The following is a 57,671-nucleotide window of genomic DNA, read 5'->3' as shown; positions in this document are numbered from 1 at the left end:
TTTCTATTTGAAGACTAAGAGAATGTTTTCAACAATTTAGGGGGTAAAGAATCAAAAAACATCCCAAAGCTGATCAATATTCTCATCCTAAAAACATTGATAAATTCTTTGAGATGTATATAAATACTATTTCATGAGAAAGCTAGGTAATGACTGAAATACTAGCACAGAGGGAACTTTCTCAAAGACTTAGTATGAGGTAGAAAGCACTTATTCTTTATCTGCCTTCAAAGTCGAAGTTTCTTGAGCATCTGCTGATTTTTCTTCTTTTTCTACTAGATTCTCAGAATCCTTCTTAGGATCTTCTTGATTTCCCTGAATTTTTTCCTCTTTTACAGGATTCAAGCTCCAAATACCATCTTGATTGACCTTGTAGCCATCAGGTGTTGTTCCATTTCTTAGAAGTGAACCATCTGCTTGGAAATAGTACCAGTTGCCATTCAACTGTTTCCAACCAGTCTCCATTGCGCCGCTAGTATTGAGATAATAACGAGAGCCATCAATCTCTTGAATACCTGTTAGCATGATGCCTTCCTTGTCTAGATAGTACCATGTGTCCTTATCTTGGAACCAACCTGTCTTCATAGCTCCGCTAGTTGCAAAGTAGTAGTAATGATTGTCCAGCCATTTCCAGCCGGTCTGCATAGCTCCACTTGCATTGAGATAATAGCGAGTACCTTCAATTTCTTGTAGGCCAGTTTGCATGATACCTTCTTTATCTAGATAATACCAAAGATCGTTTTCTTTGAGCCAGCCTGTCTTCATTGCTCCACTACTTGTGAAGTAACTATAATGATTATCAAACCATTTCCAACCTGTTTGCATAGCCCCACTTGCATTTAGATAATAGCGAGCACCTTCAATTTCTTGTAGGCCAGTTTGCATGATACCTTCTTTATCTAGATAGTACCAAAGTTCCTTGTCTTTTAACCAGCCTGTCTTCATCGCTCCACTACTTGTGAAGTAGCTATAATGATTATCGAACCACTTCCAACCTGTTTGCATGGCTCCACTTGCATTTAGATAATAACGAGTTCCTTCAATCTCTTGTAGGCCAGTTTGCATAACACCTTCTTTATCCAAGTAATACCAAGTATCTTTATCCTTGATCCAGCCTGTTTTCATCGCTCCGGAACTTGCAAAATAGTTCCACTGACCTTCAATCAAGGCCCAACCTGTTTGCATAACTCCCTTATTATCAAAGTAGTAGGTTACTCCATTGATTTCCTTTTTACCAACTATTTGTTTTCCTTCTTCATCAAAGTAGTACCAGTTTGATTCAATTTTTTGCCATCCAGAGCCTGTCTCATCTGACTGTAATTCCCCACTACTTGCAAAGAACATTTTCTTACCATTAAAGACTTGTGAGCCAGTAAGCATTTTACCATCTTTATCAAATAGGTACTTTTTGTCACCTATTTCAGCTAGTTCATTGTATGTTCTAGCACCAGACCATGTGATATAGTACCAAGTCCCATCATGCTTAAACCAACCTGATACCTGCATACTTCCATCGTTGTTGAGATAATACCAGTTTCCATCTATTTTTTCTTTAGAATCTTTCAGATGAAGCCATCTATCAGCCTGCATTTGGCCTTGTCCATTAAAGAAATAGTAAACCCCATTAATTTTTTTCCAACCAATAGCCATTTGATCATCAGATAGACGATATTTCCAGTAGCCATCTTCCTTATACCACTTTTCTGATACTGTAGGAATATCAGGGAAAGAGTCTGATACATTTGAAAAACCACTATCGCTGATATCAAATACTGTCGCATCTTTGGTTTTACTATAAGCCTTGATAATTTGTATATTTTTTTCTCGAAGCAAATTAGTTGTTGATTGACGATTGATATCTGCTCCACTTGTTTGAACAACTATGCTAGGTGACAAATTTTCAATAAAGTTAACTGTGTTTGAAATCGTGGCATCATAATGATGATTCCATTTCATCATATCTACTTTACCAATTACAGGACCTAATCTATCTTCAGCCCCCTGATCATTATCTAAGTCTCCACCTAGATAGATTTTCTTACCAGCTACATTCACCACAGCAACAATTGAGTTAGAGTTATCATCATAGACTCTTTTTAAATTCCCATCAGGACCATACTCATTTTTATAATTGTATAGTTGGATATCCATATCACCCAATTTAAAATGACTATCCTGATCAGAAATATCTTGAATAAGAGTTACACCACGTTCTAGAGCTGTTCTCACTGCATTATCATAATTATAGAGATTATCCCACAATCTCCACTGTGTTGTAATACGTTCGTCTGAATATTTTTTGAGATAAAATCTGTCAACAGAGTAACGTTTTAAAACTTCATCTGCAGTACCAATATGATCACTATGAACATGGGTTCCTAAAACAAAATCTAATTTTTTAACACCAACTTGTTTTAAATGGCGGAAAAGTCTGTCCTCAATTGTATCTTCATTCTCCCTACTAATTCCCCAACGATCTGGATAGAGTGGATTACTTCCATCTGGAAAATCATAGTCTTCACCCATATCAATTAAACCAAAATGTCCATTGCTTTCCAAGAGGATAGCATCACTTCCTGACTTTGATTTCAAATTAATAAAATGGATCCTATTACCTCCACCAGTAGAAATAGTATCAGCAAAAGCTGGTTTCGATAAAGATAGTATCACTAAGGTATATAGAAGACAACTGTATAATAGTATATTTTTTATTTTTAAATTTTTCATATAAATTATATTTCCCTTTATTTAATTGAATATTCTGTTAACTTTTCTATTTGTAAAAGTTTAAACTCTTACTTTCGATAAGCCTTTATACTATGGCTATACCACTCCTGCATTTCTTTTGATGGCGGAGTCATGTAATCCCCATACATCTGGGTTAAAAAAATATCGTAATTCTTTGGAATAGGTACCATTCGACCTTCAAACTCTGTTAAAATCAGTTCTTTAAGGGTTCCTGCTGGAAAGACTTCTTTCATTTTTTCTTTTCCAACTCCAATGGCTCCTTCATAAGTAGGATTGTCTGTCACACTATTTTTAACTAACTCATCTATTTTCTTATAGAAATATCTCGGATTAACTAGTCTAAGAGGATACCAAGTACACAAGCGAAGGAAATCTTTTAATTTGCTATCTCCGTGAACCGCACGTTCTTTTTTGATATAGGCAAGCTGACGCAAGGCAACATATTTATAGCTCTTGTCAACGATGCTCAAATCTGAAAATTGATCAATCGGAAAGACATCAATGAACAAACTTGTATCATGACGCTTGTATTTTACGTTATCTTCAATAACTGTTGTTGTATCTAAAATAGCTGCAAAATTATGGAAATACCATGAAGAGGTATCGTAGGAAAGAACTCGATATACAGGATGTTGGTCTTCCTCAATCGCTTTTAATAGACGCTCATAGTCTTTTCTATACAGTGAAATATCGATATCATCATCCCAAGGAATCATTCCCTTATGACGAACAGCTCCCAACATGGTTCCATAGCTAAGGAAATAAGGAATGTCATTTTTTTTACAAATTTCATCAACATAGTCCAAAATACCTAGTTGAATTTCTTTAATCTCATTTTTTTCTAAGTACTGCATTTAATCCTCCAATTTATAGGCTTCAAATTCGTGACTATAAAACTGTTTTTCTTTTGGTGGAAGAGTCATATAATCACCATAATACTGCTTCAAAATAGCATCGTATTGTTTCGGTGCTGAAAGCAATAAATGTTCAAAAGGAACTTCAACCAAATCTTCAAATACTTCTTTGGCAAAGACTTCTTTTTCCTTAAACTTTGATGGAATAAAAGCGATATATTTACCATCTTTTACCCTATACTTTTGAATTTGCTGTTCAATTTGACTCGCGAAATAACGGGGAGAAATAGGACGAAGTATAAACCAGAAGAAGGAACGAATCAAGTCTTTTAATTTACTATCTCCATAAACAATATTCTTGTGCTTACTGAAGGATAATAATTTAAAACTTTCCAACTTATAGCACACATCGATAACTTTAGTATCGTCGAAAGAATCCATTGGAAAAATATCAATGAAAATTCCAGAATCATAAGTTTTTGTATTTCGTGTATCCACTATTCTCGTTGTCGAATCTACAATCTTTATAAAATTATTATAGTAGTGATCATCAGTTTCCAAAGATAAAATTTTATATTTCGATTGTTCTTGATGAAATAACTGGATAAAACGTTCGTAGTTTTCACGTGTCATAGAGAGGTCTATATCATCATCCCAGGGGATAAAACCCTTGTGACGAATAGCTCCAATCAAGGTGCCATAATTGATAAAATAATCAATATCATGCTTTTTACAAAACGAGTCAATAAAAGCTAAAATATCAAGTTCAATTTGTTTAGCCTCTTCGATACTTAATCTTCTCATCTATTCCTCCTAAGATTTTTTAATACGTTTTTTGAGCGAGATGACATGACCTAAAAATTCATAAAAGATACTATCTTTGGTCCAAACGAGCAAACCAATGTAGCTAAGAGCTGATAAGACCATGATGATCACCATATTGATCAAGAAAGGTAGGTTGATAACCATTTTGACCGGATAAACAAGATTAACTAAAAAGTAGATCGGAACAAATGTCAAAGCGAAAAGAGAATAACGCACCGTATATTTGAAGATATGTCCTAGATTAATGAGCTTGGTCTTATGAATAAAGATAATGTAAAGTATTAGGAGAAAACTTTCCGATAACATCGTCGTAATCAAATAATACTCCGGTGTAATAATATTATTAAAGTAGAGGAGACTATCAAGAACTAGGTTTAGTCCACCAGCAAATAAGGTATAAACTGTAATTCTTTTTTCAAATCCATTTGTAAAGAGAATTTGAGAGCCTAGAATAGTATCTAGGGCAAGAATAATCGTGCGAAAAGCAAAGAGGGATGTTAAGATGCCACCACCAATATACTTCTCACTACCATACAAAAGGATTGCATTTGGCCCTAAAATCATCAATCCAAAACTAAGTGGAATGATGAAGAAGTTGAAAATGCGACTTCCTCGATTCACCAAATTTACATACTCTTCTTTTTTTCCAATACCTAGATAGTAGCTCAAGCGAGGAACACTGACTCCAATCGCACCTGTAACAACACCTGCGATAACCGTTACAATCCGTTGTGCCATCGTATAATAACTGACATTTACATCAACTCCGGTTTTTACCAAAAAGAGACGATCAAGGAAGGTGAATAACATATTGGCATTGGCAAAGATCAGCATGGCCGTCAGAGGAAGAAAGAGAGGTTTAAATTCTTCCAAAGAAACCTTAACAAACTGGATATCTCTTTTAATCCAAAAATAACTAATGAGATAATTGATCAGAGTTGAAAGACTCATAATCAGTGTATAGATAACAATATCATGCTCATTTTTTACAAACATGAAGATGGATACCAACATGAGAATACGGATGAAGGCTGTTTTATAAAATAAAAAACTATAATTTTCAAGAGCTTCATTCACCCATTCAATCGAGAATATTTGTGCAATGAGTTGAACACCCATTACCAAAAAAATCTTTTTGATAACAGGATTACTATTAAAGAATAAAGGATACGATAAAAGATAGACGGCACTTGTAACAATCGTACAAGCTACACACAAATAAAAAAGACTTGAAAAGACTTTATTTAATTCCTTCTTATTATCTTTTACATTACTAATAGCTCGAAGTCCGTAATTATAGACTCCATAGGTTGCAAAGGGCAAGAAAAAAGACAGGATGGTATCAACAGAGTTGAAATAACCATAGTCTGTTCGATCTAGAACACGCGCAACATAGGTACCCGTCAAAATTGGGAAAATAATATTTAAAACACGAATCCCCATATAAGCCAGGGCATTTAATTTTATACTTTTCATTCAATTTACCTCGTTGATTTATTATATCATAAAGTTAGTTAAAAAACCTATTTGACTGGGAAATCTGTTCCTCAAGCCATGTTTGTCATCCCTGGCGAAATCTTATCCCAATCCTCTAGGAAATCTTTTCTACAGTATTTTGTCAAATCTGAATTTTTCCAAAAGATAAAGGAGGACCATTCGAGTCCTCCTTTGTCTTGGATAATTATCCCTTATTTATATGAATTATAGTGCAAAAGTAATCACACCTAAAACTGAACGGTTTAGATTTCTCACTTCTTGCATACTTTCTTCAAATTTCTTATAGCGAGTGACACCATATTCTTCTACGAAAAGTACATTCTCAAATGCTAAAAGATCTTTGACATTTTGCAAGTTAACAAACTGAACACCCTCAAGATTCAATTTGTATTCTGCTTGTAATTTATTCAAAATACGATTATCTGAACTTACAATTGCTAGTGGTTGACCTTGACACTTGTAACTCAATAGTTCAGAAAGATTTTCAAGAGTTGTAATAGTTGAAACAAAGTCTACTTGATAAGCAGAGAAATCGCCTGCACGATTAATAGTTGGGTTGAAGAGGTAAACTAGAACATTCGCCATGATCACTAGGATGACACAGAGAATACCAATAATCACTAAGCGCAAAATAAGATTTTTCAAGTTAAAGCCAAGAGCAACTTCTCCATTCGGAGTCAATTCTTTAGAGTTCACTGTTTCAAGTTTTTCAATCTTAACATCTGTATAGGTAGACTTGAACTTGTCAATCAATGAATCAAACTTGCTTTCAAGGAAATCATTTACTTCCTTACTTGGAGTTAAAATTTTAACAGTTACACCTGCATCATCAATCAATGGGTTAATCGTTAATTTTTTTGTCCAATAGTCACTTGCAGAATTCTTCAATGCTGTTTCTGTGGTATCTAAATCTTTAGCGATTTCCTTCATCTTATCAGAATCAACATCATTGAAAAGAAAGGCACCATTGAGATTACCATCAATTAGTTTTGCATAGAAGTCACTATAGCCACCAACCTGATGATTCAAAATTGTTTTTGATGATGTTTCTGGAGCAGTTATCTTATAGGTGATATAAGTAGAATAACTAGTAGAATCTTTGACTGTATTTTTATTTTTAACAGCTTTTAAAGTAAATGGTACAGCTATGAGAGCAAATAAGGCTAGTAAAGCTAGCAAATTTACTTTACGTTTTTTATAAAGATTTGCGAACAAATCAGCTACAGAATATTGTTCAAACATGTATTTCCCCTTTTTTGATTAAGTGATGATTTTCTTTTGTGAGCATTTTTGCCACGAAAATGATAATAAGAACAATTCCCCAGAATTGCATTGTAAAAAGATTAAAGAAACTTTCTGAGAAGCTACTTCTAGGCATAAAGAATAAATTATTTAAGATTAGCAAAGATAATGCAAATAAGATTGTTCTTGAGCGATAAGCTACTTGCAGCATGGCTATAAATAGCATACCAAGTAAGATACTTAGTAGAAATAGTCCCAACATACCATAATCAGTATACAATTCCATGATATAACTACTTCCAATACCATGGCCTCTTAAATATTCTTTGTTTAGAACGAGATAGGACAGATTGTGGGCATAACTATTACTATCGATCGCTAGTTCGATACTATTTGTCGTATGTTCAAATGGTTTGGCACCAAATATGATTCCGATACTACCTCTCGCAAAATAGTCAACAACCGGACCAAAAGTGAAATTTCGGAAGTCTCTATACGGAAGACTACTATTGTACAAGAATCCTCTCGCTAAAACTCCAAAACTAGTTCCTTGTTTATAAATGAAATCGAGTAATAAATCAAAAACTCCACTATGGGATACTTGAGCGTTATCACGAACATAGTTTAGTGCTCCCATCGCAAGCATGAGAACAGGTGTTCCAAGATAAATAGCCAATTTTTCTTTGAAACCAATCCATTTCCCTTTCTCCGTTTGTTCACGCATAAAGTAGTAAACAAAGGCGAAAATCAAACTCAGAATAAAGGGATTTCTGGTACCAATTACTAAGTGAATCAAGTTAGCCGCGATATAGGCAACTAAAACCATTGTCGCATGTGACTTTTTAGGTTTGGTTGCTAAGTAAACACACATGGCATAAACCGTGAAAGTCGATAAGATATAGGTAAAGTAGGGCAATTGACTTTCAAAATTTGCATAATAATTGTAATAAGAAGTTTGCAAACGGTATAGCAGGCGCTCAAATAGTCTAAGGAAATAAAATGGATAGGTGAGTAGAAATACACTCAATGACACAAAACGTAATTTTTTTATATAATTGACATTCACTGTTTTTTCCACTTTTACAGGAGCTTTGCTTTTTCGAACAAGATAATAATTCGCTATAAAACCTCCTATTGTCAGTCCTAAAATAGAAACAATGACAACTAGGAAAGCAAATCGATAGGCAATTGGTTGGTAGGTGTCTAGCGCTCCATCTCTAAAATAATCAATGGTGGGTCTGGATACCAAAAATATAAAAATTGTGATAAAGAATATAAAGTGAATCAAATAGTATTTGATATTATTCCAGCAAAGTAGCAGACTGCTAATTAAGAGCAAAAGCAAAGTTGTCAGAAGTCCTACGTTGTTACTGGTAAACAAATAAGTGATTCCGCTTATTATGGTTACGATATAGCTTAGAATCGTAACCGTTAGCAACATTCGTTTGCCATCAACCATCTCAGCCCTCCTTTTCTAATTAATTTTTTTCGATTGCTCAATATTTTTAAACAATAATATTCTATACAATCTTACATTTACAAATAAGGCTAAAGCACTAATACGTCTTCCTTTTCTAAAAATGGTATTTTTGAAAATAGCAAAGACATGTTTTTTCAAGTAGCCATAAATCCTTGGATAGTCTTTAAACTCTTTGAATTTATCATCTAGAAGCATTTTATCCAAGATAAAGAAATGTGCATATGCCAGTCTAAAGAAAGCTACTTCTGTTAAGTTTGGATATTCCTTAACGACTTCAGTATAAAATTTTTGATAAATATCAATGTAAGCTAAGTCTTTTTCCGCATATGGTTTGGTAGTAATACTATCTCCTCGGTGGAAATAATAATAGTACGGTTTGGTATTCACAACATACTTTTTAGCTACTTTAATGAGATCAAAATGATAATAGGCATCTTCATAAATCAAACCTTTTGGAAAAGTTAACTGTGCTGCAATTTCCTTCTTGATGAGTTTGTTACAAATAGTACCAGGTATTTTCTCACCAATTAAATATTCTCTGAGGAATGTTTCAGTATCACATACAAAATAATCATCCTGGTTTTCAGTTTGCGGACTCTCACTATTGGCATAGACATTCATAACCCCACAGCTGGAAACATCCGCATCTTCATTGACTAATTGTTGGTATAAGCTAGCAATCATTTCAGGATGTATATAATCATCCGAATCTATAAAAATAACATAGTCTCCGTGGGCTTGCTTCAATCCATCATTTCGAGCTTGAGACAAGCCTTCATTTTCCTTGTGATAAACCAAAACTCGTTCATCTTGTTCAGCAATTTGTTCACACAAGCGACCACTTTCATCTGTCGCCCCATCATCAACGAGAATGATTTCGAGGTTTTGATAGGTTTGTTGCTGAATGGATGCTATTGATTTTTCAAGGTATTGCGCCACATTATAGACTGGAACAATGACACTAATTAATGCAGTTTCCATGCTACTCCTCTATTAGTTTTTCTACTTGTTCAATTTGTTTAGCAATCGTAAATTGCTGAATAAATTGACTGGCTTCATCGACATTAAAGCTTGATGCAACTGTCATGTAGTTCTCAATTGCTTGAGCTGCTTCTTGATTGCTTTTAATGATTTTACCAAATCGTCCTTCTTGAGATAATTCCTCTGCACCGCCTACTTCAGTAGATACAAAGGGAACTCCCAGACTCAAGGCTTCAACATAGACTCCAGGAAAACCTTCCTGTTTGGACATGGATAAAAGAACTTGCATCTTAGAAAGATACTGATACGGATTCTTTTGATAACCAAGGAAATGAACGTAATCCTCAAGTTGATACTCTTTGACTCGTTTTTTCAGCTCCTCTTCCATGTCACCAGCACCTATAAAGTAGAGGTGATATTTATTGCCTTGCTGGTGCAACAGTCGTATAACTTCTACTACTCGGTCAGAACCTTTATTTTCTTCAATACGTCCAATGGTACAGATGCTCTGAGGAGCTATCTCAATAGCCACCTTCTCTTTTGATTTTTCCAAAATGCTTGCAAAATCATAACCATTATAGACTGTTACTAATTTCTGTGAGTAATCTGGATAAACTTCTTTGATAGAATTGCTGGTTTTTTTTGAAATTCCTACTATCCTATCAGCATCATCCAATTGTCGTCTATGAGAATCACGCTTCGAACTATCTGTTAAAAATTCTTCAATACTTCCATGAATCCAAGAAATCTTCTTCACTTCTTTTCGTTTAGAAAATAAAAGAGGAGGATTCATAATGGTAAAGGAAACCTCTACATCATATTGATCTTTTACAAGTAAACGTCTGGTGAGTCTTGGGAAATAAATTCTCAATCTCCATAAAAGCGCTCTTAACCATCTTGGTTGACGGTAGTCTTGAAAAGCTTTTAAAATTCTCACATTTTCAGGCACAGGTTCGTATCCTTTATCAAAATGTTCCATTTCAAGGATATCAATATCATACTTTTCCGGATCCAAGTTTGAAACAATCGTAGAAAGGATTTTTTCTGCACCTCCGCCTAGAGAGAAGGACCACATAAAAAATAAAATTTTCTTCTTATCCACCATATTCTCCCTTATATTCAGTGTAACTCTTATCCATATCTGCTATAAGGGCATCGTGGTGAGGCACTTGCTTGTCAGCTGGTGGTGGTGTCATGTAGTCACCAAAAGCTGTGCTTAGATAGGCATCATAACCAACTGGAATAGGCATTTCTGTTCCTTCGAATGGCAGGAAAATGTTGTCTTCAAATGCTTGAATTGGATACTTCTTCTTCATGTAGCCTGGACCTGAGCATAATTCTGTGATGCCATCACTTTCTGATGGACCATACTTGGTCATTTCTTTCTCAGCCTTTTTCCAGATACGATAACGAAGGGCTTTAGGAGTTAATCCTAATAAAATCGTGCTCCCCCATTTCATGAGAGCTCCGTGTTTTTCTGGAATGGTTTGGGCACAAAAGAGAGAATAAATCAAAGCCCAACGTACCTGTTTCTTACGTTCTGCTGGGTTTTTAGGATAGTAATCCAAGGGAAGAACATCCAGAGCCAAGCCATGTGGCAAATCCAAATCTTGTTGGTAAGGCTTGATGCAAGTTGTTTCCTTGTCTCGAATAGTGATAAAGAGGTTGCGGTCAACAAAGTCTCTATCACTTTTTGATAGGAAGTAACGCTCATCCGCATAACGAGGCCATAACTCTGCTAATTTTTCATAATCCTTGCGGGGCATAAAGAAGTCTAAATCATCATCCCAAGGGATAAAACCTTTATTTCGTAGAGCGCCAATAGCTCCTCCACCACACAAATAACAGAGTAAATCGTGTTCTTTACAAAAGGCGACAAAATATTCAGCCATTTCTAGACTACGAGCTTGAATTGCCTTTAAATCACTCATCTTATTCTCTTCCTCTTCTATAGAATACATCATTCTATTATACCATAAAAATAGTTTATAAATACATCTGACCATGTGAAAAATCAAAGCCTGAGATACCTATTTTCATAGGTGCCTCAAGCTCTGATTCATTTTACATTTTATCTAAATCCCATCTGGGTCAGTTTATTTTGATAAGCTTTTTGGTCCACTCGAAGGGATTGACCGCCGTATACGTCAAAGTCATCTACCCAGTCTCCAAGTTCTGGAACTGTCAATCTTTCAATACCATTCTGCGCACCTTCAAGGACTGATAAGCCATTGGTCAATAAGAAAGTATATGGAAGGTTTGTAGAGGTCATGGCGAATACTTTTCCTAGTGCTTCTGAACCAGTGAAAAGTTTTGTCGGATCTTTAATTTGTTGTAAAACAGCAGTCATGACTTGTTGCTGTCTACGAGTACGTCCATAGTCCCCTTCATCATCATCACGGAAACGTGCATAGTTGAGAAGAGTCGAACCATTCATCTGTTGTTTCCCAGCTCGAATGGTTTGAGTCGGTGACTCAGTTTCCGTTGCGTGCAAGTCATCTCCTACAGTCGCTTCTGTAACTGGGACCCCGTTTAGAGTTGAAAACTGAGCATCAATGGTCACACCATCAGGGAAAAGCGTATCAATGGCTGTCGCAAAGGCTTGAAAATCGACAAGGGCATAATATTTGATGTCTAGATCAAAATTATCCTTGAGGACCTTGCGGACCATTTCGGCTCCTTGTTTACCTTCTTGTTCCCCTAATTCGTAGGCTAAGTTTAATTTATGGTCAGTCTGTTTTTGACCATTGATGACTTGACTATATCCATCAATATAAACCAAGTTATCACGCATAAAGCTAACAAGCTTCAATTTTTTATCTTTGCCACTTACATTCAAAACCATAATGGAATCTGTCCGTGTTTCTGCACTATTCTGTCCAATACGGCCATCCGTACCCAAAATCAGAATATTAACACCATCTCGTGTATCTTGACCGTTAAAAACTTCAACTTGAGCCGCTTTGGCATCCTTAGGATTATTAGAGTTAGCAGACTGGAAGCCCTTTAGGAACATGAAGATCATTCCTACTGCTACACAAAGCAATATCATCCCTAACCAAGCAAATAAGCGTTTAAAACGAAAACCTCTTTTTTTCTTTTGCTTCTTAGCTTTTGGAATCTTCGTTTCCAGTTGATCTCCACTACTACGGCGACTAGAACGACTACGATTAGCATAGGTTGGCAGGTCGATACCAGAGTCTGAAAGAAGTTGTTCTTTGGCTTCTGGATTGAAAACTTCTGCTGAATCTTTTTGACCTTCTAACTTAGCTTGCAAAAAGTCAAATTCTCTCTTTTCTTTCTCATTCAAATAATGAATGTTTTTCAAAAGATAGTCATATCTCAGTTTTTCATGGTGTGTCAAAGGATTCTCTCTAGTCATTCCTTCTCCTTTCCTTTATCCTGTATGGTATAGATAGGATAAGCACCTAGTACTTTATACTGGATTCCAATCGTTTCTAGTTCTTTTTGAGCAAAGTAGACCAGTTCTTTATCAGTATAAGCGACATCAATGATAAAAAAGTATTCGCCCAAGGCTGTTTTTAGGGGACGACTTTCTATCTTGGTTAAGTCAATCCCTCGCCAAGCAAAGGTCGAGAGTGCCTTGTAAAGTGCACCAGGTAAATTGTCTGGCAAGGTTACTGCTAGGCTCATCTTTTCAGAACTTGCTTTCAAAGGAATTTGTGGTAAGTTAGGCCCCAAAACCCAAAAGCGAGTAAAGTTAGCTTCCATTTCTTGAATATCTTGAGCGATAAGTTCTAGAACATATTCCTCTGCAGAACTTTTTGGAGCAATGGCCGCAAAAGGCTGATCTGGATGTTCGGAAACGTACCGAGCAGCATAGGCTGTACTTGCCGTTACTTCTAATTGAGCGTCTGGGTAATGCTCGTCAATAAATTTCTTCCCTTGTGCCAATGCTTGTGGGTGAGAAAAGATTTTCTCAATTTTAGATTGCCCTGGCACTGCCATCAATTGTTGGTGGATTGGCTGAACAATCTCTGCCACAGCTTGAATGCGAGCCTGATGGAAAAGATAGTCTAGGGTCTCATGAACACTACCTTCAATAGAATTTTCGACTGGCACCACTGAATAGTCTACCAAACCTTGTTCATAGGCCTTGATAACGTCCGTAATATTTGAAAAAGGCTCTAGTTCCTCATGTGGAAAAGCCGTCTGCACAACATGGTGCGAAAAAGATCCTTTGGGTCCTAGATAGGCAATTTTCATTTCAGTTCCTCTATAATTTCCTCTGGGCTTAATCTTGATACATCAACAATCTGACTAGCCACTTCCTCATACCGAGACTGTCTTTCTTCAAAAATCGCAGCTAAACCTTCCTTGCTATTGTTTAGAAATAGCGGACGTTGATTGTCCTCATCGGCTGAAATTCGCTGGTACAGGGTCTCAAAATCTGCTTTAAGGTAGATGTTGTCTGGATTTTGCTTTAGCAAGGCACGATTACGCGGAGAAATGACTACTCCTCCCCCAGTTGACACGACTTGGTCTGTTTTTAATAAATCAGCTAAAATTTCTGATTCTACCTGACGGAAGGCTGCTTCTCCTTTTTCTTCAAAGAAACGAGCAATCGGCATCCCCAGTCGGTCTTCGAGCAAGGAATCCATGTCTACAAAGTCAGGATCTAATCCTCTAGCAATAGTAGATTTTCCTGCACCCATAAAACCTAGTAAAACCTTAGCCATGAATCAAAGTCTCCAAATCATCAAAGAAGCTTGGGTAGCTAGTATTAATAGCTTCAGCTCGATCCAATTCAACTTCTCCATCTGCCACTAAAAGAGCTGCAATGGCTGTCATCATGCCGATACGGTGGTCACCAAAGGTATTTACTCTGGCTCCATGAAGAGCAGATTTCCCTTTGATAATCATGCCGTCTGCTGTAGGAGTAATAGCTGCTCCCATGCTATTTAAGGCATCTGCGACAACTTGAATACGGTCAGTTTCTTTAACCTTGAGCTCTTCTGCATCTTTGATGACTGTTTGACCTTGAGCTTGGGTAGCAAGAAGGGCGATAATTGGCAATTCATCAATCAAACGTGGAATCAAAGCTCCGCCAATCTCAGTTCCTTTTAGGTCTGATGTCTCAACAGTCAAAGTTGCAGACTTAGCAATCGGGTCAACATCAGTAAGTTCTAATTTCCCACCCATAGAGCGGATAACATCGATAATCCCTGTACGAGTTTCGTTAATACCGACATTCTTAAGCACTACACGAGAATTTGGAACAATCAAACCTGCGACTAGCCAAAAGGCTGCACTGGAAATATCTCCTGGTACGACCACCTTTTGTCCAGTCAGTTTTTGAGGCCCTTGGACTGTGATTTTCTTACCGTCCACACTTAAATGACCACCAAATTGTTGGAGCATATCTTCTGTGTGGTTACGAGTGCACTCCTTCTCAATGATGACAGACTGACCTTGAGCCTGCAAAGCCGCAAAAATCAAGGCTGACTTGACTTGAGCAGAGGCAATTGGCAATTCATAATGAATAGGTGTTAAATTTTTCGTTCCTTTTAAGTGTAGCGGTGGCAAGTCTCGCTCTGTCTGACCAGAAATGCTAACTCCCATTTTTTTCAAAGGAAGGGTCACACGGTCCATAGGACGTTTAGAAAGACTGTCATCTCCAAACATCTCTACTTCAAAGTCTGCACCAGCAAGGACGCCTGAAATCAAACGAATAGAGGTCCCAGAATTCCCCATATCGAGAGCGTTCTTAGGGACTTTCAATCCATCCATCCCAACACCTTGAATGGTAACGACACCGTCTTTGTCCTCTATCTCAACGCCTAGGTCACGAAATACTTGTATGGTTGATAGGACATCTTCACCACGCAAGATATCATAAACTTTAGTCTCACCCTCAGCCAAGCTTCCAAAAATAATAGAGCGATGACTGATGGATTTGTCACCTGGTACGCGAATGCTACCATTTAAATGGTTAACGTTTGTTTTTAACTTCATACTAGACCTCATACTGACAATACTTTTTCTTATTTTATCACAAAAAGTCAGAAATTTCTTAAAAATTCCTGACTTTATGAGGTAAATTCTTATTTTAAAAGTTCTGAAATTGGTTCAAATACGATTTTTTCAATATCAGATAGATAAATAGAAAGTTGTTGCTGTTTGGCAAAGAATTCTGACAAGAGAGAGTTACCTTGAATCTGCTTGCCAAAGCTTTCCATTTTTTCTTGGAAAGAAGCATCTGAAATTTGACCAGTTTGTGCCATGATTTGGATTTCATGTTGAAAAGCAATATAATCTGCAAAAATTTTGCTAGCTTCTGCATCGGCTTGGATAGCATCTCTAGCTTCCTTAACTGCCTTGTATTCAGGCAATTCGCGTAGTCCACGACTAAGTTCGTTTGCACTATCATAAATATTTGACATAATTGTCCTCCTTATTTAATAATGACTGTGTAGTCAGTATTTTCTGTAATGACTTGCTCAGCACGTTTTAAATCCTGAGCATTCTTAAAGGAAATTTGCAGAATTCCGTGAATATCTTCTCGGTTTTCCTCGTTGATATGGATATTGACCAAGGAAGTTCCTCTTAGCAATTCCAAGATGCGTAAAATCACATCTTCCTCATCGGGAACATCTACATAAAGGTCAAATGAGCTATCTACTCCTCCGCGTTTATGGATTTCCATAGCTTGACGTTGCTCACGCGCTTGATTGAAAAAATTCCAGATTTGGCTTTCATCACCCTTACTGATAGCTTGTCCAATCTCATCCAAACATTCCTTAAAATCCTCGATGCGGTCAATAATGGTATCCCGATTGGATAAGAGGATAGAAGTCCACATGCCTGGCTCACTTTCGGCAATCCGAGTCATATCTCGAAATCCACCGGCCGCAAAGCGTCGCGCCATTTCATGCTCTTCAGCATAACTTGCAGTTTGTTCCATCAGGCCTGATGCTAAGATATGCGGAAAATGGCTAATCTGAGAAGTCACTCGGTCATGCTCTTCAGCATCGATTTCGATGAAACGAGCATGGAGTCCTGAAAGTAGGTCTTTCATTTCTTCAAGCGTATCTGGAGTCGTTAGGCTCGAAGGCGTAAAGATATAGTAGGCATTTTCAAAAAGATTAACATCGGCAGAAGCCGCTCCTGTCTTATGACTCCCTGCCATGGGATGAGCTCCAACAAAGCGAACGGACTTATCAGCAAAACACTTCTCAGCTGTAGCCACGATAGCTGACTTGGTCGATCCAGCATCGGAAATAATGACACCTTCTTTCAAGTCCAAGTTGGCCAATTCCTTAATAAAGGCAATGGTTTGCTTGATTGGTAAGCTGAGGATAATAACATCTGCAAGTGGAGCAAAACTAGCAAAATCATCCGTCGCACGATCAATCATTCCTCGCTCCAAAGCAATATCTCTAGACGCTTGACTACGATTGTATCCTAAAATTTCATAATCAGGATGATCCCGCTTGATTCCGAGTGCCATGGAAGCACCAATCAAACCTAGTCCTGCGATATAGATGGTTTTTGCCATAAGAACTCCTTAATAATTCTTTGTATACTCTCGATGTTTTGCAACAGCTTCTTTTAATTCTTCCAGATTATCAGAGGAGAATTTCTCTAAAATTTCTTGAGCCAAGACTGTTGCTACGACTGCTTCCATAACAACACCTGCTGCTGGAAGAGCGGTTGGATCACTTCTCTCCACCGTTGCCTTATAAGGCTCATGGGTTTCAATATCGACACTCATTAATGGCTTATAGAGAGTCGGAATTGGTTTCATGACCCCACGGACAATAATCGGTTGGCCATTGGTCATACCACCTTCGAAACCTCCGAGATTATTAGTACGACGAGTATAGCCATCTTCTTGTGACCAGAGAATTTCATCCATGACTTGGCTGCCCTTGAGATAACCTGCTTTAAAACCAAGTCCAAACTCCACACCCTTAAAGGCGTTGATTGAAACAACTGCTTGAGCTAATCTTGCATCTAGCTTTCTATCCCATTGGACATAGGAACCAAGACCAACTGGAACTCCTCCAACAACCGTTTCTACCAACCCACCGATGGTATCACCATCTCTCTTGACTTGGTCAATATAGTCCTTAATCTCCTGCTCACGTTCTTGGTTGACAATAGAAACCTCTGACTGGGCAGCCAGTTTTTTAATCTCTGCGACTGTTAAGTTTTCTGGAACATCGATTTCCTTGCCACCAAAAACAACAACATGGTTGGCAATTTCGATATTAAGCTCAGCTAAAAGCCGCTTGGCTACTGCTCCAACTGCAACCCGCATAGTTGTTTCACGAGCAGATGAACGTTCCAAAGAATTTCGCAAATCATCAAAACGGTATTTAATCCCGCCAACTAAATCTGCGTGACCTGGGCGAGGATGTGTGATTTTTCGTTTACTTTTAAGTTTATCCTCAATATCCTCAGCAGACATGATATCTAGCCATTTTTGATGGTCTTTGTTAATGACATCCATGGTAATAGGAGCCCCTGTCGTCTTCCCGTGGCGAACACCAGAAGTAAAGACAACTTGATCACTTTCAATCTTCATACGACCACCACGTCCGTATCCACCCTGGCGACGTTTAAGATCCTCATTGATATCTTCTGCAGTCAAAGGCAGTCCTGCTGGAATTCCTTCAATAATTGCTGTCAGACGAGGACCATGTGATTCTCCTGCTGTTAAATATCTCATACATTCTCCTTATTTTACTAAGTAATCTTTCATTTCTTCGAGAGAAACTGGGTGAATCCTTGCTGAACCAAGTTCTGGTACCAGGACTAATTTCATAGTGTTGCCACGCGCTTTTTTATCATGAATCAAAGCCTGATAAAGCTTATCAAGATCCCAGTTTTCATAATCAACAGGAAGGCCAAATTTTTGACACATTTCTCTGATAGACTGAGTGATTCCAGCTGGCATAAGGCCTTTTTGTTCTGCTACCTTAGAAACCTGAACCATTCCCATCGCTACTGCCTCACCATGCATGACACGTCCATAACCAGCAGTTGCTTCAATAGCATGACCAATTGTGTGACCAAAGTTTAGATACAAACGAATGCCATTGTCCAATTCGTCTTCAACTACCATCTTGCGTTTGACTTGGCAAGAATGTTCAATCAAACTTTCTGAATGCTCCAAAATACTCTCTACAGAACCATCCATATCAGATAATAGGTCCCAGAGTTCTGGATCTTCAATTAAGCCATATTTAATGACTTCACCCATTCCTTCAATCAACTCTCGTTTACCCAAGGTTTCAAGAACAGTCGGGTCAATCAAAACACCATCAGGCTGGGCAAAAGTTCCTACCATATTCTTGGCAAAAGGGGTGTTAACTCCAGTTTTTCCACCGATAGAGGAATCAACCTGGGCAGTCAAACTAGTTGGAATTTGAACGAAATGAACTCCTCGCATATAGGTTGAGGCTACAAAGCCAGCTAAGTCTCCGACCACTCCGCCACCAAGTGCAACGATGCCATCACTACGAGTTAAACCTTGCTTAACTAAGAATTCATAGACTTTCTGAACAGTAGTCAGATTTTTTCGTTCTTCACCCTCTAGAAAGTCAAAAACTGCCACTTGAAAACCAGCATCCTCCAAGCTCAATTTGACCTTTTCTGCATAGAGGGAAGCCACACGGTTATCCGTAACGATAACCACTTTTTGTGGTTGCCAAAGTTCCCGCAACCATTTTCCTGCTTGAGACAAGCATCCTTTTTCAATCTGAATATCATAAGGATGGTGGGGAAGGTCTATTTTGATTTTCATAGCAGTTCTCCTTTTTTCATTTTTGATACTTTTGTTTTAGTAATTCCCAGATTTGATCGGTTGGCATTTCCTTACCTGTCCATAACTGAAAAGCTTCCGCAGCTTGGTAAAGCAACATGCCTAGGCCATTAACAGCGTGATTGTCCTGGTTTCTTGCCCACTTTAGAAATGGTGTTTCAAAGGGTTGATAAATCACATCTGCTACCAAGAGCTTTTCTGGTAAAACGATGCTTATTGGGATTGGCAGAGATACTCCATCCATACCAACACTAGTCGCATTTACCAGTAAATCCGAATCAGTTATCCTTGCTTGCAGTTCAGAAACATCTTCTAAAGCAAATAAATCTGCTTTAAACCCTGTTTCATTTTGTAATTTTTCTAAGTAAGGTCTTGTTTTTTCTATTGAACCCGAACGAACAAAGACAGAAACCTGACTGACTCCATCCAAGATTGCCTGCGCCAAAATTGCCTTGGCTGCACCGCCTGCTCCTAACAAGACCATTCTTTTCCCAGATATTTTAAAAGAAGGCAAGCTCTTAAAGAATCCCTTGCCATCTGTGTTATATCCGATTAAAGTTCCTTCTCGATTCACCACTGTATTGACAGCACCAATCAAACGAGCCGCTTCACTCAATTGATCCAAATAAGGAATCACCTGCTCCTTGTAGGGCATAGAAAGATTGATTCCAAACATCTGGTAACGACGAATGTTGGCAACTGTTTCTGCCAAGTCTGTTCCTTCTATCTCCCAAGCAAGATAAACCCCATTGGTATGAGTTGCCTCAAAAGCTCTGTTGTGAATGAAAGGTGAAATGGAGTGTTTGATAGGATTGGCGACTACAGCTGCTAAACGTGTGTAGCCATCAATCTTCATTTAGTATCTCCCGAATTTTTTTCATGCTAGAAAGTGAAATCTGTCCTGGAGCACTGGCTTCGTCCAGACTCGCAAAAGACCAGCTAGAACCCGTCACATCTGAAGTGATACGAGAAACCTTGCCCACTTTCCCCATAGAAATCGTCACATATTCTTGTTCTGGGTTCAGTGTTTTAAAGCCACGTGTAAAGTTCATAAGGTCCAATACATCTTGTTCTGTATGAGCCATAACCGATACTTTAACCACTTTGGGCGTTAGGCTGGTAAGCTCGGATAAGATTTCCATCATATTCTCTGGAGTTTCTTGGAAATTATGATAACTCAAGACTAGATTTGGAAAATCAAGCATCTCTTCAAAAACATCCTTGTGAGAAAAATACTCAAAATCGATATATTCAGGTTGATAGAGTTGAGCTACATCTTTGATAATTTGTACATACTCTGCCGAATCCAAATCGATCTCGCCTCCCTCAGCACGAGTACGTAGGGTGAAGAGGAGTTCGCGACCTGCAAATTTTTCAAAAATAGCTGGAGCTACCTGTAAAATAGCTTCCTTTGGTAGGAAGTCGGCACGCCACTCAATGATATCAGCATCGATATACCGCATGGCATCGATTCCTTGCGCCTCTTCTAAACTCTTTGGCATTACTGAAACGACTAATTTCATTTAGTTACCTTCATGCTAATCACCTTAAGGTAATTACTACTTTCATCTTTTTCATTGTAGACAAAGTCTGCTGGAAGTCCATATTTATTAAGAACCTGGTACTTTCTTCCTGCAAATCCTTTGTCGATTTGTTCTATAAATTTTTGACGGGAAACATTGGCAGCATTGGTGCTAGCAATGATCATACCTCCCGGATTTAAAATCTCTAAACTCTGGGAAATCAACTTGTGATAGTCCTTAGCTACAGAGAAAGTTTGCTTTTTATTACGAGCAAAGCTAGGTGGATCAAGAACGATCACATCATAAGATAAGCCCTTACGTTTAGCGTATTTAAAGTATTCAAAGACATCCATAACAATGAAACGATGATTGTCAAGACTGAGTCCATTGGCATGAAAATGAGCTTCTGACAGTTCTCTCGAACGTTTGGCTAGGTCTACAGAGGTTGTTTCACTAGCTCCTCCCATTGCTGCAGCAACTGAGAAAGCTGCTGTGTAGGAAAACATATTAAGCAAGGATTTCCCCATAGCTAAACCATCCACCAAGCTACCACGCACTTCATGTTGGTCCAAGAAGATGCCTGTCATAAGACCGTCGTTCATAAAGACTTGATAGAGAACTCCATTCTCAAGAACTGTAAAATTTTCTGGTGCTTCTTGACCATAGATATGGGCAGACTCATAGTCTAGACCTTTAAAACGAATCTTTTCATAGGCACCTAAGACTTCAGGGAAAACCTGAGCAAAAGCAGCTAAAATCTCTTGGCGAAGTCCATAGATATAGGAGTTATACCAGGAGAAAACAACATAATCTCCGTAGAGATCCAAGGTCATCCCACCAAAACCATCGCCTTCTTGATTAAACAAACGAAAGGCAGTTGTCAACTCATCTTGATAGTAAGAAGAACGTTTTTGTTTGGCTTTTTCAAATAAACTTTCAAAGAATTTTTGGTTAAAAGAAAGCTTCTGGTTCGTTACAAACCAACCAATCCCCTTATTTTGACGAGATAAATAAGCCTTGCCCAAAAACTGCTTGCTTTGACTAAATAACTCGACTTCCTGATCAGTTTCAGATAGTTCTGGAAAATCAATTTCCTCCAAAAGTACTAGACCTTGGTTTAGTTTTTTTTCAACACGTCTACTGACGAATACTTTATTCATAAATACTATTATAACAAATTTTGTGACAATTCACAAAATAGAAACTATTGATTCATCCATCATCCTACCCTATCTGAGAGAATTTTTCCTCCCATCAGTCCTATTATTTTTCTTTTATAGTATTTCAACACTTCCAGTTGAAAAATAGACATAAAATTCAAAGAGTTTAATTATCACGCAAACGTTTGCATATTCTTTAGCTTTATGCTACAATAATTCTCATCACTGTAAGTAAGAGGATCAACTATGAAAAATCAAACCCTAATGCAATATTTTGAGTGGTATCTCCCCCACGATGGAAATCACTGGACACGCCTAGCTGACGACGCTGAACACCTAGCCAACTTAGGTATTAGTCACATTTGGATGCCACCTGCTTTTAAAGCAACAAATGAAAAGGATGTTGGTTATGGCGTCTATGACCTATTTGACCTTGGAGAATTTAATCAGAAAGGTACTATACGTACCAAATATGGTTTTAAAGAAGACTATCTTCATGCCATCCAAATTTTAAAATCTCATGGGATTCAACCAATGGCTGATATCGTCTTAAATCATAAGGCAGCCGCTGACCATTTAGAATCTTTCCAAGTGATAGAAGTAGATCCAGAAGATCGAACTGTGGAACTAGGAGAACCTTTTACCATCAATGGCTGGACTGGTTTTACCTTTGACGGACGACAAAACACCTACAATGACTTCCACTGGCACTGGTACCACTTTACTGGAACTGACTATGATGCTAAACGCCATAAATCTGGGATCTATCTGATACAGGGAGACAACAAAGGCTGGGCTAACGAGGAATTAGTTGATAACGAAAATGGTAACTATGACTATCTCATGTATGCAGACCTAGATTTCAAGCATCCAGAAGTCATACAAAATATCTACGATTGGGCAAATTGGTTTATCGAAACGACTGGTGTAGCTGGTTTCCGTTTGGATGCAGTTAAACACATAGACTCTTTCTTTATGCGCAACTTCATTCGCGATATCAAAGAAAAATATGGCCAAGATTTCTATGTCTTTGGAGAATTCTGGAATCCAGACAAGGAAGCAAATCTGGACTACCTTGAAAAGATTGAAGAACGCTTTGATCTTGTCGATGTTCGCCTTCACCAAAATCTCTTTGAAGCAAGCAAGGCTGGAGAAGACTATAATTTGACAACCATCTTTGAAGATAGTCTGGTGCAAATCAATCCAGAAAGAGCTGTAACCTTTGTCGATAACCATGATACTCAACGTGGCCAGGCTCTTGAATCCACTGTTGAAGAATGGTTTAAACCAGCAGCCTACGCCCTCATTCTTTTGCGAGAGCAGGGGCTCCCATGTGTCTTTTATGGAGACTACTACGGTATTTCTGGTCAATATGCTCAGCAAGATTTCAAAGATGTTCTTGACCGTTTGCTAGCTATTCGAAAAGAGTTGGCTTACGGAGAGCAAATCGACTACTTTGATGACCCAAATTGTATCGGTTGGGTCCGTTCAGGAGCTGAAAATCAATCGCCACTTGCCATCGTGATTTCTAATGCTAAAGAAAACTGCAAAACCATGTTTGTCGGTCAAGAATGGGCTGACCAAACCTTTGTTGATTTGCTTGGTAACCATCCTGACCAAGTAACCATCAATGCTGAAGGTTATGGAGATTTCCCAGTTACAGAACGCTCTCTTAGCGTCTGGGGACTGGCTAACTAATCAATTAATACTCTTCGAAAATCTCTTCAAACCACGTCAGCTTCATCTACAACCTCAAAGCAGTGCTTTGAGCATCTTGCGGCTAGCTTCCTAGTTTGCTCTTTGATTTTCATTGAGTATAAAACACACAAAAAATGCCCACAAGCTAGATTTTCTTTCTAGCCTGTAGGCATTTTTTCTATTATCAATACTTAAATTAGTCTTTCCAAAGATCCATAGCATTTTGAAAATCTGCAGAAACTTGAACATTTTGAGGATTAGTCGCTTCTCTCTCCTGACGCTTAGCCTCTACCTGAACTACACTCTTAATGCCTTCATGACGCCAGTTTCTTAGGATAGCCTGGATGTACTTCCAATTTGGTTTTCCATTCAAAACGGCCTCACGTAGGGCCTCTTTGATCAGGTCCGCACTGGTCCCGTCTTCTTTCAAACTCTTTTCCAAATCTTCGATCTCAAAAGGACTTAAGAGACGACCTAGCTCTTGTTGGAAGGTTTCCACCAAGTCTTTTAAATCATTTTTAGCAGGTGCCACTTGGCTAGGTTCTTGCTTTTCAAAAAGTTGGTCTAAGCGCTCTAAAGCCAAAGTCGCATCAAAAATCACTTCTATCTCACCATTGAGTTCAATGGTTCGGTATTGAAGTAAGCCTTTTTCTGTCAAGCGCGAAATAGCTTGATTGACTTCAAAGACTTGCTTGCCAATTTTCTCTGCGATTTGACTTGGGGACAATTCCCCTAAGGCTGTTGTATTTTGTAGGTAAAAGAATTGCCAAACTAAGAAATCATCGCTTGATGAAAACAGTTGATTGTAGTTTAAGAGCAGAGCACTTGGTAACACCAAATTCCCTGATTTGAAAGCATCTAAATATGTCATAATTCCTCTTATAAATATCCAAAATGAGATACATCTTCTTCTGCACTCTTCCACTCAAAAGGCGTTTCTTGGTAAACTGCATAATTTACCCAGTTACTGAAAAAGAGAGCTGCTGAGGAACTCCAACGCATACAAGGAAGTTCATGGATGTCATCATTTTTGAAATAATTTTCTGGTATATGGGGATCTAAACCAGCATCTAGATCTCTAAAATATTCCTTTGCGAGCGTATCGCGATCATACTCTAAATGCCCAAAGCTATAGACTTCTCTCAAATCTCGACTCGCAAGGATAGAGACTCCTACCTCTTCTCCTGATGCTAAAATCTCTAGATTTGTTTTGTTTAGAATATCTTCTTTGTGGACTTCTGTATGGCGAGAATGAGGGGATACATATAAATCATCAAAACCTCTCAGCAAAAGATGACCTTCTTTTAAAACATCTTGAGAATAAATCCCAGAAAGCTTCTGGTCCATCTGGTATTTATCTACGCCATAGCGATAGTATAGACCCGCTTGTGCTCCCCAGCAAATATACAGGGTTGAAAAGACATGAGTCTTAGACCAATCGATAACCTTAGTAAATTCCTCCCAATAGTCCACTTCTTCAAAAGGGAGATGTTCAACTGGAGCACCTGTAATAATCAAGCCATCAAAATACTGGTCTTGAACTTCTGAGAAGGTCTTATAAAAAGTCTTCATATGCTCAGAACGAGTTGTTTTCGACTGATGACTTTCCATATATAAAAATTCAATATCTAACTGCAAAGGAGTATTGGCTAAATGGCGTAAAAGCTGAGTTTCTGTAACCATTTTCAGTGGCATCAAGTTTAAAATCAGAATTTTCAGTGGTCGAATATCCTGATGAGCCGCCCTCTGGTCATCCATGACGAAAATATTTTCCGTTCGTAAAATCTCAACTGCTGGTAATTTTTTATCAATTCGAATCGGCATAGAAATCTCCTTACTGTATCATATTGGACTCAAGTAACCTGACTGTCATCGAATGGAATAATCCAGCTGATGACATTGCTTCCCTTTATTATACTGTAAGAAGACATAGTTTTCAATTATAGTTTTTCTCTAACTAGATATAGCCTTTTTTTATATCCGATGAAGAGAAAACAGCCCTAGGGACTGTTTTTCATTAATAATGCATCAAAACTTTATAATCGTAATCTCCGATTGCCTCACGGCCTTTTAGTTCATCAAGCTCGATTAAGAAGGCACAACCAGCTACGACACCGCCTAATTTCTCAATCATTTCGATGGTTGCTTTAACAGTACCACCTGTTGCCAAAAGGTCATCTACGATGAGAACACGTTGACCTGGTTTGATAGCATCAGCGTGCATAGTCAAAGTATCAACACCATATTCTTTTTCGTAGTCAGCTGAAATAACTTCGCGTGGTAGTTTTCCAGGTTTACGCACAGGAGCAAAACCAATTCCCAACTCAAAAGCAACTGGACATCCAACGATAAATCCACGCGCTTCTGGTCCTACGATCATATCGATCTTTTTGTCAGTAGCATATTGAACAATTTCACGAACAGCATAGCTGTAGGCATTGCCGTTGGCCATCAAAGGGCTGATATCACGGAATGTAATTCCTTCTTGTGGATAATTTTCAATACTTGCAATGTAATCTTTTAAGTTCATAGCATTTCTTTCTTTTTAAGTTTTTACTCCCTATTATACCATAATTCTTAAAAAAGAGAAATAGAAAGAAACCCTGGAAACTGAGTCCAAGGCTTCTGATCAAATCTGTAACTATTGCTCGTTTAATGAACTCTTGCCTTTTTTTTGCTTTTAGAGTTTTGATTGCGTTGACGATTTTGTTGGATGCGCCACTCTCGCTCAAAGTAGGACATGGTTTCAAATACTCTTCGCGGTAAACCGACATCCAGCAAGTAGATTGGGATTTTCAAAAAATTTGCTTGCTTTGCAGTCGAAAATCTACTTCGTAGACGATTCCATAAAGAGTTGGTTTTCAAAAGATCTTTATCATTAAAATGAACTTCAATAGTATAAAAATCCCTTGAACTTCTACCACCCTTGATTCTCATTAGAGAAAATGTTTCTACCTGCCCCCAGGAATAAAACTGCCAATCTTTTTTAGGATGTGGCTTATAGGAAAAACCTTGGGCCGTACATTTCAAATACTCTTTATCTGAAAAAAGAAGTCGCAAACGTTCATACAAAATCCATCCAACAATGATGATTAAGAATAAGACAAAGAGTCTTAATGCCACCAATCCCACAGGTGCCTCCTTGGGATAGGTCATCATAAAAGATAGGATCCAAAGAAGAAAAGCTAACTCAAGGAAGCAGAGAACAATAGTCCAAATGATTTTCTTACTGCTCCATTTGATAATTTTTTCTTCCATTACGCCAAATCACTTAAATATTCATAGCGTTCATATTTTTCAAGCAAGGCTTCATTCTTCTCATCTAACTCTTTTTGAAGAGTAGCTAGCTTCCCAAAGTCCGAGCCATTAGCCTGCATTTCCTCTTCAATGACAGAGATACGGTTTTCCAAGGCTTCGATGTCACCTTCAATACTTGCCCACTCTTGCTTTTCTTGGTAGGTCATGCGTTTCTTTTCTTCACGAACTTTGACGACTTTTTCCTTCTCAGCCTTTTGAACTTGATTTGTCGCTTCTGCTTCGAAGGCTTTTTCATCTAGGTAGTCGGTATAATGCCCAAAGAAAGGACGAATGCTACCATTCTCAAAAGCAAGAATCTTAGTCGCAACTTTATCAAGGAAATAGCGGTCGTGACTAACTGTTAAGACTGGACCTGCAAAACCTTGTAAGAAATTTTCTAGAACAGTTAAGGTTGCAATGTCTAGGTCATTAGTTGGCTCATCCAAGAGGAGCACATTGGGTTTTTCGAGGAGTAGTTTAAGGAGGTAAAGTCGTTTTTTCTCACCACCAGACAACTTCTCAATCAAAGTACCGTGTGTTGAACGCGGGAAGAGAAATTGTTCTAGTAACTCAGCGATAGAGGTCGTAGAGCCACCGCTAGTTTTAACCTCTTCTGCCACTTCCTGCAGATAATTGATAACCCGCTTACTCTCATCCAAGCCTTCGATTTGTTGAGAGAAATAGGCGATGCGAACCGTTTCGCCGATGATAACTTGTCCATCAGTTGGTTCAAGACTTCCTGCAATTAGGTTAAGAAGGGTTGACTTCCCAACACCATTGTCACCAACGATTCCGATACGGTCTTTGGCTTGAACCAAAAGGTTAAAATGTTGCAGAATCTGTTTGTCGTCATAGGCAAAGGAAACATCCTTAAACTCGATGACCTTTTTACCGATACGGCTAGTTTCAAAATTCATGCTTAAGTCTGTCTCAACACTATTATCTGAAACTTCCTTCTTCAAGTCATGGAAACGATTAATACGCGCCTGTTGCTTGGTTGCACGAGCTTGTGGTTGTCTTCTCATCCAGGCTAATTCCTGTTTATAGAGTTGTTCCTTTTTGTGAAGAAGAGCTGCGTCGCGCTCATCCTGTTCAGCCTTGAGACGAACATAGTCTTGGTAATTTCCTTGATATTCGGTCAAACCAGCTCGGTCTAACTCAAAGATTCGCGTTGAGAGCGCATCTAGGAAGTAACGGTCGTGGGTGATAAATAACACTGTTTTCTTGGAATTTTTCAAGAAGAGGGTTAGCCACTCAATGGTGGCAATATCCAAGTGGTTGGTAGGCTCATCAAGAAGCAGAAGATCATGGTTGCCCAGAAGGACTTGCGCCAACTGAACCCGTCTTCGCAAACCACCTGATAGGGCTCCAACGGGAGTTGATAAATCCTGAATACCCAACTTGCTGAGAACGGTCTTGACCTGACTCTCAATTTCCCAAGCTTGGAGGGAATCCATCTCTGACATAACCCTTTCCAAACGTGCCTGCTTATCCTCACTGTAGTTGAGCATGAGCAATTCATACTCACGGATCAACTGGATTTCTTTCAAATCACTCGATAGAACAGTATCCAAGACAGTCTTGTTATCATCAAAATCTGGGTCCTGAGTCAAATAGCCAATCTTGTAATCATTTTTTGCCGAAAAAGGGCTCACATCACCATCAAAACCAGAAACTCCTGAAAGTACATCTAAAAGGGTTGTTTTCCCAGTTCCATTGACGCCGATAAGACCGATTCTGTCCAAGTCATGAATGATAAAGGAAATATCCTTAAAGACAGTCTTGTCTCCAACGGATTTACTTAGTTTTTCAACAATAAAATCACTCATTTTTTCTCCCTCAAGTAGGCATGAATAGCTTCCAAGTTATTTTCCAAATCTCCATCCACAATAGCATACTCAATCTCTGCTAAAATTTCTCCCATTTCTGGTCCTGGTTGATAGCCATATTCTTTGATCAAAATCCCACCATTGATTTGAATTTCTTTCTTATCATGGATAGTTAGGCTGTGATAAGTCTCTGTGATGGCCTGTGGATTGACTTCTTTTCCTTGAGCCTGACGAAGATTTTCAGCCTGTAAAAGTAAATCTAGATCAAAGCGGTAACAATCGCGCTTGCTTAGTTCTCCTTCTTCACGAAGTTCTAAGATCGTAAGTAAATCTTGAACTTGCTTGGCAAATTGACGCGAAGTTTTCCAATGTTTCAAAAATTGTTGAGCATCTTCCACTTCTAGACCCCATAAAAGTGCTGCCCAGGCTTGCTCAGAAGATTCAAAGGTAAAATCAGCCTCTAAGTCAAACAAAGATTGGAGTTTGTCCTGACTACCAGCCATATCTGGAAGATAATCATAAGCTTTACTTGTAATCATAGAAGACAGACCTACTCGCCAATGAGGAGCTAGTAGAAGTTTATCAAATTCAACAAAAGTACGTTCCACAGAAATTTTCTCTAAGAGTGGCGTTAAGGTCTTCATCGCTTCAAAGGTTTCTTGCTCGAGTTCAAAACCAAGACTGGCTTGGAAACGAAATCCGCGCATAATTCGTAGGGCATCTTCGTTGAAACGCTCACTAGCTACACCAACTGCTCGTAAAACTTGATTTTCTAGATCTTGTAAACCATCAAATAAATCAACGATTTCCCCTTCTTCATCCAAGGCAAAGGCATTGACTGTGAAATCTCGGCGCTTGAGGTCCTCTTCTAACGAACGAACAAAAGAAACTGAACTTGGTCTACGGTAGTCTACATAGACATCTTCTGTTCGAAAAGTGGTCACTTCGTACTCTTCATCTCCGTCTAAAACCAAGACAGTTCCGTGCTCAATCCCGATATCAGCTGTACGAGGGAAAATCTGCTTGGTTTCTTCTGGATAGGATGATGTCGCGATATCCACATCATGGATAGGACGATTGAGTAGAGCATCCCTAACAGAGCCTCCAACAAAATAGGCTTCAAAGCCTGCTTCTTTAATTTTTTCTAATACTGGTAAAGCCTTCTGAAATTCAGAAGGCATTTGTGTTAATCTCATAATAAGTGTTCTAATCCATAGACAAGCTCATGACGCTTGACAACTTCTTTGATTCCCAAATTCACCCCTGTCATGAAGGAGCTACGATCATAGGAGTCATGACGTAGAGTCAATCCTTCTCCCTGATTTCCAAATATAACTTCCTGATGAGCTACCAAACCTGGCAAACGGACTGAGTGGATTCGCATACCATCAAAGTTAGCTCCACGTGCCCCTGAAATGAGTTCTTCCTCATCACTAGCACCTTGTTGGATAGACTCACGAACTTCTGTCATCAATTCCGCTGTTTTGATAGCTGTTCCGCTCGGAGCATCTTTTTTCTTGTCATGGTGAAGCTCAATAATCTCTACATTTGGGAAGTATTTTGCAGCTTGTGCCGCAAATTGCATGAGCAAGACAGCACCCAAAGCAAAGTTAGGAGCAATCAAGCCACCCAAGTTTTTAGAACGAGAAAATTCTTTTAGTTCTTCAATCTCTTGACTAGTGAAACCTGTTGTTCCAACTACTGGAGCAAAGCCATTTTCAAGCGCAAAACGGGTATTCTCATATGCAACTGCTGGTGTTGTAAAGTCAACCCATACATCTGCCTCAAAGCCTACTAAGGCAGCCTTATCATTAAAAATCGGAACTCCCTGCCATTGGGTCTCAGACTCGAAAGGATCTACAACTGCTACTAGTTCTAACTCAGAATCTGACAAAACCATCTGACAAGCAGCTTGGCCCATCTTTCCCTTAAAACCAGCAATAATTACTCGAATACTCATCTCAATCTCTACTCCTGTTTAAGATACAAAGGACGTTAGCTGCCCATGAAAAATAGGGAATGGCGCTGACTCTCCACGAAAGGCAAGACAGGCATCTTTTTTCAAGAGGCAGGTAGTCCGTGTTCAATTTCTAAGATACAAAGCCTGTAAGAACAAAAGGTGAAAATAGGAGGTCTAAGCAAGGAGTATCTACTCCTTGGAAGAACTATCTTTTTCACACAGGGTTTCAGGCGTGTTGAATTTCAAGATACAAAGGACCTTAGTTACCCCTAAAAAATAGTCTAGATTATGGGTGTATAGCCTAAAGCAATACTTCCTTCTCCCAAGTGAGTCCCAATAACACTACCGAAGGTTGCAATTGAAACATCTGTAGCCACTCCACCATCGATCAAAAGTTGACGTAAATCTGCTGCTTTTTGAGGAGCATTCCCGTGAATGACAGTAATCTGGTAATTCCCAATAGCTGTTGCTTCTTTAACAATTTCAACCAAGCGTTTGGTAGCCTTTTTCTCTGTACGAACCTTTTCATATACTTCTATCACACCTTGGTCATTGAAGTATAGGATTGGCTTGATACTAAGGAGATTCCCCAAAATGGCCGCACCATTTGAAAGACGCCCCCCCTTAACTAGATGGTCAAGATCATCCACCATAATAAAGGCTGAGGTATTTTCAATCTGTTCAGTTACTTTATCTAAGATAGACTCGAAACCATCTCCCTGTTCTGCCCATTTAAAGACACTCTCAGCCATATAGCCTAAAGGAGCACTTGTAATTCGAGTATCTGGAAAAGCAATGGTCAAACCTTCAAACTCATCCTTCATGTATTGGATATTTTGGTAAAATCCTGAAATTCCAGAAGATAGGAAAAGGCCTAAGGCATGTGTATAGCCTTTATCTTTTAATGATGATAAAATTTCATCTAACTTGGCAATACTTGGTTGGCTCGTTTTTGGCAATTCGCTTGCTGAAGCCATTTTTTCATAAAATTCTTGAGCGGTTAGATTTACACCTTCAACATACTCCTGTCCATCGATATTCACAGGAATGTCTAGCACAAATAAATCTTCTTTCCGCAAGATTTCCGCTTGTAGAAAAGCAGACGAGTCTGTTATGACCGCTAATTTCATTTCTTAAAACTCCAAATTAATTCCCGGTAAATCAAGGGCAATTTCTGTTACTTCGTAAGTCAAACGATTAAGCATATCCAAACATGGGCGAGCTAGTGTCTCAACTTCTTCTTGGTTGAAATCACTTGGTTGGTCGACAATACGACCTTCAACATGATTGACTTGAGAAATCGTTCCACTAATGACAAATCTATCAAAGACAATCATAAAGCTCAAAACAACTACCAAAGAAGTAACTTGATTATCTTGATCATGCTGAAGCAACTGGAAGTTTACATCAACCTTAGTTTCAGGTGCTCCATTTTCATTTTCCCATTCAAAGTTACGCGCATCAAAGTGATACTGGCTGACAAATTCTTGTTCACGTTTTAAATTCATTTTCATCTCCATTTGTACAATTACAATATAGTTGCCATTGTACCATATTTTTTTATTTTCTGCTAGATTTACTAAATACCAATCTCAGTTTTAACAACTTGGGCAATAGTATCTACATAGTAGTCAACTTCCTCAGTGGTTGGGGCTTCAGCCATGACACGCAAGAGTGGCTCCGTTCCGCTTGGACGAACGAGGATGCGGCCATTCCCTGCCATTTCTTCTTCCATCTTCTCGATAATGGCTTTGATAGCAGGAACTTCCATTGCCTTTTCTTTCATGGCATTTTCCACACGAATATTGACTAATTTTTGTGGGTAAATAGTCACTTCTGCTGCTAATTCTGATAAACTCTTACCTGTTTCTTGCATGATCTTCGTCAATTGCACAGCTGATAGTTGCCCATCACCAGTTGTATTGTAGTCCATCAAGATAACGTGACCAGACTGCTCACCTCCAAGGTTATAGCCAGACTTTCTCATTTCTTCAACTACATAGCGGTCTCCAACAGCAGTGACTGCTTTATTAATACCTTCACGGTCCAAGGCCTTATGGAAACCAAGGTTAGACATAACGGTTGTTACGATCGTATTTTGAGCCAATTGACCTTTTTCAGAAAGGTATTTCCCGATGATGTACATAATCTTGTCACCATCAACGATTTCTCCATTTTCATCAACAGCAATCAAACGGTCGCTATCCCCATCAAAGGCCAAACCGATAGCTGACCCGCTTTCTTTTACAAGTTCTTGCAAGGCTTCTGGATGAGTTGAACCAACGTTCAAGTTGATGTTAAGGCCATCTGGTGTTTCACCAATAACTGTTAATTGAGCACCTAGGTCCGCAAAAATTTGACGAGCACTTGTTGCAGCTGCTCCGTTAGCAGTGTCCAAGGCAACCTTCATCCCTTCAAGAGGAGTTCCAGTTGAAACCAGGTAGGCTTCATACTTACGCAATCCTTCTGGATAGTCAACAACCGTACCTAAGCCCTCTGCACTTGGACGTGGGAGAGTATCTTCACTGGCATCTAGCAAGGCTTCGATTTCTGCTTCTTTGTCATCGTCTAGTTTAAAGCCATCACCACCAAAGAATTTAATTCCGTTATCAAGGGCTGGGTTGTGACTAGCTGAAATCATGACACCTGCGCTCGCACCCTCTGTTTTTACTAAGTATGCTACTGCTGGTGTTGCAAGAACACCAAGTTTATAAACATGAATTCCCACTGAAAGAAGTCCAGCAATCAAGGCAGATTCAAGCATTTGACCTGAAATACGAGTGTCTCGTCCTACAAAAACTTTTGGCGCTTCGGTCGTATGTTGGCTGAGGACATAACCTCCAAAACGACCTAGTTTGAAGGCCAATTCTGGCGTTAATTCTACGTTTGCTTCTCCACGGACTCCGTCCGTTCCAAAATATTTACCCATTTTTTATCCTTTTCTATTGTGTTTTATTAGTCTTTTTTTGAATAGTCTGGCTTGGTTTCAGAACCAGTTGAAGACGAACTGTCCGAAGATGAGCTTGTCGTTGATGAGCTAGAACTACTTGCTGATCTAGCTTGTTTCGTTGTTATCTTCATGGTTGTTTCATACGGTGTAATCACCGTTGGTAAAACTGTTCCATTCTTATCAATAGCTTGTAAGGGAACTGAACCCGTATAATTTCCAGTAATTTTTTCACTCGTTGGTAAGACAGCTACAATCTTATCAATCTTAGATAAGGTATCGACATCACTTGTAACTGAAACGCGTTCATCTGAAACAGTCACACTGTCAATGAGAATCCGTTCATCAACCTTACCAGAGTCAATCTGTGGAGTGACTGGTAAATTATCCCGTGTTGCCTTCTTCCCAATTTTAACGGTGATTTTCTGCGGTGTTGCTAGGGCTGTTAAACCGCTCGGAAGATTCTCAATGGTCAAGGGTACTTCAACCGTTCCTTCTGTCGCCTGTGTTAAATCTGCAGTAACCTTAAATTTACGAGTGCTTTCTTGCATCTCACTAGCCAAGGTCACTCGATTGGATCCAGTTAAAAATACCGTTACTTCTGAACTAAAACCGCTAATAAAATACTGCTCACTATCGTACTGAATATCAATCGGTACATTTACGACCGTATTGGTATAGGTTTCTGTTCGAGCCGATCTTGCATTATTATTATTTTGGTAATTAATAGAGGTAGCGTAGATAAATAAAACGCAAGCAAAGAGGAGTGAGGAGATGATATATAAACTATTTTTTTTCATTCTTCCAGCCTCCTAATATACGCTCTGTTAAGCTTGGCTCTTGTGAATTTTCCGGAATCAGTATACAACGTAGTTCTTCCTCAAATTCTTCCATCGTTAAATCATGCTTAAAGACACCATTATAGGTAATGGAAATGCCTCCAGTTTCTTCTGACACAACAAATGTTAAGGCGTCTGATACTTCAGATAAACCAATAGCTGCACGGTGTCGTGTTCCAAACTCCTTAGAAATATCAGTGCTCTCAGTAAGTGGAAGATAAGCAGATGTTACAGCTATACGATCGCCTTTTATAATGACTGCACCATCATGTAAAGGTGTGTTTGGAATAAAGATATTGATTAAGAGTTCTGCAGAAATCTTAGCATCTAAAGGAATTCCCGTGGAAATATATTCCTGTAAGGTTCTGACACGCTGAACTGATACAAGTGCTCCAATTTTCCGCGGGCTCATATATTCAACTGCCTTAACAAAGGCCTGAATCATCTGTTCTTCTGAACTCATTGGCGTACTTGAAAAGAAATCAGTCGCACGTCCCAAGCGCTCTAAACCTGTCCGAATTTCTGGAGAGAAAATAACTACCGCTGCGATAACACCGTAAGTAATCAATTGATTGATCAACCAGGAAATAGTTGTCAAGCCTAGGGTATTTGCTGCTATCTGAGCTAAGATAAAAACTAAAACACCTCGAACCAGGATCATAATCTTGGTTCCTGCAATTGATTTTGTAAATTGGTATAAGATATAGGCAACGATAAGAATATCAATCACATTTATCAGAATACTCCAAGGACTGGAAAATAAACTAGACCAGTATTGAAGATTAGATAATTGTTGAAAATTCATTCTAGGCCTCCTCTCCATAAAAAAGCTACTCTTCATTATATCATTTTATATGAAAATTTTCTTCCCCCTACTTCATTTTAAATTGATAGAAAATATGATAGAATAAAATGATAAAAATGAAATAAGGAGAAACCATGTCCGAACTATATGATATCACCATTGTAGGAGGTGGACCTGTCGGTCTTTTCGCAGCCTTTTATGCTCACCTTCGTCAAGCCAAAGTACAAATCGTCGATTCTCTTCCTCAACTAGGTGGTCAACCTGCTATCCTATATCCTGAAAAACAAATTCTCGATGTCCCAGGTTTCCCAAATCTTACTGGCGAAGAATTGACTAGTCGCTTGTTAGAACAATTAGACGGGTTTGAGACACCTGTTCACCTCAATGAAACTGTCCTAGATATAGTAAAAAACGAGGACTATTTTACTATTACTACCAATAAAGGAAGTCACCTGACTAAAACGGTCATTATCTCTATGGGTGGTGGTGCCTTTAAACCTCGTCCACTAGAATTAGAAGGCGTGGAAGGCTATGACAATATCCACTACCACGTTTCTAATATTCAACAATATGCTGGTCAGAAGGTAACTATCCTGGGTGGTGGCGACTCAGCCGTTGACTGGGCACTAGCTTTTGAAAAGATTGCTCCAACTACACTTGTGCATCGTCGCGATAACTTCCGTGCTCTTGAGCATAGCGTCCAAGCCTTGCAAGAGTCTTCTGTGACTATCAAAACACCATTTGTGCCAAGTCAGCTTCTTGGAGATGGAAAAACTTTAGACAAGCTTGAAATCACAAAAGTTAAATCCGAGGAGACAGAAAGCATTGAATTGGACCACCTCTTTGTCAACTATGGCTTCAAATCTTCTGTAGGTAATCTTAAAAAATGGGGACTTGATCTTAACCGTCACAAGATTATCGTCAATAGCAAGCAGGAGTCAAGCCAAGCTGGAATTTACGCTATCGGTGACTGCTGCTACTACGAAGGTAAGATTGACTTGATTGCGACAGGTCTAGGTGAAGCACCAACTGCTGTTAATAATGCCATCAACTATATCGACCCCGAACAAAAAGTACAACCAAAACACTCTACAAGTCTATAAGAAAAGAACCACGAATCACACGATTCGTGGTTTTTACAGTTCCTCTGCGATTTTGTTAATCTTTCTCAGTCGATGATTGACACCACTTTTGGTGAGTGGATTTGTCAGACTATCTGCCAGCTTCTGGATAGAATAGTCTGGATGCTGAATACGCAGACGGGCAACTTCCTGCAAATCTACTGGAAGATTATCCAAGCCAATTCTATCTTTGATTTTACTGATATTGTTAATGGTTTTCATACTCGCTGAAACCGTACGAGCAATATTAGCCGTCTCTGCATTATTAGCACGATTGAGGTCATTACGGGTTTCACGTAAGATTTTGATGCCTTCGAAAGTATCACGCGCCTGCATGGCTCCAATAACTATGAGAAAGTCCATGATATCCTCAGCACGCTGAAGATAGGTCACTGCACCTTTTTTTCGTTCAATCACCTTGGCATCCAACAAGAAATGCTGAAGAAGCGCCGCAATCCCTTGGGCATGGTCCAGATAGACTGAGCTGATCTCAAGCTGGTATTTACCAGAGTCTGGATCCCGAATACTTCCGTTTGCCAAAAAGGCTCCACAGAGATAGGCACGACCTGCTTCCTCATCTGCTAGAATTTCAGGCGCAATACCAGTCTCTAGTCCAAAGAAGGAGTCTGCCAAGTGCAAATCACTGAGTAGTTCTTGGACTCGCTCATCCGTAAAAACAGTATAGACTCGATTTTTACGAAGATTACTTCTCTGATGGTGACGAATTTCTGATTTAATCTCATAGAAGTGCAAAAAAGATTCATAGAGATGACGGGCTAACTTGGCATTTTCTGTAATGACGGACAAGGTCAATCCAGAAGTCGATAAACCAATACTACCAGACATCTTAATAATGGCAGATAGTTCGTGGCGACTCAGATGGTGCTGACCCAAAATTTCTTCTTTTACTGCAACTGTGAAGCTCATTTTCTCACCTGTATAATGCGCATGAGCTCATCTACAATGAGATCGCCATCATGGAAGGCTCCGCCATTTTCCAAACGTAGGAAGTTGGATGAAATGACACGTGGGACTTGCTTACGTAAGCCTTCAAAATCATGCTCAACCTGTACTAAATACTCATCAAAACGGTTGGTATCCATATAGTCCCTCGGAACCTTTTCGATATTAACAAGGACAGTATCGATAAATGGACGGCCCAAATGACGATGCAAGACTTCTACGTGATCACTATCTGTGAAATGCTCGGTCTCTCCACGCTGGGTCATGATGTTGCAGACATAGGCAATTTCAGCCTTGGTTTCCAGAAGGGCCTGACCAATTTCTTCAATAACAATATTAGGCAAAATCGAAGTAAAGAGTGAACCTGGTCCCAAGACAATCATATCACTTTCGAGAATAGTGTTAACCACCCGGCGGCTAGCTTCAGGTTTCTCATCATCAAGCGTATTAGTGACGTAAACATGATCAATCATGCCTGGATGATCAGCAATGTGACTCTCGCCAGCTACCTCTGTCCCATCTTTAAAGACAGCATGGAGGGTCAAGGGATGGTCGCTAGATGGATAAATCTTGCCTGTTGTATGGAAAAATTTACTTAGTAATTGCATGGCATTATAGGTTGAGCCCTGCATTTCAGATAATCCAGCTATGAGAATATTCCCAAGGGGATGACCAGCAAAGGCACCTGCATCCTCAGAAAAACGATATTGAAAGACTTTCTCATAGAATTTTGGCATATCCGACATGGCAACGAGGACATTACGCAAATCACCTGGTGGTGTTAACTGTTGAATGTTTTTACGAAGTTCACCTGAAGAACCACCATCATCCGCAACAGTTACTATGGCTGCGATCTCGACATCCTTTTCCCTTAAACTTTTTAAGATAACGGGGATTCCAGTTCCCCCACCAATCACCGTAATTTTGGGTTTTCTCATGAACGGTTTACCGTTTCCTTTCTTCGATCTTTATCACGATGACTTTCATTTACTGGCCAATTTTTAGACAAATCATTTGCTAAACGCTTGGCAAAAGCCACACTTCGGTGTTGACCACCCGTACAACCAATCGCAATGGTTAAAACTGATTTGCCTTCTTTTTTATAGCCTGGTAGGATTGGTTCAACCAAGGCTGATAAATGGCGGTAAAAGTCTTCGGATTCCTCATGTTTCATGACATAGTCGTAAACAGCTTGGTCCTCACCTGTCTGATTGCGAAGTTCTGGTAGATAGTAGGGATTTGGGAGGAAACGGACATCAAAAACTAAGTCGGCATCAATGGGAATTCCATATTTGAAACCAAAGGACATAACTTCAATACGAAATGACTGCGTTTGTTCTTGGTCTGAAAATTGCTCAGCAATCGTTTTACGAAGTCCACGAGGTGTCAATTCAGTTGTATCTACTACATTTTGACTCATGTTTTTTAAGGGAGCCAAGAGCTCGCGTTCCAGCTTGATACCGTCCAAAATACGACCATCTGCTGCAAGAGGGTGACTTCTTCTAGTTTCCTTATAGCGTGCCACCAATTCCTTATCCGCTGCATCCAAAAAGAGGATTTTGAAGTCCAAATCATCTTGATTTTCCAATTCATCCAAGACAGCCTGAATCTCTGAAAAGAAGGAACGGCTACGCATATCCACTACCAAAGCTAATTTGTGGTCATCATCCTTAGTCTCAACCAACTGCAAAAACTTTGGCAATAGAGCTGGTGGCATATTATCAATGGTAAAATAGCCTAAATCTTCGAAGGATTGAATGGCTACAGTTTTCCCTGCACCACTCATCCCTGTTACAATCACCAGGTGAAGTTGTTTCTTTGTCATCTTTGTCTCCTTATATCAAAAGAAGTTTGGAAGAACCAAACTTCAACTCGCTTATCCAATCTCTGCGATGACTTCAATTTCGACTTTTACATCGCGAGGAAGACGAGCTACTTCTACAGCTGAACGAGCTGGAAATTCCTTATTAAAGGCTGTTTGGTACACCTCATTGAAAGGAACAAAGTCGTTCATATCACTCAAGAAACAAGTTGTTTTGACAACATGTTCAAAATCTGTTCCCGCTTCTACCAAAATAGCTCCAATATTTTTCAAGACTTGTTCAGTCTGTTCTTGAATCGTTTCTCCTACGATTTCTCCAGTTTCAGGAGATAAAGGAACTTGACCGCTAGCAAACAAAAGGTTGCCAACGATTTTCCCTTGAACGTAAGGTCCGATTGCCTTTGGAGCTTTATCTGTATGAATTGTTTTTGCCATTTGTATTCCTCATAATTTTTCTAAAATAGCATCCCAAGCTTGATCCATTCCTGCTTTTGTTACGGATGAAAAGAGGATAAAATCATCGCTTGGATCAAAATTTAATTTCTTTTTAATAGCTGATTCGTGCTTGTTCCATTTACCACGCGGAATCTTGTCTGCCTTGGTCGCCACAATGATGACAGGAATCTCATAATATTTAAGAAATTCGTACATCTGCACATCATCTGCTGTCGGGTCATGACGAAGGTCAACGAGACTAACAACTACCCGAAGATTTTCTCGAGTAGTCAAGTACTCCTCAATCATACGACCCCATTTTTCGCGTTCCTTCTTGGAAACACGGGCATAACCATAGCCAGGCACATCCACAAAACGCATCTTGTCATCAATATTAAAGAAATTGAGTAGTTGTGTTTTTCCTGGTTTCCCAGAAGTACGAGCTAGATTCTTACGATTGAGCATGGTGTTGATAAAGCTTGATTTTCCAACATTAGAGCGACCTGCGAGCGCAATTTCTGGAAGTTCATCTTCTGGATAGTGGGACTTGTTAGCCGCACTCAGCAAAATCTCAGCATTGTGTGTATTGATTTCCATAGTCACCTCTAGGCTGTCTCTAGGATTGGCTTAGCCGTTCCGTCAACCGCTTCTTTTGTGATACGAACTGTTTTCACATTTTCTTGACTTGGAACTTCAAACATAACGTCTAGCATGGTTTCTTCGATGATGGAGCGAAGACCACGCGCACCAGTTTTGCGTTCGATAGCTTTGTTAGCAATTTCCTGGAGGGCTTCGTCGTCAAATTCTAACTCAACATCATCATAAGAAAGCAAGGTCTGGTATTGTTTGACCAAGGCATTTCTTGGCTCTTTCAAAATGCGAACCAAGTCATCTACTGTCAACTGCTCCAGAGCTGCAAAGACAGGCAAGCGCCCAATCAACTCAGGAATAATTCCGAATTTCTGAATATCTTCTGCGATGATTTCTTGCATGTAAGAGCTGTTTTCATCAATAGCCTTGTTATTTTGCCCAAAACCAATGACTTTTTCTCCTAAACGCTGTTTGACGATTTCTTCGATGCCATCGAAGGCCCCACCCACAATGAAGAGGATATTCTTGGTATCCACTTGAATCATTTCTTGTTGAGGATGTTTACGTCCTCCTTGAGGTGGTACGCTAGCTACAGTTCCTTCGATAATCTTGAGGAGGGCTTGTTGCACCCCTTCACCAGAAACATCACGTGTGATGGAAACATTTTCGCTCTTCTTAGCAATCTTGTCAATCTCATCCACGTAGATAATTCCACGTTCTGCACGTTCGATGTTAAAATCAGCTGCCTGCAAGAGTTTGAGGAGGATATTTTCCACGTCCTCACCAACATAACCAGCTTCCGTCAATGCCGTTGCATCCGCAATAGCAAATGGTACATTCAAACTTCTAGCAAGGGTTTGAGCAAGGAAAGTCTTCCCTGAACCAGTTGGGCCAATCATCAAAATGTTTGACTTTTGCAAATCAACATCTTCGCTCTCTTCACGAGTGTCATGGAAATTGATGCGTTTGTAGTGGTTATATACAGCCACTGCCAGAGCACGTTTGGCACGATCTTGACCAATTACATAATGGTTCAAGATGTTTAAGAGTTCGATTGGTTTTGGTACCTCAGACAAGTCTGCCAAAACTTCCTCTGCCAACTCCTCACGAATAATTTCTTGAGCCAACTCCACACATTCATTACAGATAAAGGCATTGTTCCCAGCAATTATTTTTTTGACTTCTTCTTGGCTTTTGCCACAAAATGAGCAATAAACCATCATATCATTTTTCCTATTTGTAGGCATGATTCCCTTCCGTTCTAACTATTCATTCTCTCTAAAATAAGGTCATATAAAAAGCATGAATGCTATTTACCAAGTTTGTAAAGGCATTGAGCCAAAGTAGAGTAGCAAGTCCAAAGCGCTTTTTACGAAAAGCGTGTGTCCCAGCTACAAGACAGACAGCACACAAAAGAGCTGTAAAAAATCCAAAAATACTACGCTCCATTAGGCTTCCTTTCTCTTTCTATATTCGATGGTAAAATCAAAAGCATTTTTCTCATCTTTGCTATACGATTTGCTTTCAACTGTCTCAAAGGAATTCAAATCAAAATCCTCTGGAAAATAAGTATCCCCCTCGACTTGAGCATGAATTTGCGTCACAATAATCTCATCTAAGTAAGGTTCAAAAAGCTGAAAAATTTGCTTGCCACCAAGGATATAGAGATTTTTACCCTGATGATGGTACCAGTCTAAAACATCTTCAACATTTTGGAAAACTAGAGCTCCTTCAATTGACTCTTCGGGATTGCGCGTCAAAATTAAAGTCTCACGTCCTGGAAGTAATCGTCGTCCCATTCCATCAAAGGTTACACGCCCCATCAAAATGGCATGATTCAAGGTTGTTTCTTTAAAATGTTTTAACTCTGCTGGCAAATGCCAAGGTAAACGATCCTCTTTCCCGATTACACCCTTTTCATCTTGAGCCCAGATGGCTACGATTTTCTTTGTCATGCTTTCATCCTTTTCATTGATAGTTCTATTTTATCAAAAATCTTCAAAAAAGACTGTTTTGGAATGCCCTCCTGAATAGAAAAAATCCGTAGAAAACTTCTACGGATTTTTAGAAAAATACAGTATCTTACAAACCAGGTGCTTGTCCTAATTCTGCCGCAAGCATCCAGACTGTTTTTTCAAGGTCAGCTTTAGCACCAACGAAGATATCATTGGTTACATCATCACCTTCTTCATCTGTTACATCCAATGCTTTTTGGAAAAGAGTGATAAGGTAACGATAAATTTCAAGGACACGTTCCAAACTTTCTTCTACGTTACGGAACTCTCCAGCTCCTTCTTCGATTTCACTGTGTTGAAGGAATTCTGTCAAAGTAGAGTAAGGTTTGCCACCAAGAGTGATCAAGCGTTCGCTGATTTCATCAAGGTAACCATCAAGGCTATCCATGTATTCATCCATCTTAGGATGCCATACCATAAAACCACGTCCACGCATGTACCAGTGAACTTGATGAAGAGCGATATGTGCTACATACAAGTCTGCTACTGCTTGATTCAAAACTTCCTTTGTATTTACTAGCGCTTCTGCCGCTGGTTTAGTTAATGTTGCTACATCTTTTACTGCTTCTTTTTTCAATTCTACCATCTTTCTCACCTCATTATTATTTTTTGTAACCATATTTATTGATTACTACCTTAGTATACTACTCCAAGTAGACAAAAGCAAGGAAATTAACTCATATTAAAAAAGTTGTAATTGACTGATAATTTAAGAAAATGAGTGGCTATTTATCCTAGCTATTTTCTCTGTTTTTACTAGAAAATTGACTTTGATAAAGATCGTAATAGAAACCTTTCGCAGCCAAAAGACTTTCATGATTTCCCTGTTCAATTATCTGCCCATCTTTCAGCACCAAAATCTTATCAGCTTCCTGAATTGTCGAAAGACGGTGAGCAATGACAAAGCCTGTTCTTCCCTTCATCAAACGCTTCATAGCTTTTTGAATCAAAAGCTCTAAGCGCGTATCGACTGATGAGGTCGCTTCGTCCAAAATTAAGATTTTAGGATCTGCCAAGAGAGCACGCGCGATAGTTAACAACTGTTTTTGCCCAAGAGAAATATTACTTGACTCTTGGTTCATTTCCATGTTATAGCCACCAGGAAGGGTGCGGATAAAGTGGTCAACATTGGCCGCCTTAGCAGCCTCGACGATTTCTTCATCTGTTGCATCCAGATTTCCAAAGCGAAGATTTTCCTTGATACTGCCTTCATAGAGCCAGGCATCCTGTAGGACCATCCCAAACTGTCGACGATAGTCCTGACGAGACAGGTCACGAATATCTTGGTCATCCACTAAAATGGCTCCAGCTGTCACATCGTAAAAACGCATGAGAAGGTTAATCAAGGTTGTTTTCCCTGCTCCAGTAGGTCCAACGATAGCTACCATCTCTCCAGGTTCAACATCTAAGTTAAAATTGCGAATCAATGGTTTGTTTTCCACATATTGGAAATCGACATTTTTGAAGCTAACCTGACCTGTCAATGGTGCCAGTTCTTTTACTTCAGCAGTTTGAACTTCTTCCTGTTCATCTAAAACTTCGAAGACACGATCAAGCGAAGACTTAGCACTTTGCATTTGCCCAGCTAACTGAGTGATATTTTGGATCGGTTGGCTGACTTGCCACACATACTGAACGAAAGCTTGCATATTACCAATCGTCAAGCGCCCTGCAATAACCTGCAATCCACCTAATACTGCAACAATCAGGTAGGTTAAATCAGATACGATGTGAAGGGCAGGCATCATCAATCCTGAAATAAAGCTCGCCTTAAATCCGACTTGTTGCAATTCATCCGTAATCTTTTCAAATCTCTCTTGAGAGTTTTCTTCACGTCCGAAAAGTTTTAAAACATTAAAACCTGTCAAGTTTTCTTGCACAAATCCATTCATTCGTCCCAATATAGCTGCCTGCTGTTTAAAGTACGGCTGTGAACGATTCAGAATCGTTTTAGCACCAAAATAAGTCACTGGAATCGACAAGATAACAATGATAGCCAACTGAAGATTTAGATAGAGGACCATTCCCATAACAAAAATAATGGTAAAGACTGCGTTGACAATCTGCAAGAAAGATTGTTGGAGTGCATTAGATACGGTCTCTACATCACTAGTAAAACGTCCCAGCAAATCCCCAAACTGGTGCTTATCAAAGTAGGACACAGGGATGCGGTTGATTTTTTCGCTCATTTCATTTCGCAAATCCTGTATCATAGACTGGACAGCATTGGTCATAAAATAGTTTGAGTAGTAAGACCCCAACTCGTAAAGAAGCCCACGCAAGAGATAGATTACTAGAATTACTGCGATATAGCTGGTATTGATACCCGCTCCTGCAACACCATTTGCCATATCAAGAAGATTACTGGTTAATTCTGTGATGGCAAGCCCTAATACGAAAGGCTCGATAACACTCATAATAACGCTGACTATCTTCAAAAAGACTGCAAAGAAAACAGAAAAACGGTAGGCTTTTAAATAGCTCCATAGACGAGCTAGACTAGATTGTTGTTTCATCCTTTACCTCCTATTCTTCTGTCAGAGACGCATTTTTCAGCTGCGACTCAGCAATTTCTCGATAGATGTCATTGGTCTCCATCAATTCTTCATGACGGCCACGACCAACGATTTCACCCTTATCAAGGACAATGATCTGGTCAGCATCCATGATAGTTCCAACACGTTGAGCGACAATCAAAACCGTTGCATCTTGAGTCACTTCCTTGAGACGACGGCGTAAGATAGCATCTGTACGGTAGTCCAAGGCTGAGAAAGAATCGTCAAAGATATAGATATCTGGACCCTTGATAACTGCTCGTGCAATCGACAAACGTTGTTTCTGACCACCTGATAGATTGCTTCCCCCTTCGGCCAGATGCGTTGCGAAACCTTCTTCTCGACTTTCGATAAAGTCTTTGGCTTGGGCTACATCAGCTGCTTGGTGCAAGTCCTCATGACTGGCATCCTCTTTCCCGTAACGGAGATTGTCTGCGATAGTCCCAGTAAAAAGCAAGGCCTTTTGTGGAATAAATCCAATCTTCTGACGGAGTGATTTGAGACGGTAATCCCGTACATCAACACCATCAACCTTAATTTTCCCTAGCGTAACATCGTAGAATCGAGGAATCAATTGAACCAGAGTAGACTTACCTGACCCAGTCGAACCGATAAAAGCAATGGTTTCTCCCGGTTTAGCAGTAAAGGAAATGTTATGTAAGACAGGGCTTTCTGTTTCCCCAGGATAGGCAAAGGTCACATTATCAAATTCTAAGTAACCATGTGTTTCTGTTTCTTGAATTCCGTCCTCATTTGGATCAATGGAAATCGGCATATCCATGATTTCCTTCAAGCGTTCACTGGATACGGCCGTTCTAGGGTACATGGTAAAGAGGTTTGACAAGAATAGGAAGGACAAGAGAGCGTGGAAACTATACTCGATAAAGGCCACCAAATCCCCAATCTGCAAACTTCCCTGTTTGAGAGGATCCAAAGCAAACCAAACGATAGCTACAATCATAGCGATAATGATTTGCACAAATAGTGGCTCCGTCAAACCAGTCAATTTGAACAAACGATTTGAATTATCCGCATAGATTGCATTTTTCTCTTCAAAACGATTTTCTTGGAAATCTTCACGAGCAAAGGCACGGATGACTCGCAAGCCCATCAAATTTTCACGGACATACTGGTTAATCTTATCCAGTGTTTTCTGTTGCTTTTCAGATAAGGGACGTGTTTTGACCGCCACATAAATGACTACAACAGCTAGAAAAGGTACGGAAAAAGCGACAATCCAGGCTAGTGAAGGACTGGTCAAGAAAATCATGAGAATACTCGACAGCATCATCATGGGAGTGATAACACCCAACTTAAGAGTTTGTTCCGCAAACTGCATGAGGACAAAGGCATCACTGGTAATACGAGTCACCAATGAAGAAACACCAATTTGTTCATATTCGTGATGAGAATACTCTTGTAATTTAGCATAAACATCATTTCGCATGTCCTTAACCATATTGGTGGTCAATTTACTAGCAGCATAGGATAGAACAACCCGCCCAAATGTCCCCAAGACGATAATAACCAACATTACGATAGCCCAAAAATAGAGCTTTTCTTCATTACCTTGATTAATCCCCTGGTCAATCATACGAGCAAGAACAGTCGGTAGCCCAAGATTGACAATAACAAAGAAAATAGCTCCGAAGAAGTCTAACACTAACCACTTGGGATAACGTTTGAGATAAGACCAAATATAAAGCATAATTCTCCTTTCTTTTTCTTCTTAAATGCAGAAAAGAGCGTGCTTTCGCACGCCATTTTACTAAAAAGAAGACAGGCAGCCAAAACCTCGAGAGGGGGAACTGTCTGTCTCAGATATTTAAGGCTTATTTTACAAAGTCAAGCAATGCCAAGAAGCTTTCTGGGTCAAGTGATGCACCACCAACAAGAGCTCCGTCAACGTCTGGACAAGCCATGTATTCAGCAACGTTTTCAGGTTTAACTGAACCACCGTATTGAACACGTACTTTATCAGCTACTTCTTGACCAAAGTCAGCTGCTACAACGTCACGAACAACTTTACACATTTTTTGTGCATCGTCTTGTGAAGCTGATTTACCAGTACCGATAGCCCAGATTGGCTCATATGCGATAACTGTTGAAGCTACTTGTTCTGCAGTCAATCCAGCAAGAGCAGCAGAAACTTGAGCACCTACGAATTCTGCTGCTTTTCCTGCTTCGTAAGTTTCAAGGCTTTCACCACAACAGATAATTGGAAGCATACCATTAGTAAAGATTGCTTTTGCTTTTTTGTTGATGTCTTCGTCTGTTTCGTGGAAGTAGTCACGACGTTCTGAGTGACCGATCACAACATAGTCAGTGCCGATTTCTTTCAAAACTTGTGGGCTAGTTTCACCAGTGAAAGCACCAGCATTTTCAAAGTAGCAGTTTTGAGCAGCAACTTTAAGGTTTGAACCTTTAGCAGCAGCAAGAACAGTTGTCAAGTCAAGTGCAGGAACTGCAATACCAGCTTCAACAAGATCAGATGAAGGAAGTTTTGATGCTACAGCTTCAACGAATGCTTTTGCTTCTTCTGGGTTTTTGTTCATTTTCCAGTTACCAGCGATAAATGGTTTACGTGACATTTCACATACCTCTTTTTTCATTTTATTTTCTACTTATTTTATCATATTTAAAGATAGCTTGCAAATCTTACTCTGTAACTAGAAGTCTTCTTTTCAAAAACTTTCCAGTTGCCGTTTTTATCTAGAAGCTGGCTTTCTCCTGGTTAATTTGACCACTGCTTCTGTCCTAGCCGTGTGTGGAAACATATCAACCGACTGGATATAATGCAGGTCATAGACTTCAACCAATCGGACTAAATCGCGCGCCAAGGTAGATACATTGCAGGAAACATAGACCATCTTTTCAGGTGCGTATTTGACAATGGTATCCAAGAGCTTATCATCTAAACCTGTACGTGGCGGGTCCACAATCAAGGCATCTGCACGATAGCCTTCCTTGTACCAACGAGGAATAACTTCTTCTGCTGTACCTGCCTCATAGTGAGTATTGGTATAACCCATGCGCTTAGCATTTTCTTTGGCATCCTCAATAGCTTCTGGAATAATATCCATCCCTCTCAAGCTTTTGACTTTCTTAGCAAAGGCAAAACCAATGGTCCCAACACCACAATAAGCATCAATCAGATGGTCGTCCTCAGTCACGTCCAAGGCCTTAACGGCTTCACTATAGAGAATTTCAGTCTGTTCAGGATTGAGCTGGTAAAAAGCTCGTGGTGAAAGAGAAAATTCATAGTCAAGAACACCCTCGCGTATACTATCTTGACCCCAAATAATCTCGGTCTTGTCTCCATAAATCTCACTGGTTTTCGCAGTATTGGTATTGACTGCAACTGTCACCACTTCTGGAAAATCCTTGACTAGGTCTTGAACTAAGAGAGTCAAGTTCAACTGGCGATTAGTGACGATAATGATTTGAACCTGCCCAGTTTTCCGTGCTCGACGAACCATGATAGTTCGAACTCCAAGAATTTTCCGTTCATCCGTAATCGGAATTTGATGATAGGTCAAGAGTTCAGCAATGCGGTTGGCAATCGCTTGTGTCTCCTTGTCTTGAACCAGACAGTCTTTTAATTCAACCAGATCATGCGAATTTTGAGCATATAATCCCGCCTTAACTTGGCCTTTAAACTTTCGAGTTTGGAATTGCAGTTTAGCCCGATAATACTTAGGCTCCTGCATGCCAATGGTTGGTCTAATTTCATAGTTTTCGTAGCCTGCAGGTTCAAATTTCTTCAGAGCTTGATGAAGGAGATCTGTTTTGAACTCCAGCTGCTTGTCATAATGCAGATGCATGATTTGACAGCCACCACACTCATTATAGATAGTACAGTCTGGGACTACTCGAAACTTAGATTTTTTATTAACCTCAAGCAGTTTGGCCTCAACGTAGTTACGCTTAACAGAAGTCACCTGACAATAGATATCTTCTCCCTTGAGGGCTCCTGGAACAAAAACGAGGGTTTTCTGGAAAAAACCAATTCCTTCCCCGTTAATCCCCATGCGCTTGATTTTTAATGGAATTTTTTGTTTGACTTTTAGATTCATAAGTCTATTATACCACGTAGTTTCTCAATGGTTAAGAATATGTTACAATAAAACCATGAATACAAAGATATCTTTTTCCTCATTGGATTTCCCTGAGCAATTACGAACTTATATAAAAGGGACAAGCCTTTCTGACAGCTCTTCTCATTCAGGCGCAAGGGTCCTTTATCTTGACTCAGGTTACTATTTGAAAATAGATCAAAAGGGAAGTTTAGAGCGAGAAGCTAGCATTGCAAGGTGGTTTGAAACCAAAGGACTGGGAACTCCAGTCATCCACTATCTATCTACAGATAAAGACTACTTCCTGACTAAAGAGGCTATTGGTCATGATGCTCTCGCTTTTTTAGACCAACCAGAAAAAATCTGCCGAACAATGGCAGAAGCTCTTAAAAAGCTTCACAACTTAAACCCACACAATTTTCCATCAGAAAATCATTTACAGACCTATAAAGACAGAGCCTTTAAAAACTATGAAAAAGGGGAGTTCTATGCCAAGGCACTCCTACCCCAATTCCAGATTAACAGTCGCGAAGAGGCCTTCCAACTCATCCAAGAACAAGGGCACCTTTTAAAGACAGATGCCTTTATTCACGGGGACGCCTGTCTACCGAACTTTATTCTAAAAGATGCTGACCATTTCTCTTGCTTCATTGATCTTGGTTTGGCTGATTTCAGTGATCGGCATATCGATCTCTTTTGGGCAATTTGGTCCCTCAATTACAACTTAAAAGACCCCAAATATGCTGAACTATTTCTCGACTGTTACGGGAGAGAGCTGGTTGATAGCAACAAACTTCGACTCGTTGCTGCCTTTGAAGCATTTGGATAAGAGGTAAACCATGAAAATCACAAAACTTGAAAAGAAAAAACGACTCTATCTGCTCGAACTTGATAACGACCAAACCTGCTACATTACAGAGGATACCATTGTTCGCTTTATGTTGACTAAAGGGAAAGAGATCTCAGCTGAAGAACTAACTGAGATTAAATCCTTTGCACAATTTTCCTACAGTAAAAATCTAGCTCTCTACCACTTATCCTTCAAGGCCCGTACTGAAAAAGAAGTTAGAGATTATCTTGCCAAACATGAAATTGATGAGAAAATCATTCCCCAAGTCATTCAGTCTCTAAAGGACGACAACTGGATCAATGACCGCCAATATGCACAAGCTATCATCAATTCCAATCAGCTTTCAGGAGATAAGGGAAGCTATGTGCTGATGCAGAAGATTTCTCAAAAAGGGGTTGCTAAGTCCGTTATCCAAGAAGTTTTACAAGAATTTGATCTGACGGAAGTCGCAGAACGTACAGCTGAAAAACTACTGAAAAAATATCAGGGAAAATTGCCAGCCCGCGCCTTGCAGGACAAGATTATCCAAAATCTGACCAACAAAGGGTTTTCCTACTCAGAAGCCAAGGCTGCCTTTGATCAACTAGATAACCAGGTCGATGAAGAAACTGTCCAAGAGCTAATTTTTAAAGAGTTGGATAAGCAATACCCCAAATACTCACGAAAGTATGAAGGATACGAACTCAAGCAACGTTTGACCCAAGTTTTAGCTAGAAAAGGTTATGATTTTTCGGATATAGCCAGCGCTCTAAGAGAATATCTTTAATTTTTTCATAAAAAAACTAAGAACTTTAAACAAAAATGTGATACAATAGTAAACGATAAACTTATAAATTGTAGAAAGTTGGTTAGTTATGAAACTTCCAAAAGAAGGCGACTTTATTACAATTCAAAGTTATAAGCATGATGGGAGTCTTCACCGCACTTGGCGAGACACCATGGTACTAAAAACAACAGAGAACGCTATTATCGGCGTCAACGACCACACACTTGTTACCGAAAGTGACGGTCGTCGTTGGGTAACTCGAGAACCGGCTATTGTTTACTTTCACAAAAAATATTGGTTTAATATCATTGCCATGATCCGTGATAATGGGATTTCCTACTACTGCAACATGGCTAGCCCATACTATCTAGACGAAGAAGCTTTAAAATACATCGACTATGATTTAGATGTTAAAGTTTTTACAGATGGCGAAAAACGCCTCTTGGACGTCGAAGAGTATGAACGTCACAAGCGCAAGATGAATTATCCTGATGATTTAGACTATATTTTGAAAGAGCATGTTAAGATTCTTGTTGATTGGATCAACAATGAACGTGGCCCCTTCTCAGAAGCCTATGTCAACATTTGGTACAAACGCTACGTAGAACTAAAGAATCGGTAAAGTTGTCAAACTAGGGTGTCTGCCCTAGTTTTTTTATAATCAAAAAACCTGCCTAATGTGGCAGGTTTTCGTTTAAATATCTAATTTTGTAACGGTGAACTTGATATGGGAATAATCTTTCTCGATATCCTTATCTACCATAAAGGCTGTTGCATCCTTCTTGACCTGCACCAAGTCGATATTCTGGGCTTGAGCTGCATAGACACAGCCACAGTAGCATTGGCGATAGATGTCATACTCTTCACACATCTCTACAGAACGTTTGTAACCTTGATTTTTCTTAAAATCACTCGGAAGATAATGAGTGGTGTAAATTTTCTGCACGTCGATCCCGATACTATTGATGGTTTGTGAATTTTTGTGAGGACTGATCGTCAGGGCCGAACCAAAGTAGTCAAATCCTAAGTCCATAGCCACCTGCGCTGTCTTGTCCAAACGATAGTCAAAACAAACCTTGCAACGATCGCCACCTTCCGGTTCTTCTTCCAAACCTCGAACCAGTTTACGGTACTCATTGGGTTCGTATGGTGCTTCTAGGTATTGGACATTGTTGCCAGTTCGTTCATTGAAATCACTAACAAACTTTTTTGTCACATAGGCACGCTTGTGATACTCAGCTTTAGGATGGATATTGGAATTAGCAAAATAAATAGTCACATCCGCATACTTGGTCAAGTACTCTAGAGTGTAGGTGCTACAAGGAGCACAACAGACGTGCATGAGAATGGTTGGTCTTTCTTCATTTTTTTCCCAAACTTGAACCATCTTTTGCATGACTCGGTCATAGTTGATCTTTTGATTGGGATTCATCTTACTTAGAATTTCTTCTACATCGATCATACTCTTCTCCTTTTCTTCTTGTTATTTTATCACAAGAAGGCTCTTTGGGCAAATAGGTTTTCGTGCTTTACTCAGTTTTTAAGTCCTTGTCCAATACCTTGCCCATCCTTTTTAGACCGATTATTAGGATAGGGTAGGTTAAAAGCAAGATAAGGCCTAGAACTAAAAAGATAGCTACAAGACCCCAACGATCAATCAACCAGCCTGTCAGTGGAAATATGACAATCATGGAAAGACTAAAGAGCATGGAATTGATACTAAGCATAGTTGCTCTTACACTGGAAGGTAAATAACCTTGTAAGTCATTAAAATAGATCGGCTGATAAACTGCATAAAGTGTATCAGTTAAAAGATATACAAGAAGAAAAGCAAAGGGGGTCCCTGAAAACACCAACAACAAGGCCAAGCCCGTTAGTGCAACAAGAGTCGGAAAAACTCGATTACTATTCCATTTTTTACCGATTTGACTAGCTACATAAACAGCTATAAGATTTAACCCACTACCAATAAGCATAACCAGTGAAACCTGCCATCCTGCTAAGTCACTTATTTTCTGCTGATAATAAAAGTAAAACATACACATGAGTGTCCCTACTAGCTGATAAGTCAGCATCCAGTAAAAGAGTACTGGTTTTTCCTGCCATTCTTTACGAACTTGCTGGACAATCATTTTAAAGGTTAAGACTTCATTTTTCTCTCTCTTAGCCATTGGTTCTTTCATAAAATAAATCAAAATGATAGAAAGAAATGAAAATCCTATGGCAATCAGATAGGTCCAGGCAAGTGCTCCGTGAATAAAGAAGCCTGCCACAACTGTACCTAGGGTTCGGGTGACTTCTGCCACACCAGACAAAAAGCTAGAAATCTGAAGATAACGGTCCTTTTGACCCGCTTCAACCGCCGAATCATATAAGAAAGCGGTACTGGTTCCTGAGTCAAAATTGTAGGACCAAGCATTAACCATCATGGCAATCGCATAAATCCAAAAATTCCCCTGACCAAACAAAATCAAGATAGAGGACACAATACTGGCCAAGCGTGCCAAATAGAGATTGGTCTTGTAACTAAATCGATCGGCCAACATACCAGATGGGATTTCACACAAGAGACTTGTCCCATGAAAGATACTCTCTAATAGACCGATTTGAAGCAAGGATAGACCATTTTGAATGAAAAATAAAATCCAAAAACTGGTAATCCCAAAATAAGAAGTGAATTCCAGACCTGCTAGGAGTGGAATATTGCGTTTGTAAGTTCTTTTAAACATTGTTTTCTCTCTTTCAATATGTAATATGAGTTTTTCTAAAAGACTTACTTAGAGTTGCCTACATTTTCTCCACCTCTTTCATTTAAAGTAATACTCAATGAAAATCAAAGAGCAAACTAGGAAACTAGCCGCAGGTTGCTCAAAACACTGTTTTGAGGTTGTGGATAGAACTGACGAAGTCAGTAACATATATACGGCAAGGTGAAGCTGACGTAGTTTGAAGAGATTTTCGAAGAGTATAAAAACGCCAGACGGCGTTTTTATGGCTATTATGGTTTGATACGGTGCAACATACGTGGGAATGGAATAGCTTCACGGATGTGTTTAGTTCCAGCTGCGAAGGTTACCATACGCTCGATACCAATACCAAATCCACCGTGTGGTACTGTACCATATTTACGAAGGTCAAGGTAGAATTCGTACTCTGTAAGATCCATTCCAAGTGATTCCATCTTAGCGACAAGGGCATCGTAGTCTTCCTCACGCATGGAACCACCGATGATTTCTCCGTAACCTTCTGGTGCAAGCAAGTCTGCACAAAGCACACGATCCGGGTTACCAGGAACTGGTTTCATATAGAAGGCCTTGATGGCTGCTGGGTAGTTCATGACAAATGTTGGCACACCAAAGTGGTTTGAAATCCAAGTTTCGTGTGGTGAACCAAAGTCATCTCCATGCTCAAGATGTTCGTAGTCAGCATCTTCATCATTTTCATGCTCTTGCAAGAGATCAATCGCTTCATCGTAAGTAATACGTTTGAACGGCTCAGCAATATAACGTTTCAAGAGCTCTGTATCACGTTCCAAGGTTTCCAAGGCTTGAGGAGCACGATCTAGAACACCTTGGAGCAACGCTTTTACATAAGCTTCTTGCAAGTCAAGTGACTCATCGTGTGTCAAGTATGAGTACTCCGCATCCATCATCCAGAATTCAGTCAAGTGACGACGAGTCTTAGATTTCTCTGCACGGAATACTGGACCAAAGTCAAAGACACGACCAAGAGCCATAGCACCAGCTTCAAGATAAAGCTGACCAGATTGGCTCAAGTAGGCTGGTGTTCCGAAGTAGTCTGTTTCGAAAAGTTCTGTAGAATCTTCTGCTGCATTTCCTGAAAGAATTGGGCTATCAAACTTCATAAAGCCATTCTTGTCGAAGAACTCATAAGTTGCATAGATGATAGCATTACGGATTTGCATGACAGCAACTTGCTTACGAGAACGAAGCCACAAGTGACGGTTATCCATCAAGAAGTCTGTTCCGTGTTCTTTTGGAGTAATTGGGTAGTCTTGAGATTCACCGATGACTTCGATGTCTGTAATATCCAACTCATAACCAAATTTTGAGCGCTCGTCTTCTTTAACAACACCTGTTACAAAGACTGATGTTTCTTGGCTTAGGCGTTTGATGGTGTCAAATTTTTCAAGACCTACTTCTTCTCCAAATTTTTCGATAAAGTTTGGTTTGAAAGCCACGCCTTGGAAAAAGGCTGTTCCGTCACGCAATTGTAAGAAGGCAATTTTTCCTTTTCCTGACTTGTTAGCAACCCAAGCACCAATAGTGACTTCTTGACCAACGTAGTCTTTTACTTCGATAATTGTTACACGTTTTGTCATGTTTTATCTTCCTTTTTTTGTTTAACTTGTCTAAAGACATTATTACCCACTATTGTACCACAAATAATGCCTGATAGCTAGATTCTATCAGAGAAAAATCTCAGGTTTTATCCAAAAAAATCTCCGTCAAGACGACGAAGATCTTATTTTTATTTTTTCATAAATAGGTGCAAACGACGAATAGCTTCTTTAAGAGTTTCCAAGTCTGTCGCATAGCTGAGACGGACATTCTCTGGCGCACCAAAGCCTGCTCCCGTAATCAAGGCCAGACCAACTTCCTCAAGAATAGCCGTTGTAAATGCTGTTACATCTGTATAGCCTTTCATCTCCATAGCTTTTTTAACATTTGGGAAGAGATAGAAAGCTCCTTGCGGTTTGACTACTTCAAAGCCAGGAACTTGGCTCAAGAGAGGATAAATGGTATTGAGACGTTCCTCAAAAGCCTGACGCATAGTTTCTACAGAGTCTTGTGGACCAGTTAGCGCTTCGATGGTTGCGTATTGAGATACAGCGGTTAGGTTTGAAGTTGTTTGACCAGTCAATTTGCTCATAGCAGCAATAATTTCTGGATCACCTACTGCATAACCAACACGCCATCCTGTCATAGCGTAGGCCTTAGACACTCCATTGATGACAATAGTTTGTTTGCGAATAGCTTCTGACAGACTAGAGATTGGAACGAACTCATTCCCGTTATAGACCAAACGTCCATAAATATCATCTGCTAGAATCAGAATGTCATGTTCAACTGCCCAGTTTCCAATTGCTAATAATTCCTCACGAGAGTATATCATACCGGTAGGATTAGATGGTGAGTTAAGAACCAAGACTCTAGTCTTATCTGTGCGAGCAGCTTCTAATTGCTCCACAGTTACTTTAAAGTGATTGTCTTCCTTGGCTTGGACAAATACTGGAAGGCCTTCGGCCATCTTAACCTGGTCCCCATAGCTGACCCAGTAAGGAGTAGGAATGATTACCTCATCTCCAGGGTTGATAACAGCCATAAAGAAAGTATAAAGGGAAAACTTGGCACCTGTAGCAAAGGTGACTTCATTTGTCGCCACAGAATAACCATAATAACGTTCAAAATAGGTATTGACCGCTGCTTTTAATTCAGGCAAACCTGAAGCTACCGTATAGAAAGAAGCACGTCCATCTCGAATAGCCTCAACAGCAGCATCTTGAATGTTTTCAGGAGTATGGAAATCTGGCTGACCTAAAGTTAAGAAAAGAACATCTTTTCCTTCCGCTTTTAACTTCTTGGCTTTTGCATCGCTAGCCAGAGTGACGCTTTCTTCCATTTCTAAGACACGTTTGGATAATTTCATAGCTTCTCCTTTTCGAGTATGACTCCTGTTTCAAAATCAACCAGATAGTAGTCTCCACCAGACTTGATTTCCCAGACGGGCTTATCAGCGTAACGTCCAAAGGTAATCTTGTCGATTTCAGTTGCTCCTTTTTCTCTAACAACTGCTTCTGCTTTTTCTTGTGAAGTACCACTTTCTAGTTGATACACATAGATTTTTTGACTATTTTTCTCAATTAAAACAGCTATTGGCTTTTGATTTTTATCTTGGCCGAGAACACTATAGTAGCTCTCTAAACCATTAAAAAAGTCAATCTGACTATCCGTTTCCAGCTCAGCATACTGCTTGGCCAGTCTCTCCCCTTCTGTCTTTGCAGTTCGATAAGGCTTCATACCAAGCCACACCAAATAAAGAAAGGAAGAGGTCACAACTAGAGCCAGCATGGTTAAGCCAATACTGTACTGAAATAATAAGAAATTTTTTTCTTTTTTCTGTCTCATTTTCACTCGTCTATTTTACCATCTATCCAAGTGAATTACAAGTGAATAAAAGAGGAGGATTTGTCTCGGAACTTCTCTTATGACAGGAATATATGACGCTTGAATCATTGATTTCACAGACTTTTCCTAATCTCTACTCCTAAAAATAATCTTGACTATCATCGATTTTTATTTTCTGGGCAAATTTCTTGCAAATGATTTCGTTTTGTTGTAACATTGTTTATAACAACAGAGAAAGCTCTGATTAAAATATAAAGGAGACTCCCTATGTCTAAAAAAGTATTATTTATCGTTGGTTCACTTCGTGAAGGTTCCTTCAACCACCAAATGGCGCTAGAAGCCGAAAAAGCTCTTGCAGGTAAAGCTGAGGTTAGCTACCTTGACTACTCAGCAATCCCACTTTTTAACCAAGAACTTGAAGTTCCAACTCTTCCAGCTGTAGCAGCAGCTCGTGAAGCTGTTCTGGCTGCTGATGCTATCTGGATTTTCTCACCAGTCTACAACTTCTCAATTCCTGGAACAGTTAAAAACTTGCTTGACTGGCTTTCACGCGCTCTTGACTTATCTGAAACTCGTGGTCCATCTGCTCTTCAAGATAAAATCGTTACTGTGTCTTCAGTAGCAAATGCAGGTCATGAACAACTCTTTGCAATCTATAAAGACCTCTTACCATTCATCCGTACACAAGTTGTAGGTGAATTCATTGCAGCTCGTATCAATGATTCTGCTTGGGTAGATGGTAAACTAGTCCTTGAAGACAGTGTTGCTACTTCACTAAAACAACAAGCTAAAGACTTGATTCAAGCTATTCAATAATTGAATCATAACCACCCGTCTAACGGGTGGTTTGCCC

Annotated in this window: 56 protein-coding genes; 6 read left to right on the top strand and 50 right to left on the bottom strand. The window is 39.4% G+C overall.

Annotation, left to right across the window (positions count from 1 at the left end; all coding sequences use genetic code 11):
* Positions 1 to 210: 210 nt before the first annotated feature.
* From HMPREF2837_RS08465 to HMPREF2837_RS08370, 20 genes are all read right to left on the bottom strand, one after another.
* Positions 211 to 2,727, bottom strand: coding sequence for an MBL fold metallo-hydrolase (locus tag HMPREF2837_RS08465; protein WP_075230850.1), 2,517 nt, complete (start codon positions 2,725 to 2,727; stop codon positions 211 to 213).
* A gap of 68 nt (positions 2,728 to 2,795) precedes the next feature.
* Positions 2,796 to 3,602, bottom strand: coding sequence for a LicD family protein (locus tag HMPREF2837_RS08460; protein WP_049504531.1), 807 nt, complete (start codon positions 3,600 to 3,602; stop codon positions 2,796 to 2,798).
* Positions 3,603 to 4,406, bottom strand: a complete 804-nt coding sequence (locus HMPREF2837_RS08455; protein ID WP_049504530.1) for a LicD family protein — start codon at positions 4,404 to 4,406, stop codon at positions 3,603 to 3,605.
* 9 nt (positions 4,407 to 4,415) lie between these two features.
* On the bottom strand, positions 4,416 to 5,903 hold the full coding sequence (locus HMPREF2837_RS08450) for an oligosaccharide flippase family protein (protein ID WP_049504528.1): 1,488 nt from the start codon (positions 5,901 to 5,903) through the stop codon (positions 4,416 to 4,418).
* A 225-nt stretch (positions 5,904 to 6,128) separates the two neighbouring features.
* Positions 6,129 to 7,166, bottom strand: a complete 1,038-nt coding sequence (locus HMPREF2837_RS08445; RefSeq protein WP_075230849.1) for a teichoic acid biosynthesis protein TarQ — start codon at positions 7,164 to 7,166, stop codon at positions 6,129 to 6,131.
* The gene (locus tag HMPREF2837_RS08440) at positions 7,159 to 8,625 is read right to left on the bottom strand and encodes an O-antigen polysaccharide polymerase Wzy family protein (protein WP_049504778.1); all 1,467 of its coding nucleotides are present in this window, start codon (positions 8,623 to 8,625) and stop codon (positions 7,159 to 7,161) included. Before HMPREF2837_RS08440 ends, HMPREF2837_RS08445 begins: the two co-directional genes overlap by 8 nt.
* Positions 8,626 to 8,640: 15 nt before the next feature.
* Complete coding sequence (locus HMPREF2837_RS08435; RefSeq protein ID WP_049504776.1) at positions 8,641 to 9,627, bottom strand: glycosyltransferase family 2 protein; 987 nt, start codon at positions 9,625 to 9,627, stop codon at positions 8,641 to 8,643.
* Position 9,628: 1 nt separating this feature from the next.
* Positions 9,629 to 10,732, bottom strand: a complete 1,104-nt coding sequence (locus HMPREF2837_RS08430; RefSeq protein WP_148131848.1) for a glycosyltransferase — start codon at positions 10,730 to 10,732, stop codon at positions 9,629 to 9,631.
* Positions 10,722 to 11,558: a LicD family protein gene (locus HMPREF2837_RS08425; protein ID WP_049504785.1), complete on the bottom strand. Its 837-nt coding sequence runs from the start codon at positions 11,556 to 11,558 to the stop codon at positions 10,722 to 10,724. The genes HMPREF2837_RS08430 and HMPREF2837_RS08425 overlap by 11 nt, the downstream gene beginning before the upstream one ends.
* A 140-nt stretch (positions 11,559 to 11,698) precedes the next feature.
* On the bottom strand, positions 11,699 to 13,009 hold the full coding sequence (locus tag HMPREF2837_RS08420) for an LCP family protein (RefSeq protein ID WP_075230848.1): 1,311 nt from the start codon (positions 13,007 to 13,009) through the stop codon (positions 11,699 to 11,701).
* Positions 13,006 to 13,854 (bottom strand): prephenate dehydratase, encoded by an 849-nt coding sequence (gene pheA / locus HMPREF2837_RS08415; protein WP_049548591.1) that lies wholly within the window; start codon positions 13,852 to 13,854, stop codon positions 13,006 to 13,008. The genes HMPREF2837_RS08420 and pheA overlap by 4 nt, the downstream gene beginning before the upstream one ends.
* The gene (locus HMPREF2837_RS08410; RefSeq protein WP_049548590.1) at positions 13,851 to 14,327 is read right to left on the bottom strand and encodes a shikimate kinase; all 477 of its coding nucleotides are present in this window, start codon (positions 14,325 to 14,327) and stop codon (positions 13,851 to 13,853) included. The genes pheA and HMPREF2837_RS08410 overlap by 4 nt, the downstream gene beginning before the upstream one ends.
* A complete protein-coding gene (gene aroA, locus HMPREF2837_RS08405; protein ID WP_049548589.1) occupies positions 14,320 to 15,603 on the bottom strand; it encodes a 3-phosphoshikimate 1-carboxyvinyltransferase in 1,284 nt (427 codons plus the stop codon). The genes HMPREF2837_RS08410 and aroA overlap by 8 nt, the downstream gene beginning before the upstream one ends.
* Positions 15,604 to 15,692: 89 nt before the next feature.
* Positions 15,693 to 16,031 (bottom strand): YlbF/YmcA family competence regulator, encoded by a 339-nt coding sequence (locus HMPREF2837_RS08400; RefSeq protein ID WP_049548588.1) that lies wholly within the window; start codon positions 16,029 to 16,031, stop codon positions 15,693 to 15,695.
* Positions 16,032 to 16,042: 11 nt separating this feature from the next.
* Entirely contained in the window at positions 16,043 to 17,146 is a 1,104-nt protein-coding gene (locus HMPREF2837_RS08395) for a prephenate dehydrogenase (protein ID WP_075230847.1), read from the bottom strand.
* A 9-nt stretch (positions 17,147 to 17,155) separates the two neighbouring features.
* Positions 17,156 to 18,322, bottom strand: coding sequence for a chorismate synthase (gene aroC, locus HMPREF2837_RS08390; RefSeq protein ID WP_049548586.1), 1,167 nt, complete (start codon positions 18,320 to 18,322; stop codon positions 17,156 to 17,158).
* A gap of 9 nt (positions 18,323 to 18,331) precedes the next feature.
* Positions 18,332 to 19,399, bottom strand: coding sequence for a 3-dehydroquinate synthase (gene aroB / locus HMPREF2837_RS08385; protein ID WP_075230846.1), 1,068 nt, complete (start codon positions 19,397 to 19,399; stop codon positions 18,332 to 18,334).
* 16 nt (positions 19,400 to 19,415) lie between these two features.
* Positions 19,416 to 20,273, bottom strand: coding sequence for a shikimate dehydrogenase (locus HMPREF2837_RS08380; RefSeq protein WP_049508708.1), 858 nt, complete (start codon positions 20,271 to 20,273; stop codon positions 19,416 to 19,418).
* Positions 20,263 to 20,940: a type I 3-dehydroquinate dehydratase gene (aroD, locus tag HMPREF2837_RS08375; protein ID WP_049508709.1), complete on the bottom strand. Its 678-nt coding sequence runs from the start codon at positions 20,938 to 20,940 to the stop codon at positions 20,263 to 20,265. The genes HMPREF2837_RS08380 and aroD overlap by 11 nt, the downstream gene beginning before the upstream one ends.
* Complete coding sequence (locus HMPREF2837_RS08370; RefSeq protein WP_075230845.1) at positions 20,937 to 22,100, bottom strand: class I SAM-dependent rRNA methyltransferase; 1,164 nt, start codon at positions 22,098 to 22,100, stop codon at positions 20,937 to 20,939. The genes aroD and HMPREF2837_RS08370 overlap by 4 nt, the downstream gene beginning before the upstream one ends.
* Before the next feature lie 246 nt (positions 22,101 to 22,346).
* Between HMPREF2837_RS08370 and HMPREF2837_RS08365 the strand changes: the two genes are divergently transcribed.
* A complete protein-coding gene (locus HMPREF2837_RS08365) occupies positions 22,347 to 23,798 on the top strand; it encodes an alpha-amylase (RefSeq protein WP_075230844.1) in 1,452 nt (483 codons plus the stop codon).
* A 196-nt stretch (positions 23,799 to 23,994) separates the two neighbouring features.
* On the opposite strand, the gene HMPREF2837_RS08360 is transcribed toward HMPREF2837_RS08365, so the two are convergent.
* The 12 genes from HMPREF2837_RS08360 to cdaA all read right to left on the bottom strand — a co-directional run bounded on the left by HMPREF2837_RS08360 (position 23,995) and on the right by cdaA (position 35,475).
* On the bottom strand, positions 23,995 to 24,669 hold the full coding sequence (locus HMPREF2837_RS08360) for a DnaD domain-containing protein (protein ID WP_075230843.1): 675 nt from the start codon (positions 24,667 to 24,669) through the stop codon (positions 23,995 to 23,997).
* 8 nt (positions 24,670 to 24,677) lie between these two features.
* A complete protein-coding gene (gene metA / locus HMPREF2837_RS08355) occupies positions 24,678 to 25,622 on the bottom strand; it encodes a homoserine O-acetyltransferase MetA (RefSeq protein ID WP_075230842.1) in 945 nt (314 codons plus the stop codon).
* Between the two features lie 193 nt (positions 25,623 to 25,815).
* A complete protein-coding gene (locus HMPREF2837_RS08350; RefSeq protein ID WP_001049312.1) occupies positions 25,816 to 26,328 on the bottom strand; it encodes an adenine phosphoribosyltransferase in 513 nt (170 codons plus the stop codon).
* A gap of 122 nt (positions 26,329 to 26,450) precedes the next feature.
* Positions 26,451 to 27,056 (bottom strand): hypothetical protein, encoded by a 606-nt coding sequence (locus HMPREF2837_RS08345; protein ID WP_000391483.1) that lies wholly within the window; start codon positions 27,054 to 27,056, stop codon positions 26,451 to 26,453.
* A complete protein-coding gene (locus HMPREF2837_RS08340) occupies positions 27,056 to 28,924 on the bottom strand; it encodes an ABC-F family ATP-binding cassette domain-containing protein (protein WP_001279094.1) in 1,869 nt (622 codons plus the stop codon). The genes HMPREF2837_RS08345 and HMPREF2837_RS08340 overlap by 1 nt, the downstream gene beginning before the upstream one ends.
* Positions 28,921 to 30,120, bottom strand: a complete 1,200-nt coding sequence (locus tag HMPREF2837_RS08335) for a CCA tRNA nucleotidyltransferase (RefSeq protein ID WP_075230841.1) — start codon at positions 30,118 to 30,120, stop codon at positions 28,921 to 28,923. The genes HMPREF2837_RS08340 and HMPREF2837_RS08335 overlap by 4 nt, the downstream gene beginning before the upstream one ends.
* Entirely contained in the window at positions 30,117 to 30,884 is a 768-nt protein-coding gene (gene dapB / locus HMPREF2837_RS08330) for a 4-hydroxy-tetrahydrodipicolinate reductase (RefSeq protein ID WP_049548576.1), read from the bottom strand. Before dapB ends, HMPREF2837_RS08335 begins: the two co-directional genes overlap by 4 nt.
* A 281-nt stretch (positions 30,885 to 31,165) precedes the next feature.
* Positions 31,166 to 32,014, bottom strand: coding sequence for a DegV family protein (locus tag HMPREF2837_RS08325; RefSeq protein ID WP_049548575.1), 849 nt, complete (start codon positions 32,012 to 32,014; stop codon positions 31,166 to 31,168).
* Between the two features lie 3 nt (positions 32,015 to 32,017).
* Positions 32,018 to 32,392: a DUF1149 family protein gene (locus HMPREF2837_RS08320; RefSeq protein ID WP_001050083.1), complete on the bottom strand. Its 375-nt coding sequence runs from the start codon at positions 32,390 to 32,392 to the stop codon at positions 32,018 to 32,020.
* Positions 32,393 to 32,463: 71 nt separating this feature from the next.
* The gene (glmM, locus tag HMPREF2837_RS08315) at positions 32,464 to 33,813 is read right to left on the bottom strand and encodes a phosphoglucosamine mutase (RefSeq protein WP_049548574.1); all 1,350 of its coding nucleotides are present in this window, start codon (positions 33,811 to 33,813) and stop codon (positions 32,464 to 32,466) included.
* Between the two features lie 26 nt (positions 33,814 to 33,839).
* Entirely contained in the window at positions 33,840 to 34,631 is a 792-nt protein-coding gene (locus HMPREF2837_RS08310; RefSeq protein ID WP_049548573.1) for a CdaR family protein, read from the bottom strand.
* Positions 34,618 to 35,475 (bottom strand): diadenylate cyclase CdaA, encoded by an 858-nt coding sequence (gene cdaA, locus HMPREF2837_RS08305; protein ID WP_049548572.1) that lies wholly within the window; start codon positions 35,473 to 35,475, stop codon positions 34,618 to 34,620. Before cdaA ends, HMPREF2837_RS08310 begins: the two co-directional genes overlap by 14 nt.
* Before the next feature lie 134 nt (positions 35,476 to 35,609).
* On the opposite strand from cdaA, the gene HMPREF2837_RS08300 reads away from it, so the two are divergent.
* Positions 35,610 to 36,578, top strand: a complete 969-nt coding sequence (locus tag HMPREF2837_RS08300; RefSeq protein ID WP_049548571.1) for an NAD(P)/FAD-dependent oxidoreductase — start codon at positions 35,610 to 35,612, stop codon at positions 36,576 to 36,578.
* A 33-nt stretch (positions 36,579 to 36,611) separates the two neighbouring features.
* Here the strand turns inward: HMPREF2837_RS08300 and whiA are convergent, their stop codons facing one another.
* From whiA to rlmD, 13 genes are all read right to left on the bottom strand, one after another.
* Positions 36,612 to 37,523 (bottom strand): DNA-binding protein WhiA, encoded by a 912-nt coding sequence (whiA, locus tag HMPREF2837_RS08295; protein ID WP_049548570.1) that lies wholly within the window; start codon positions 37,521 to 37,523, stop codon positions 36,612 to 36,614.
* Entirely contained in the window at positions 37,520 to 38,497 is a 978-nt protein-coding gene (locus HMPREF2837_RS08290) for a YvcK family protein (protein ID WP_049548569.1), read from the bottom strand. Before HMPREF2837_RS08290 ends, whiA begins: the two co-directional genes overlap by 4 nt.
* The gene (rapZ, locus tag HMPREF2837_RS08285; protein WP_049548568.1) at positions 38,494 to 39,384 is read right to left on the bottom strand and encodes an RNase adapter RapZ; all 891 of its coding nucleotides are present in this window, start codon (positions 39,382 to 39,384) and stop codon (positions 38,494 to 38,496) included. The genes HMPREF2837_RS08290 and rapZ overlap by 4 nt, the downstream gene beginning before the upstream one ends.
* A 51-nt stretch (positions 39,385 to 39,435) precedes the next feature.
* On the bottom strand, positions 39,436 to 39,816 hold the full coding sequence (locus tag HMPREF2837_RS08280; protein ID WP_075230840.1) for a RidA family protein: 381 nt from the start codon (positions 39,814 to 39,816) through the stop codon (positions 39,436 to 39,438).
* A gap of 9 nt (positions 39,817 to 39,825) precedes the next feature.
* On the bottom strand, positions 39,826 to 40,413 hold the full coding sequence (yihA, locus tag HMPREF2837_RS08275) for a ribosome biogenesis GTP-binding protein YihA/YsxC (RefSeq protein ID WP_075230839.1): 588 nt from the start codon (positions 40,411 to 40,413) through the stop codon (positions 39,826 to 39,828).
* Between the two features lie 8 nt (positions 40,414 to 40,421).
* Positions 40,422 to 41,654, bottom strand: a complete 1,233-nt coding sequence (gene clpX / locus HMPREF2837_RS08270; RefSeq protein ID WP_006145154.1) for an ATP-dependent Clp protease ATP-binding subunit ClpX — start codon at positions 41,652 to 41,654, stop codon at positions 40,422 to 40,424.
* A gap of 31 nt (positions 41,655 to 41,685) precedes the next feature.
* Positions 41,686 to 41,856 (bottom strand): hypothetical protein, encoded by a 171-nt coding sequence (locus HMPREF2837_RS11245; protein ID WP_000442255.1) that lies wholly within the window; start codon positions 41,854 to 41,856, stop codon positions 41,686 to 41,688.
* Positions 41,856 to 42,362, bottom strand: a complete 507-nt coding sequence (locus HMPREF2837_RS08265; RefSeq protein ID WP_075230838.1) for a dihydrofolate reductase — start codon at positions 42,360 to 42,362, stop codon at positions 41,856 to 41,858. The genes HMPREF2837_RS11245 and HMPREF2837_RS08265 overlap by 1 nt, the downstream gene beginning before the upstream one ends.
* A 127-nt stretch (positions 42,363 to 42,489) precedes the next feature.
* Positions 42,490 to 43,008: a Dps family protein gene (locus tag HMPREF2837_RS08260; RefSeq protein ID WP_075230837.1), complete on the bottom strand. Its 519-nt coding sequence runs from the start codon at positions 43,006 to 43,008 to the stop codon at positions 42,490 to 42,492.
* Between the two features lie 148 nt (positions 43,009 to 43,156).
* Complete coding sequence (locus HMPREF2837_RS08255) at positions 43,157 to 44,938, bottom strand: ABC transporter ATP-binding protein (protein ID WP_075230836.1); 1,782 nt, start codon at positions 44,936 to 44,938, stop codon at positions 43,157 to 43,159.
* A gap of 10 nt (positions 44,939 to 44,948) precedes the next feature.
* Complete coding sequence (locus tag HMPREF2837_RS08250; RefSeq protein WP_075230835.1) at positions 44,949 to 46,685, bottom strand: ABC transporter ATP-binding protein; 1,737 nt, start codon at positions 46,683 to 46,685, stop codon at positions 44,949 to 44,951.
* Between the two features lie 124 nt (positions 46,686 to 46,809).
* Positions 46,810 to 47,568, bottom strand: a complete 759-nt coding sequence (gene tpiA, locus HMPREF2837_RS08245) for a triose-phosphate isomerase (protein WP_075230834.1) — start codon at positions 47,566 to 47,568, stop codon at positions 46,810 to 46,812.
* Between the two features lie 117 nt (positions 47,569 to 47,685).
* The gene (gene rlmD, locus HMPREF2837_RS08240; RefSeq protein ID WP_075230833.1) at positions 47,686 to 49,053 is read right to left on the bottom strand and encodes a 23S rRNA (uracil(1939)-C(5))-methyltransferase RlmD; all 1,368 of its coding nucleotides are present in this window, start codon (positions 49,051 to 49,053) and stop codon (positions 47,686 to 47,688) included.
* Between the two features lie 55 nt (positions 49,054 to 49,108).
* On the opposite strand from rlmD, the gene HMPREF2837_RS08235 reads away from it, so the two are divergent.
* From HMPREF2837_RS08235 to HMPREF2837_RS08225, 3 genes are all read left to right on the top strand, one after another.
* Positions 49,109 to 49,882 carry an aminoglycoside 3'-phosphotransferase gene (locus HMPREF2837_RS08235; RefSeq protein ID WP_075230832.1) on the top strand — a complete coding sequence of 258 codons (774 nt, stop codon included), beginning with the start codon at positions 49,109 to 49,111 and terminating at the stop codon, positions 49,880 to 49,882.
* A 10-nt stretch (positions 49,883 to 49,892) separates the two neighbouring features.
* Complete coding sequence (gene recX / locus HMPREF2837_RS08230) at positions 49,893 to 50,669, top strand: recombination regulator RecX (RefSeq protein ID WP_049548558.1); 777 nt, start codon at positions 49,893 to 49,895, stop codon at positions 50,667 to 50,669.
* Between the two features lie 88 nt (positions 50,670 to 50,757).
* Positions 50,758 to 51,291: a nucleoside tri-diphosphate phosphatase gene (locus tag HMPREF2837_RS08225; RefSeq protein ID WP_004252157.1), complete on the top strand. Its 534-nt coding sequence runs from the start codon at positions 50,758 to 50,760 to the stop codon at positions 51,289 to 51,291.
* 72 nt (positions 51,292 to 51,363) lie between these two features.
* Here the strand turns inward: HMPREF2837_RS08225 and HMPREF2837_RS08220 are convergent, their stop codons facing one another.
* The 5 genes from HMPREF2837_RS08220 to HMPREF2837_RS08200 all read right to left on the bottom strand — a co-directional run bounded on the left by HMPREF2837_RS08220 (position 51,364) and on the right by HMPREF2837_RS08200 (position 56,824).
* Entirely contained in the window at positions 51,364 to 52,131 is a 768-nt protein-coding gene (locus HMPREF2837_RS08220; protein ID WP_006150335.1) for an epoxyqueuosine reductase QueH, read from the bottom strand.
* 67 nt (positions 52,132 to 52,198) lie between these two features.
* The gene (locus HMPREF2837_RS08215) at positions 52,199 to 53,398 is read right to left on the bottom strand and encodes an MFS transporter (protein ID WP_049548557.1); all 1,200 of its coding nucleotides are present in this window, start codon (positions 53,396 to 53,398) and stop codon (positions 52,199 to 52,201) included.
* 269 nt (positions 53,399 to 53,667) lie between these two features.
* A complete protein-coding gene (asnS, locus tag HMPREF2837_RS08210) occupies positions 53,668 to 55,011 on the bottom strand; it encodes an asparagine--tRNA ligase (protein ID WP_049548556.1) in 1,344 nt (447 codons plus the stop codon).
* 149 nt (positions 55,012 to 55,160) lie between these two features.
* Positions 55,161 to 56,339 (bottom strand): pyridoxal phosphate-dependent aminotransferase, encoded by a 1,179-nt coding sequence (locus HMPREF2837_RS08205; protein WP_049548555.1) that lies wholly within the window; start codon positions 56,337 to 56,339, stop codon positions 55,161 to 55,163.
* Positions 56,336 to 56,824, bottom strand: coding sequence for a cell wall elongation regulator TseB-like domain-containing protein (locus HMPREF2837_RS08200; RefSeq protein WP_049548554.1), 489 nt, complete (start codon positions 56,822 to 56,824; stop codon positions 56,336 to 56,338). The genes HMPREF2837_RS08205 and HMPREF2837_RS08200 overlap by 4 nt, the downstream gene beginning before the upstream one ends.
* Before the next feature lie 261 nt (positions 56,825 to 57,085).
* Between HMPREF2837_RS08200 and HMPREF2837_RS08195 the strand changes: the two genes are divergently transcribed.
* Complete coding sequence (locus HMPREF2837_RS08195) at positions 57,086 to 57,634, top strand: NADPH-dependent FMN reductase (protein ID WP_049548553.1); 549 nt, start codon at positions 57,086 to 57,088, stop codon at positions 57,632 to 57,634.
* The last annotated feature ends 37 nt before the right edge of the window (positions 57,635 to 57,671 follow it).

This window comes from Streptococcus sp. HMSC071D03 (assembly GCF_001812125.1).
Lineage (GTDB): Bacteria > Bacillota > Bacilli > Lactobacillales > Streptococcaceae > Streptococcus > Streptococcus pseudopneumoniae_N.
Note: the sequence above shows the minus strand (reverse complement) of the source record. Positions and strands in the feature narration are given on the sequence as shown.

Bases quoted from the DNA above. Each gene is read 5' to 3' on its own strand.
- HMPREF2837_RS08465 (WP_075230850.1), bottom strand. From the start codon at position 2,727: ATGAAAAATTTAAAAATAAAAAATATACTATTATACAGTTGTCTTCTA.
- HMPREF2837_RS08460 (WP_049504531.1), bottom strand. From the start codon at position 3,602: ATGCAGTACTTAGAAAAAAATGAGATTAAAGAAATTCAACTAGGTATT.
- HMPREF2837_RS08455 (WP_049504530.1), bottom strand. From the start codon at position 4,406: ATGAGAAGATTAAGTATCGAAGAGGCTAAACAAATTGAACTTGATATT.
- HMPREF2837_RS08450 (WP_049504528.1), bottom strand. From the start codon at position 5,903: ATGAAAAGTATAAAATTAAATGCCCTGGCTTATATGGGGATTCGTGTT.
- HMPREF2837_RS08445 (WP_075230849.1), bottom strand. From the start codon at position 7,166: ATGTTTGAACAATATTCTGTAGCTGATTTGTTCGCAAATCTTTATAAA.
- HMPREF2837_RS08440 (WP_049504778.1), bottom strand. From the start codon at position 8,625: ATGGTTGATGGCAAACGAATGTTGCTAACGGTTACGATTCTAAGCTAT.
- HMPREF2837_RS08435 (WP_049504776.1), bottom strand. From the start codon at position 9,627: ATGGAAACTGCATTAATTAGTGTCATTGTTCCAGTCTATAATGTGGCG.
- HMPREF2837_RS08430 (WP_148131848.1), bottom strand. From the start codon at position 10,732: ATGGTGGATAAGAAGAAAATTTTATTTTTTATGTGGTCCTTCTCTCTA.
- HMPREF2837_RS08425 (WP_049504785.1), bottom strand. From the start codon at position 11,558: ATGAGTGATTTAAAGGCAATTCAAGCTCGTAGTCTAGAAATGGCTGAA.
- HMPREF2837_RS08420 (WP_075230848.1), bottom strand. From the start codon at position 13,009: ATGACTAGAGAGAATCCTTTGACACACCATGAAAAACTGAGATATGAC.
- pheA (WP_049548591.1), bottom strand. From the start codon at position 13,854: ATGAAAATTGCCTATCTAGGACCCAAAGGATCTTTTTCGCACCATGTT.
- HMPREF2837_RS08410 (WP_049548590.1), bottom strand. From the start codon at position 14,327: ATGGCTAAGGTTTTACTAGGTTTTATGGGTGCAGGAAAATCTACTATT.
- aroA (WP_049548589.1), bottom strand. From the start codon at position 15,603: ATGAAGTTAAAAACAAACGTTAACCATTTAAATGGTAGCATTCGCGTA.
- HMPREF2837_RS08400 (WP_049548588.1), bottom strand. From the start codon at position 16,031: ATGTCAAATATTTATGATAGTGCAAACGAACTTAGTCGTGGACTACGC.
- HMPREF2837_RS08395 (WP_075230847.1), bottom strand. From the start codon at position 17,146: ATGGCAAAAACCATCTATATCGCAGGACTAGGTTTGATTGGTGCTTCC.
- aroC (WP_049548586.1), bottom strand. From the start codon at position 18,322: ATGAGATATTTAACAGCAGGAGAATCACATGGTCCTCGTCTGACAGCA.
- aroB (WP_075230846.1), bottom strand. From the start codon at position 19,399: ATGAAAATCAAAATAGACCTTCCCCACCATCCTTATGATATTCAGATT.
- HMPREF2837_RS08380 (WP_049508708.1), bottom strand. From the start codon at position 20,273: ATGAAGATTGATGGCTACACACGTTTAGCAGCTGTAGTCGCCAATCCT.
- aroD (WP_049508709.1), bottom strand. From the start codon at position 20,940: ATGAAATTAGTCGTTTCAGTAATGCCAAAGAGTTTAGAAGAGGCGCAA.
- HMPREF2837_RS08370 (WP_075230845.1), bottom strand. From the start codon at position 22,100: ATGAATAAAGTATTCGTCAGTAGACGTGTTGAAAAAAAACTAAACCAA.
- HMPREF2837_RS08365 (WP_075230844.1), top strand. From the start codon at position 22,347: ATGAAAAATCAAACCCTAATGCAATATTTTGAGTGGTATCTCCCCCAC.
- HMPREF2837_RS08360 (WP_075230843.1), bottom strand. From the start codon at position 24,669: ATGACATATTTAGATGCTTTCAAATCAGGGAATTTGGTGTTACCAAGT.
- metA (WP_075230842.1), bottom strand. From the start codon at position 25,622: ATGCCGATTCGAATTGATAAAAAATTACCAGCAGTTGAGATTTTACGA.
- HMPREF2837_RS08350 (WP_001049312.1), bottom strand. From the start codon at position 26,328: ATGAACTTAAAAGATTACATTGCAAGTATTGAAAATTATCCACAAGAA.
- HMPREF2837_RS08345 (WP_000391483.1), bottom strand. From the start codon at position 27,056: ATGGAAGAAAAAATTATCAAATGGAGCAGTAAGAAAATCATTTGGACT.
- HMPREF2837_RS08340 (WP_001279094.1), bottom strand. From the start codon at position 28,924: ATGAGTGATTTTATTGTTGAAAAACTAAGTAAATCCGTTGGAGACAAG.
- HMPREF2837_RS08335 (WP_075230841.1), bottom strand. From the start codon at position 30,120: ATGAGATTAACACAAATGCCTTCTGAATTTCAGAAGGCTTTACCAGTA.
- dapB (WP_049548576.1), bottom strand. From the start codon at position 30,884: ATGAGTATTCGAGTAATTATTGCTGGTTTTAAGGGAAAGATGGGCCAA.
- HMPREF2837_RS08325 (WP_049548575.1), bottom strand. From the start codon at position 32,014: ATGAAATTAGCGGTCATAACAGACTCGTCTGCTTTTCTACAAGCGGAA.
- HMPREF2837_RS08320 (WP_001050083.1), bottom strand. From the start codon at position 32,392: ATGAATTTAAAACGTGAACAAGAATTTGTCAGCCAGTATCACTTTGAT.
- glmM (WP_049548574.1), bottom strand. From the start codon at position 33,813: ATGGGTAAATATTTTGGAACGGACGGAGTCCGTGGAGAAGCAAACGTA.
- HMPREF2837_RS08310 (WP_049548573.1), bottom strand. From the start codon at position 34,631: ATGAAAAAAAATAGTTTATATATCATCTCCTCACTCCTCTTTGCTTGC.
- cdaA (WP_049548572.1), bottom strand. From the start codon at position 35,475: ATGAATTTTCAACAATTATCTAATCTTCAATACTGGTCTAGTTTATTT.
- HMPREF2837_RS08300 (WP_049548571.1), top strand. From the start codon at position 35,610: ATGTCCGAACTATATGATATCACCATTGTAGGAGGTGGACCTGTCGGT.
- whiA (WP_049548570.1), bottom strand. From the start codon at position 37,523: ATGAGCTTCACAGTTGCAGTAAAAGAAGAAATTTTGGGTCAGCACCAT.
- HMPREF2837_RS08290 (WP_049548569.1), bottom strand. From the start codon at position 38,497: ATGAGAAAACCCAAAATTACGGTGATTGGTGGGGGAACTGGAATCCCC.
- rapZ (WP_049548568.1), bottom strand. From the start codon at position 39,384: ATGACAAAGAAACAACTTCACCTGGTGATTGTAACAGGGATGAGTGGT.
- HMPREF2837_RS08280 (WP_075230840.1), bottom strand. From the start codon at position 39,816: ATGGCAAAAACAATTCATACAGATAAAGCTCCAAAGGCAATCGGACCT.
- yihA (WP_075230839.1), bottom strand. From the start codon at position 40,413: ATGGAAATCAATACACACAATGCTGAGATTTTGCTGAGTGCGGCTAAC.
- clpX (WP_006145154.1), bottom strand. From the start codon at position 41,654: ATGCCTACAAATAGGAAAAATGATATGATGGTTTATTGCTCATTTTGT.
- HMPREF2837_RS11245 (WP_000442255.1), bottom strand. From the start codon at position 41,856: ATGGAGCGTAGTATTTTTGGATTTTTTACAGCTCTTTTGTGTGCTGTC.
- HMPREF2837_RS08265 (WP_075230838.1), bottom strand. From the start codon at position 42,362: ATGACAAAGAAAATCGTAGCCATCTGGGCTCAAGATGAAAAGGGTGTA.
- HMPREF2837_RS08260 (WP_075230837.1), bottom strand. From the start codon at position 43,008: ATGGTAGAATTGAAAAAAGAAGCAGTAAAAGATGTAGCAACATTAACT.
- HMPREF2837_RS08255 (WP_075230836.1), bottom strand. From the start codon at position 44,938: ATGAAACAACAATCTAGTCTAGCTCGTCTATGGAGCTATTTAAAAGCC.
- HMPREF2837_RS08250 (WP_075230835.1), bottom strand. From the start codon at position 46,685: ATGCTTTATATTTGGTCTTATCTCAAACGTTATCCCAAGTGGTTAGTG.
- tpiA (WP_075230834.1), bottom strand. From the start codon at position 47,568: ATGTCACGTAAACCATTTATCGCTGGTAACTGGAAAATGAACAAAAAC.
- rlmD (WP_075230833.1), bottom strand. From the start codon at position 49,053: ATGAATCTAAAAGTCAAACAAAAAATTCCATTAAAAATCAAGCGCATG.
- HMPREF2837_RS08235 (WP_075230832.1), top strand. From the start codon at position 49,109: ATGAATACAAAGATATCTTTTTCCTCATTGGATTTCCCTGAGCAATTA.
- recX (WP_049548558.1), top strand. From the start codon at position 49,893: ATGAAAATCACAAAACTTGAAAAGAAAAAACGACTCTATCTGCTCGAA.
- HMPREF2837_RS08225 (WP_004252157.1), top strand. From the start codon at position 50,758: ATGAAACTTCCAAAAGAAGGCGACTTTATTACAATTCAAAGTTATAAG.
- HMPREF2837_RS08220 (WP_006150335.1), bottom strand. From the start codon at position 52,131: ATGATCGATGTAGAAGAAATTCTAAGTAAGATGAATCCCAATCAAAAG.
- HMPREF2837_RS08215 (WP_049548557.1), bottom strand. From the start codon at position 53,398: ATGTTTAAAAGAACTTACAAACGCAATATTCCACTCCTAGCAGGTCTG.
- asnS (WP_049548556.1), bottom strand. From the start codon at position 55,011: ATGACAAAACGTGTAACAATTATCGAAGTAAAAGACTACGTTGGTCAA.
- HMPREF2837_RS08205 (WP_049548555.1), bottom strand. From the start codon at position 56,339: ATGAAATTATCCAAACGTGTCTTAGAAATGGAAGAAAGCGTCACTCTG.
- HMPREF2837_RS08195 (WP_049548553.1), top strand. From the start codon at position 57,086: ATGTCTAAAAAAGTATTATTTATCGTTGGTTCACTTCGTGAAGGTTCC.